This is a genomic window from Bacillus cereus group sp. MYBK15-3 (genome assembly GCF_051916765.1).
Lineage (GTDB): Bacteria > Bacillota > Bacilli > Bacillales > Bacillaceae_G > Bacillus_A > Bacillus_A cereus.
Genome location: NZ_JBQAHG010000002.1, coordinates 518,505 through 576,175, shown reverse-complemented (window position 1 = coordinate 576,175; position 57,671 = coordinate 518,505). Strand labels below are relative to the sequence as shown.

Genomic DNA, 57,671 nt, shown 5'->3' with positions numbered 1-57,671 from the left:
TGGCGCTCTTACTTTTGTTGATAATACATTTTTGACACCACTATTCCAAAAACCACTTGAACTTGGAGCTGATGTCGTTCTTCATAGTGCTACAAAATTTATTGCTGGTCATAGTGATGTTACTGCCGGATTAGCAGTAGTAAAAGATGCAGAACTCGCTCAAAAGCTTGGATTTTTACAAAATGCATTCGGTGCTATTTTAGGACCTCAAGATTGTTCTCTCGTACTTCGCGGTCTAAAAACATTGCACGTACGCCTCGAGCATTCAGCTAAAAATGCCAATAAAATCGCACATTATTTACAAGAGCACGCTAAAGTACAAAATGTCTATTATCCGGGATTACAAACACATCTCGGATTTGATATTCAACAATCTCAAGCAACATCAGCTGGAGCGGTCTTATCGTTTACTTTGCAGTCAGAAGATGCACTCCGCCAATTTTTATCAAAAGTAAAATTACCTGTTTTTGCAGTTAGTTTAGGAGCTGTAGAGTCAATTCTTTCTTATCCAGCAAAAATGTCACATGCAGCACTGTCGCAAGAAGCTCGTGATGAAAGAGGAATCTCTAATTCATTACTTCGGTTATCAGTCGGTCTTGAAAATGTTAACGATTTAATATCCGATTTTGAAAATGCCCTTTCTTATGTAGAAGAACCTGTAAATGCATAGAGAAAAAGAAGATATGAGATTAGGTTTTCATATCTTCTTTTTCTGCGTTTTAGTTATATTCATTTGAATTTCTTCTTTTCTTATAGTCCATAAAAAAATAAAAGTATATCATCTATTTCTAAATAATGGATTAATTGATATATTAAGAAATAAAAAGGGGTGAAAATAATGGATATTTGTTCAGATATTTTAATCGTTATCGATTTACAAAATGGCGTATGTTATAGCGAGGAGCATTTATTTGATTTACAGAACTTACTAACAAAAGTAAATAAAAGAATTTATTCATACAGAAAATTAAATAAACCAATCCTTTTTGTTCAACATTGTGATGATGATTTAGTACCCGAGAAAGAACTTTGGGCTATTCATACCGATCTAGATGTTCAAGAACAAGATTTTTTTGTAAGAAAAACACATGCAAATTCATTTTATAAAACAAACTTAAAAGAAATTTTAGATCAATTATCTGTAAATTGCATTGAATTTTGTGGCGCCCAAACAGAGTACTGTATGGATGCTACGATTAAGTTTGCCCACGGACTAGGATACGAAAACTTTATGGTACAGAAAACAACCTCTACGTTGAATAATCCTTTTATGTCCGCAAAAGAGACAATTGATTTTTATGAGAACATATGGAATCACAGGTTTTTAACGTTGCTAAAAGATGAATTTTAGAATAAATGACTAATGACTTGATCATCCTAAGATTTATCAGCCGTAAGCAAATATTTCATTATCACCATAAAGAAGCGAATTACATTCAGCTTCTTTTCTTTTAACCTGTTTTATATTCTATATATATCATTATAATTCCTTTGTCATATTATTTTAAAAATTTTGTATATTCATTTGAAAGAATAAGAAAATCATGATAAAATTGAAATATATCTATATCTTTCAATTTTTAAAACGCATCGAAATTTTCACCCAAAAATGTCATTTTACAAAAACATGCTAATTTACCTATTTTATTTACATCAGGGTCTCTTTTCTTACAATTTCTTTACTTTAGGACTTTTTTTCTGCAACAACTATTTTCTTTTCTTTAAATTTTTGGTATGTATAGTATGGTATAATAGCTCACACGGAGGTGGAAAAGAACATGTTAGAAACCTTTCAAAAAGAATTAGAACTATATGAAAGTAATGCAGAATTATTAAAAGTGCTAGCTCATCCTGTTCGTTTATGTATCGTAAAAGGATTAATCGAGCGCGGTCCAAGCAACGTTTCTACAATGTATACTGGCTTAAACATGCCACAATCTACAATTTCACAGCATTTAGCAAAATTAAAAAGCGCTAAAATCGTTTCTAGTGAAAGAAAAGGATTGGAAATTTATTACAAAGTAGAGAATGAAACAATCATTCAACTCGTTCGCGTATTATTAGGTTAGGGACTAATAATCGAAGAAAAAGAACGTATTCTATATTTTTCATCTCATATCTTTAATATAAATATATATCATGAGAGGAAATATATAATACTACATAAGTCGTATTAAAAAACAAGACACAGTATATACTGTGTCTTGTTTTTTATATTGTTACATACCGATCCAAATGTAAATGTTGCATATCTTTTGTATGTATAACAACATCAAATGCACTCCCTACTCCTCCATTCAAAATCATAGAACGAACGGCTCGATTTTGTTTTTGCGTTTCAGAAAAAGGATTCATATCTTGATGGCTCGTAAGCTGTTCTAATATCCCTGCAGCTAACAAGAACTCAGATTGTTTCTTATGCCATACTGCACTCATTCCTTGCATACTAAACATCTCCTTTAGCTCGTCCCAATGAATATGAGTAGTAAGATCCATTTCACCTGGATGCGCTAGTGGGTTACGTATTAGCTTATGCTGATAATACCCTCGCAAACTTCCTTCACGGTGTGCTGGATGCATCCATTCTTCTTTTGTGTATCCGTAATCAACTGTAATACATATACCTTTTTGAAACCATTTCGCAATTTCTTTTATATACTCCTCCATCACAATTGGTACTTCAAAACGTTGCCCTTCAGCAATATGAATATTATATTTTAATAAATAGCGACCAATTCTTTTATCTAACGGCCTACATACTTCTGAAAGGTTTCCTTCCTCTGTATATGTAATACGTACTTCATACAACATACCATTTCTTTTCTCAATTATTTCAACAGGAAATGCATCAAACAACTCATTCGAAAAAAGAATTCCCTCGAAAGAATCTCCCATTTCACTATAGGAGGTATAGTACGATACATTAGAAAATGAGCCAAGGTGCTCATGCTGTAATTTTCTATGAAAGGGGCTCACTTCAATCATTGAATAGTTTAAATCAATAAAGGTTTTTGGAGATACTTGCTTCCATTCTTGTAAAACATCATAGGCAAACTTCCCTGTTCCTCCGCCAATTTCACAAATATTCGGAGCAACTTCACCATTTTCAACAAGACGAATAAAAAGTTTAGCAAAAGTTTTTGCAAACACAGAGGATACGTTGCTACTTGTAAAAAAATCCCCTTGTCTTCCAATCTTTTCACGTTCTTTCATATAATATCCATGACCTTCTGTATACAATACAAGGTTCATATACGTACTATATGAAATTGAATAATCCTTTTCTTTCCCCATCCATTCTCTTAAAATGAGCTCCATTCCCATAATGACTCCTTATTGTAAAAACGGATTATTTTCTTTTTCAAAGCCAATGCTTGTTTCTGGACCATGTCCACATAAAACCGCTGTTTCATCTGGTAATACAAATAATTTCTCTTCAATACTTCCAATTAATTCAGCGAAACTTCCACCAGGTAAATCTGTTCTTCCAATGCTCATTTGGAACAATACATCTCCTGAGAATACAGCATTCGCCTCTTTACTATAATAAGAAATACTTCCTGGAGAATGTCCTGGTGTCTCAAAAATTTCAAAATTAAATGATCCAATTGTTAATGTACCTTCTGCATCAATAATATGATCCGCTGGTTTTGCTGTAATACTGCGGTTCATCATAAAAATTTGAGAGCCGTTTACAGTTGCATCTCCTAACCAATCTGCTTCTTCTTTATGTACGTACACAGGAATATGAAAAGTGTCTCTTACCGCATCAACAGCACCGATATGATCAAAGTGAGCATGTGTTAATAAAACAGCTAATGGTTTTAATTGTTCTTCTTGTAAATATGTAACGAGCTTTTCACCTTCATGACCAGGGTCAAAGATAATGCACTCTTTTTGATCGTTCATTAAAATATAAGCATTTGTTTGTAATGGGCCTAACGGCATTTGTATCCATTTCATATGAAAATCTCCTCCAGTTATTAAACTTACTTTTAATGATACAACATTTCTTTCTCTGAGGAAAAGAAAGGATGCTATCTCGACAATCATTTTTAAAACATGTACAATATAAAAGAGTAAATATTCCAAAAACTCATAATAAGAAATGGGTAGACAGAGGAGGATATTGTATGGGCCTTGTTATTATTTTTACACTTGTCACTCTGTTAGCTGTATTTGCTACGCTTAGAACACTTCGTGAAAAAAACTTTTTCGCGAGCGGCTTTGCAATTGCAACTGTACTCGTTTTCGGATGGTTTACGATCATGACTGTTCTATATAACGGGTATCCACCAGCAGCTTAATTCGTTTACACTTTATTCTTCATCGAGATTTCACACAAAAAGAGGAAGGGTTCCCCCTTCCTCTTTTCATATTTCACAACTTATATCATCTTCGCTTCGTATTTGTGCTTTTTTACAAGCCAAGCTCCTCCGATAACACCTGCATCATTACCAAGTGTTGCAATAGCTAACTTCGTGCTCTTTACAGCACGTGAGAAAGCGTATTGCTCGAAATAGCGTTGAATTGGTTCTAATAGCGCATCTCCAGCTTTAGACACGCCTCCACCAATAACAATTTTCTCTGGGTTCAATGTACTAGAAAGGTTCGCTACAGCTAATCCTAAATAAGAGGCTACTTTTTCTACTACTTCACCTGCTAATTCATCACCTTGTCCAAGTGCTTCAAAGACATCTTTTGATGTAATACGTCCTTCTTCAGCTAACATAGAACGCAACATGCTCTCTTTATTAGTCTCTTGTATTTTTTGCATAGCAACACGTACAATACCTGTCGCAGATGCTACTGTTTCTAAGCAACCAGACTTCCCGCAATTACATGGGAAAGCATTTTCTGTAACGACTGTAATATGTCCAATCTCACCAGCAGCACCACTCACGCCGTGCACAATCTCACCATTGGCGATTACACCACCACCAACGCCCGTACCAAGTGTCATACATATTAAATCTTTTGCACCTTCACCAGCACCTTTCCACATTTCACCAAGCGCTGCTAAGTTTGCATCATTATCAATAACAACAGGTAATCCTGTTTCTACTTCTAATAAATCTTTTAACGGATAGTTTTTCCATCCTAAATTAACTGCTTCATAAATCATTCCAGACGCCACATGTACAGGACCAGGAGCTCCCATACCAATACCAATTAACTTGCTCTTCAATTCGCCTAATTCTTCTAGCTTTTTATCAATTGCTTTCGCAACATCAAGTGTAATATGTTTTCCTTGCTCACCTGTATTCGTAGGGATTTCCCACTTATGTAAAATTTCACCGTACACATTAATAAATGCTAATTTAATCGTTGTACCACCAAGGTCAACACCAACTAACCATTTCTCTTCCATGTTGCTTACCTACCTTTATCTAATTCTTATTTAGCTCTTTTTGAATTTCTTGCTTCAATAAAAATAAAGCTGTTTGATAGTCTTGTGGATCGATTAGCTGTGATTGATTTAATTCACGCAATTCATCTTGCATTAATTGTAAATCTGCAATTCGATCTCCCGTATAAATAATCGTACCAAATTTCTTTAGCAATTGCTGAATATCATAAATAGATACCATTTCATCACCCTCTATGCTCACTTACTATAAAAAATTATAATAAGAAAACGTTCACATATTTTATTATAATCAAGAAGAAAAAGTCTCGTCAATTTTTATTTGTCTATACAAGCTTATTTGTAAGCAGTGTTCCTTTTTCTGTAATAATTTTTTCTATGTTTTTATCAAATGGCTCTACCGGAATGTGTTTTACCATTTGAAAATCATACGCTAATGACAGCGTTTTCCCTTTATAATGCACGAGATAACGATCATAATAGCCACCGCCGTACCCAATTCGCTCTCCTCGTTCTGTATAAGCTACGCCTGGGACAATTTGAAGATCAATTTCATCCATATTCACTTCTTCCGTAAGCCCGGGAATCGGTTCACGTAAATTCATATACACCGTTTCTAATTGATCAAAATTATTAATTTGCCGGAAGGACATCGTTCTTGTTCCTTTATTACACTTAGGAACTACAACTTTCTTTCCTTCTTCCCAAGCTTTTTCGATAATAGGATATGTATTCACTTCATTTTCCATTGAAAGAGTAATTCCAATTGTTTTAGCTTCAATCCACTCTTTTTGCGCATACAACGAAAATGCAATCTGTTCTGATAAAGTTGTATACTGTTCTTCTGATAAAGAATTCATGTGTTCTATTATTTGTTTACGCAAACGTACTTTCTCTGCTTTCACACACTCTCCCCCTTACAGTGACACTTTACTCTATGCTGATAGTGTATCACTTTTAACATAGGAATCGAATAAAAAAAAGAAACAGTAGGAAAATATTCCTACTGCTTACTTTGTTTCACGGTGTAACGTAGACTTCTTGTCACGCTTGCAATACTTTTTAAGCTCGATACGCTCAGCGTTGTTACGTTTATTTTTCTTTGAGATATAGTTACGATCTCCGCATTCTGTACATGCTAGAGTAATATTCACACGCATTCTTATTTCCCTCCAGTACTAATAACTTAAATCAGACTATACTATAATACCACTTTTAAAATAAAAATTCTACACCTTTTGATATTGTCTAATTTTTTCTATAAGATTTTTCATGTTTTCCCTTGCTATTACTGGGTTTCTAGCATGTGAATACACCAAAAATTTTGGTTGTTTTGTGTCAGAAACGATATAAGACCACTCTTTTTCAGTATATTTGAACTGTACTCCTTCAAATATACCTTCTCCCTTCCTTTCTATATCATCCAATAATTTCCTCATAATTTCCCCTTTTTCATTCCATGAACATACCACTTCATCATAAAGTAAATAGAGCGGAGGTGATTGCTCCACTATGCTGAGAAACGTTTTTCCTTGCAATGCTATTAGCTCAAATAATTTTCCAATCCGATATAAAATATCTCGCTTCCACCTTACTTGAAACGCCTTTCTTTCATCCTGCGTATAAAATAGAAGATAACATTCCCCTAACTTCAAAGACATTGGGTAAATATTTCCTGTCGATTCGAGTAAGAAATCTGGAATATCTACCTCTTCCAAATCTGTACCTTGGTAAATATTACTATGTTTATCGTATAACTCGAAATGATTTCCTTGCTCAGAAAATATAAGAGCCATATTCGCTTTACTTGATTTCATCAAAGCTTTCACATGATCTTTTTGTTCGCTTGCATAAATCCATGTAACTGTACAACCAAGTCTTTGCAGAAAGAGCATAAGTAAATGTTGCAACGTATCATTTCTCTTATTAATAAGAAGATGAAACTTCTGCATCTGTATTTTCTCGATATCAATATGCTCCAATATAACTTCTATATACTCATTCATAGAAACATGAACCAGCTTATTACGCCCCATTTCTTTCTCCATCACGTAATAAAACAATTCGGACATATATACTTGTTCTATCTCTTTTTGCTGCTTATACGTTAACGGCATGCCAGCTTGACCGTATAACTTTATAACAATCTCATTCTCATTCTCCACTTGAATGAAAACACCACCTGCACATTGCAAATGATGAACACTATATTGAAAAAGTGACTCGTTCATTTCTTTACATTCCATCGTATGAATCCCTATACCATGAATAGCATGTAAAAATAAATTTTTATAAGAGGTTGTTTCTATATTTTCTTGACTTCCAATTAATATACTTTCTCCTTTTTTAAAAAGAGAACCATACGCCATCGCAATCTTCACGATAAACTGGGGAGTAATTTCAACATTCCCTCTTCCTACAATGCGGCTTTTTTGTAACCACCCTGCACTCATTTCACTCTCTTGAATACCAGCCGCTCCTACTATCGAATGACTATCAATCGCCTTATAAGGCCATACTTTTCCTTTTTGCTTAATTACCGTACTTCTCCCGATATGACAGTGATCCGCTACAACGCTTTTTTGAAACAGTGTAACATCATCTTCAACTATTGTACGCTCTCCTATTGTCGTTTCTAATAGTTCACAATACTTCCCAATGTGGGCATTCGCAAAAACAATACTTTTTTGAAGATGAGAATAACTTGAAACGATACTATTTTTCCCAATAATAGAATATGGCTCAATTACAGCTCCTGTACCAATCTTTACTCCTTCTCCAATAAAAGAGGGGCCATGAATTTTCGTCCCTTTACCAATCGTCACCCCTTCTCCCATCCATACCATCGGTAATACTTCCGTATAAGGAATAGGTACTTGTAACTTTTTCGTTAACAAATCAAATTGTGCTTGTCGATATTGATTAAATGTGCCGATATCTAACCAATAACCTTCTGACAAATATGCGAATAATACATTTTTGTTTGCCAATAACGGAAACACATCATGACTGAAATCACAAAATTGTCTAGGCGGTATGTAAGAAAAGATTTCTGGCTCCATAATATATATGCCTGTATTCACAACATTAGATACTACCTCATTCCAGCCCGGCTTTTCTATATATCGTGTAACCTCCTGGTCTTTATTTATTACAACCAATCCAAATGAGAGTGGATTTTCTACTTCTTTCACAAACATTGTTACCATTCTTTTCTTTTGTTCATGAAACCTAATTCCTTCTGATAATTGAAAGTCAGTTAATGCATCCCCGCTTATCACAACAAATGTTTCATCTAAAAATTGTTCTGCTTGTTTAATACTCCCTGCTGTGCCAAGCGGAGGAGAGTCTTCAAAATAATACAAGTTAACTCCCCATTTACTACCGTCACCAAAATATTGCTTAATGGTCGTACTCATATATTGAACAGTAATTGCAATTTCACGAATACCATGCTGGCGTAATAACTCAATATTATATTCTAAAACTGGTTTTTCTAATAATGGTAACATCGGCTTTGGAGTATTACATGTTAATGGTCTAAGGCGTCTTCCTTTTCCTCCAGCTAAAATAACCCCCTTCATATACTTCAGCCTCCACTTATATAATGTTCAGTAACTTCATATACCATATGTATATTCCCTATCCCACATGAACTAGCAGCATAAACTTGATTAGTTAAACAAATCCTCATTTAGAAGACCATATAATTAAATTTCTCACCTATAAAAACGTACATTTCAAACAACAAGAAAGCGCTTACTATTAATTGTTAAATAATACTTATTAACGACTAACATATATACTAATTTTCCCATTACATTATGATACATCTTATCATCATAAACTAAAGGAAACAACGAGCTTTTTTTGTCATGTTTTGACTAAAAAAAGCAGGTGATTTCCCATCACCTACTTTAATTCCTACTCATTCAATAAATAATGCTTTCCTTTTACTAAATAAAAGACATTTTCAGCAATATTTGTAATATGATCTGCTACACGCTCAATATATCTCGCGACAAATGATAATTGTGTAATTTGCGTAATTGCTTCTGGTTGTTCCGGAACCGAAGATATAAACTCACGAATTGCTTTTCCATATATTTCATCAACGGAATCATCCATTTCAGCAATTTGTTTCGCAAAAGTTAAATTTTCTTGTTCATATGCTTCTAACGCTAAATGCAACATCTCATTTGCAACCGCAAACATTTCATCCAGGTTGTGCAAACTAACAGCCACTTCTTTTTCCCCAAGACGAATTGTAGCCTTTGCAATATTAACAGCATGATCTGCAATACGCTCTAAATCTGTCGCTGTTTTAATTGAAATAAAAATCCTTCTTAAGTCACTTGCTACAGGTTGCTGCTTCGTAATGAGCATAAGCGCAAGATCGTTTATTTCCTCTTCTAAATTATCCATGCGGTAATCACCATCAATGACCTCTAACGCTTTCTCTACATCCCTTGTATGCAGACCTTCCATAGCAATCAATAAAGCCGCATTTGCTAATTCTCCAAGCTCGATCACCTTTTGCTGTAACGCTTTTAAATCACCTTGAAACTGTTCTCTTACCATTTTTCTTCCCCCTCAATATTATGTGCCATTATATAAAAGTGAAACTTTAATCACCCCTCATCAATCGGGCTTTTATGCTTGTAATAAACCTTAAGATAAGGAGAAGTATTACTTCTCTATTAACAGTAAGATAAAATAAGAAATGCCCTCTGTTAAGAGGGCATTTGCTCTTAGCTTTGAAACGATATCAACCAAAGCGACCTGTAATATAATCTTCTGTACGCTTATCTGAAGGAGTCGTAAATAATTTGTTTGTATCTGTATACTCCACAACTTCCCCGCTTAAGAAGAAAGCTGTTTTGTCTGAAATACGCGCTGCTTGTTGCATATTATGCGTTACGATAACAATACTAAAATCTTTCTTTAGCTCTTGAATTAATTCTTCTACTTTTAATGTTGAAATTGGGTCTAATGCCGATGTTGGCTCATCCATTAAAATAACGTCTGGCTCAATAGCTAAGCAGCGTGCGATGCATAGACGCTGTTGCTGTCCACCAGATAAACCGTATGCATTATCGTGCAAACGATCTTTTAACTCATCCCAAATCGCTGCTCCACGTAAACTTTTTTCAACAATTTCATCTAATGTCTTTTTGTCACGAATACCATGGATTTTTGGACCGTATGCTACATTCTCATAAATAGATTTTGGAAATGGATTTGGCTTTTGGAACACCATTCCTACATGCGTTCTTAATTCTTCAACTGGATATGATTTATCAAATATATTGCGTTCTCTATACTCAATTACACCTGTAGTTCGAACGATCGGTACTAATTCTACCATGCGATTTAATGTTTTTAAGTAAGTTGATTTACCACAGCCACTTGGACCGATAATGGCTGTAACTTCATTCTCATGAATACTTAAATTAATATCTTTTAAAGCATGGTCTTCCCCGTACCATAAATTTAAGTTTTTCGTATCAAATACTACCTTCTTTGGCGCAGTCTCGATTTTCTCTTCATTTTTCACCTGTACATTTACTACTGTTGCTACCATTTGAATTCCCCTTCCATCCATTTCCAACTTATTTTCGATTTCGTAACCATAAAACAAATATATTGATAAATAGCAACAAACCTAACAAAACAATCATCCCAGCTGCTGCTACATACTGAAATTCTTCTTGTGGCCTACTCATCCAATTAAAAATTTGAATTGGTAGAACTGTAAATCTATCAAACATACTAAATGGAACATAATTTGCAAACGCAAGTGCCCCAATAACTAATAGTGGTGCAGCTTCTCCAATTGCTCTTGATATCGCTAACGTACAGCCCGTTATAATCCCTGGGAAAGCATATGGCAATACAATTTGATACATCGTTTGCCACTTCGTAGCACCTAATCCGTAAGAACCCTCTAATAATACACTTGGTACTGATCGAATTGCTTCTTGACTCGCCACAACAACTGTTGGTAAAACGAGTAAACTCATCGTCAGCGCTGCTGCAACTATACTCTCTCCTAAATGAAGAGCATATACAAAAATAGTTAAACCAAGCAATCCAAATACAACGGATGGTACTCCTGCTAACGTTTGATTATTAATCTCTATTATTTTTTTAAATAGAGATTCCTTCGCATATTGCTCTAAATAAAGTGCTGTTCCAACTCCAAATATAAAAGAAACAGGTATAACAATACTCATAAATAATATTGTCCCTGACAAAGCTGCAGCAATACCAGCTTCTTTCGGATTACGTGAAGCGAAATTTGTAAAGAAATCTATTGAAAGATAACTTATACCTTTTTCAACAATTTGAAACAGTAACAAAAACAAAATTACGATTGAAAATAAAATTGCTATATAAAATAACAATTTGTAAATTCGATCTTTTAAAAAGCGTGATGCCATGTTTTTTTGTATTTTTTTATGATTCAACATTCGCATATTATGTCATCCTCCTAAAACGGCGCATAATAGACTGCGAAATGATGTTCATAATAAAGGTAAACAAAAATAACGTTGCACCTACAGCATACATGCTGTAATACGTAATCGTTCCATGCGGAGCATCACCTAAACTTACTTGCACAATATAGGCTGTTAACGTTTGAATTGAATGTGTCGGATCAAGCGATACATTTGGTGTGGATCCTGCTGCAATTACAACAATCATCGTTTCACCAATTGCACGAGAAGCCGCTAATATAATTGCTGCCATAATCCCTGTAAAAGCGGACGGAAACACCACTTGTTTTACCATTTCAAACCGCGTCGCTCCGAGTGCTAATGAAGCTTCTTTCGTCCCTTTCGCCACACCTCTCATCGCGTCTTCAGATAGAGATGCAACGGTAGGCATCATCATAAATCCGATAACGATTCCTGGACTAATCGCATTAAAAAACTGTAAATCTGGTATAAGCCTTTGTAAAAGCGGCGTAACAATTGTTAATGCAAAAAAACCATATACAATTGTCGGGATACCTGCTAATAGCTCTAACATCGGCTTTAATATTTTCCGTGCACTATTTGAAGCATATTCGCTTAAAAATACGGCACACGCTAAACCGATAGGAATTGCTACAAACATAGCAATTGCAGTTATAAGGAACGTTCCACATATGAGTGGTAATATACCGAATTTAGGGTCTTCAAAAAATGGTAACCATTCTTTCTCCGTCAAAAAGGAGTATAATGATATTTTTTGAAAAAACATGATTGTTTCATTAGAGAGCGTAAAAACAATTCCAAGTGTCGTCACAATAGAAACGCTAGCAATTATTTTTAGTAATAAAGGCACTATTCGATTGATTTGCTGCGTTTTTTTTCTTTGTTTTGTATTTCTTTCAATCAAATGTTGTACAGAAAATATAATTTGACTTTTGTCATTATGAGCCAAAGATGAAAACCCCTTTCCACCCTGACATTACCTTTTTATTTCTGTTAACATACGCAGCTGTTCATTGTATTTTTCTTTTCGTAATTTTACATACCCGACCTCTTCAGCGAGGTTACCGACATGCTGAATCATAAACTCAACATAGTTTGCTACATTCATTTTATTTCGGATAGATGAATTATTCACATAAGCAAGTAGCGGCCTAGATAACGGCTTATACTTACCTGATTGAATGGTCTCTTTCGTCGGAAATACACCATTTACTTTTATTGCTTTCACCTTATCTCGATTAGCCATATAATAAGCATATCCTACAAAAGCAATGGCATGTTTATCATTCATTACCCCTTGCATAATAACTTGATCATCTTCAGACAAAGAGACTTTTTTTACAATGCGATGATTTTGTAAGATGACATTTTGAAAATAATCATACGTACCAGAGTCTACGCCTGGTGCATAAAACTTCACTTGTTCACGTGGCCATGTTGAATGAATTTGTGACCATCGCTTCTCTCTTCCATCTTCACTCCAAAGTAGTCGTAACTCGTCTACTGACATATCGTCTACCCATGTATTATGGCGATTCACAACAATCGTAAGACCGTCGTTAGCAACCTCAAAAGGTGTGAACTGAATAGAGTTTTTCTTCATTTCATTTTTCTCGACTTGTTTCATTACTCTCGAAGCATTATTTATATCTACTTCTCCTTTACTGAAACGATTAAATCCTCCCCCAGTTCCAGAAATACTGATGGAAATTTTCACGTCTGGATGCACCTTTGTATATTCCTCCGCTACTGCTTCTATAATAGGAAAAACCGTTGAGGATCCATCAACTCTCACTTCTCCCGTATCATTTAAAGCAAATGCAGTAGACATTTCAAAACAGAGGAACCATATTGATAATACGAAAATCTTAATCGGTGTACGCATCCATTTCACGTGTTCTTCCTCCTAGAAGTAACCGGAAATAACAGGATTACAGATATAAGAATACTGCTAAACTATTAATTCGGTTTTAATTGTTTGTAAAAGTTTTGTAAAGTTCCACAAAAATCAACATACGATACAATTTTAATTCAGTAGTAGCTATTCATTTCCTCTGATGATTTCCCTATAAAATATTTATCCCCTATCCCACCATATACAAGTATCATTTATAGAGCCGCGTTTTTTCAATGTTGTATACTTGTCCACATTTATTACACGATATGCATAAACCATAAAAAAAAGCACACTATCTTTTCATATAGTGTGCTTTTTTACAACTTTTTTATTCATCATCTTGATCTTTGTTTTTATTGTCTTTATCATCTTTTGGAGCTTCACCATTTACTTCTTTGTTTTTCAAATCAAAGTAAGCGTCCATAATTTCACGACCAATATATCCATTAATACCAGTCTTATCATCATGTACCCATGGAACGACAACAGAGAATGCTACTTCTGGATCTTCAAGTGGCGCATAACCTACTAATGTTAAGTTATATGTTTCCACACGTTCACCGTTTGCCTTTCTACCAATCTCTTTATCTCCGCCATACACAGTTTGCGCAGTACCCGTCTTCCCTGCCGCTTTATATTTTGCACCTGTAAAGTACTTTGTAGCTGTACCACCTGAATCATTATACACTTGTCTAAATCCTTCTTGAACACGTTTAATTTGCGATTCCGGCATATCAATACGATTTAATACTTTCGGTTCCATAGATTGAACAACTTTCCCAACTTCATCTGGTTTCACTGCCGGTTGACGAATTTCTTTTACAACTTGTGGTTGCATACGATATCCGCCATTGGCAATCGTCGAAATATATTGCGCTAATTGAAGCGGTGTATACGTATCATACTGTCCAATTGATAAATCTAGTAAGAAACCTGGTTGACTACTCTTACCCATCTGACCAGCAGATTCATTCGGTAAATCAATTCCTGTTTTTACACCAAGTCCAAACTGTCCGAAATAATAACGCATCGTATCAAATGCTTTTTGAGGTATATCTAACGTACCACCTCTCACATACTGAACACCGGCGATATTCATCGCTGTTTTAAACATATAAACGTTAGAAGACATTTTTAAAGCTGTAAGGTCATTAATATATCCCATCGTTTTCCAAGACGACTTCGTAGGTGTACCTTTTAATTTAATTGGTTCATCCAATTGTACTGCCCCTGGTTGAATCGCACCAGTTTGATATCCAGTAAGTACTGTTGCACCTTTTACAGTTGATCCCATCGGATAAGAACTTGTCATGGTACCTAATGCAAAGTCATTTACTTTCGTTTGGCCATCTTCGTTAACTAATTGTTTCCCCGCCATAGATAAAACTTCACCATTTTTTGGGTTCATCATTACAACAAATGCGCGATCTAAAAGAGGTTCGCTTCCTTTAAACCTCATTAAATTCTTCGCAAGAATATCTTCCACGCGCTTTTGTAATTCCATATCAATTGTTAAGTTCAGGTCATTACCACTTTGTCCTTTTGATACATTAATCGTTTCTAAAATATTACCGTTTTTATCTGTAACATTTCTAACTTCTGCTTTCGTACCGTGCAGACTATCTTCATACTGTTGTTCAAGATAACTTTTTCCTACTCGGTCATTTCGGTTATAATCACGAACAAGATAGTAATCTAGTCTTTCTCTCGGTAAACCTTCGTCAGAAGTTGTTACACCACCAAGTACACTTCGGAACAAATCACCATCATATGCATATTTTCGTTCCCAATCAACACTTGTATCTACTCCCGGTAATTGCGCTAAATTTTCACTAATAATCGCATATTCTTCATCTGTTGCATTTTTCTTAAGAACTTGAGGTGTCATTGCATATCCGCCGTCCATCTTACTCTTAATCGCTAGTATTTCTAGATCTTTGGCGGATAATTGATTAATCTCTTCTTCTGTTACACGACTTCGCTGACGCTCGTCTAATTCTTTATCATCAATTTTTTTATCTTTAAACTCTTGACGATCTTTATTCGTAATTTTTTCTTTAGCTTCCTCTTTATGCATAGCAAGCCAATAATCTTTTTTATCGCGATCTGTTAATTTATCTGTCGGTACTTCAATCAAATCTGCTAGCTTTTTCGCTGTTTCTAAGCGATCCTCTGCAGTTGATCCTTTCATTTTTGTAAATGTAATAGTACGAATGGCTGCATTATCTACTACAGGTCGCCCATAACGGTCAAATATTTTCCCACGCGGTACAGGATTACTTATCGTTGAGTTTTCTTTCTTCTCCACTTCATTCTTATATTCTTCACCGCGAACAATTTGTACATATCCGAGCCTTACAATAACCGCGGAGAACATTAAAAACACGCAGAAAAACAACACGTTTAATCGAAAAGGAACGTGGGTCTTTTTCTTATTTTGCTTCTGCTTCTTGCTCATACAAACCCCCTCTACCAACAGCTATGTAATGTGAAAGGGACACCTTCATACAGGTGTCCTCACTGCTGTCTTACATCTTTTTCTATTCTAGCATAAAACAAACGAGAAGTTAACCTTCTGGTTCAGTTTGGTTTTGCGCGTTCCCTTGCGTTACAACACTTGTTTTACTCGCATTTCCCTCATCATATTTGACATTTTTAACTGCAAAATAAATAAGAAAATGTCCAGCACCTAAAATACATAATAAGTAAGGTAAACTTTTTTCAGGTGGAAAGAATAGTACAGCACATAAAAAACTTAAAATGGAACAGATTCTTCCGGCGTTTAACCATAACTCCCGAACAACGACATATTCCACACGCCATTCTCTCGCATTTTTTGCTCTACCAATTACGTCATATGTCATTGATCCGTACGGAACAAGTAAAATAGGGTATGCAATCGCAATACATGCTGCATAAATAAGTAATTTCGTGTATGTAACATTGAAAATAACTAAAAAGACGACAGCATATAAAATAATGCCTCCAAGTAAAATTGCTTTTTTTCGCCACTCTTTCTTTAACATACGAGCAACTAAGTAATAACATACAAAGGATACAGCAGAGTTCACTAAACTGTATTTCCCTAATGCGAACTCACTATTAGTTGCTAAATAAACATATACTGAAATGACAAAAATAAACGTTCCTTCTCTCAATCCTTGGAAAAAATGAGCTCGTGTAATCTTTCCCCAATTTTTATCAATCCGTCGTTCTTTCAATACTTGCACGATTTCATAACGCCCTTCACATTCTCTTTTAGATAAAAAGAAGCTTAAGACGATAGCAATTGCAAATAGAACTAATGAAAGAAAGAATATAACAGTATAACCACTCCATTTCTCCATACGTGAAATTGTGTATCCTGCTGCTATTGGTCCGATCATCCCAGAGAAGGATGTAAGAAGTCCAAGAAACCCATTAAAGAAATCTCTTGTTTCTGGTTCTGTAATTTCAAATGTCAATAAGTTAAAAGCCAACCAGTAAAAACCGTATCCTACTCCTAAAAGAGCCCCCATTAATAAAATATACTGAGAAGCACTTTTTCCTGCTACTAAGACAACGATAAAAAAAATTGCGAGCGTTCCTACCCCTATTCGTAATAAAATCGAGCGATCGATACGTTTCGCTAATTTCCCCCCTACAAGAAATGTGAGAGGCTGTAATACCACGCTTGCTAAATTATACAAGCCAAGATTCACATAATTTTGTGTTTGTTTCCATAAATAAATATTTACAAACGTATTCGATAAAGAAATTGCGAGCGTGTATAAACCTCCTATAAGGAGCAATAACACTAAATCCCGATTCACTTCAACGTCACCAATTATATGTTTCCATTTCATACACAACTCTCCTTTACTTCATGTTCTAGTCTTCCAAAGACAAGCCCAATTATGTAAAAGGAAAGCATAGAAAAAAGCTAGGGGCTCCCCCCTAGCTTTTTCTATATTTATTACAATTATTTTGCTTCTTGGTAACGTTTTTCAGCAGCGTTCCAATCTACAACGTTCCAGAATGCACCGATGTAGTCTGGACGACGGTTTTGGTAGTTTAAGTAGTAAGCATGCTCCCAAACATCTAAACCGATAACTGGCGTTTTACCTTCAGTTAAAGGAGAATCTTGGTTTGGAGTGCTTGTTACTTCTAACTCACCATTGTTTACTACTAACCAAGCCCAACCAGAACCGAAGCGAGTTGCGCCAGCTTTTGCGAATTCTTCTTTGAATGCATCGAAGCTACCGAATTTTGCTTCAATTGCAGTTGCAAGTTCACCTACAGGTTGTCCTCCGCCATTTGGAGATAGGATTGTCCAGAAGAATGTATGGTTAGCATGTCCGCCACCATTGTTACGTACTGCTGTACGGATTCCTTCTGGTACTTCGTTTAAGTTTGCAACTAATTCTTCTACGCTTTTGTCAGCTAATTCTGCATGACCTTCTAAAGCAGCGTTTAAGTTTGTAATGTACGTGTTGTGATGTTTTGTATGATGGATGTTCATTGTTTCTTTGTCAAAGTGAGGCTCTAAAGCATCATACGCATAAGGTAAATTTGGTAATTCGTGTTTTGCCATTGTTATATTCCTCCCAGTTTATGTATTGCCACTTAAGTGACATACAACTTCATTCTACCCTAATTGCCATAGGGTGCAAACAAATAAATCACATTGTCTTGCTATCATTAAAGTAGCAAAATTCCCACTTCTTTTCAATTAAAATGCTCATATATTCCGTAAAAAAAGCTTCCTTCTACAAGGAAGCTTCCTGCTAACATAATAAACATGTGAAATGGATATGGACCCTGTAGGACTCGAACCTACGACCGGACGGTTATGAGCCGTCTGCTCTAACCAGCTGAGCTAAGGGTCCACAATTATGTATGTAACAACATATCAAATAAAGGAATTCCTATCGGATATGCTCTTTAAGAAATGTAAGATAAATTTACCATATAGAAAAGAAAAGTGTCAATTGTATTTTTCTTATTTAAAAGAAGAAAGTTAATAAAAGAAATTTAGTTATCTCCACTATATGTAAATATAATATATCTTGAGATTCTCTAGATTACTACGTTACAATGATTTTATACATACATAAAGGAAGTGAATCTATGTCCATATTTACCCAATTCGTAAAAAGCATATACTCGCCTAAAGATATGGCGCTATTCCGTTTTCAAAAAATCGGTAAAACCATTTTGTATATTATGCTACTTTGCTTAATTACTACTATTCCAAGAACTTTTTTGTACGGTAGTTTTATCCAAGATGGTGTAAGCATGGTAAATCAAGTCATCGATAAAGATTTACCTGATTTTAAAATTGAAAATGGCGAACTAAAAGCCGATATTGATCAACCTATTGAAAAAGAAGAAGGAAATGCACTTTTCGTATTTGATCCAAATTCAACAGACCTAGAAAAATATCAAAATAAAACAGGTTTATTTGTTTTAAAAGATAAAGTAGTCTCTATGGGAAATGGTCAAATACAAACGTATTCTTATAACGATTTGTTAGGTGCATCTCTTGAGAAAAAAGATCTACAAGAATTTATTTCTTTATTCGATAATATTTATCCAATTTTATTATTTGTTATTGGATTCTTAGTGTACCTATTCCAATTATTCATCACTTTTGTAGGTGTGACTTTACTTGCGTTCATCGGTTCTGCTATGAGCGGTCAACGTAAACTATCCTATAAACAAGTTTGGACACTAACTGCATACAGCTACACAATCCCAACAATCTTCTTTATGATTATGGATGCATGTAAGATTGTCGTACCTGGATCAACATTCATCTATATCGCAGTTGTTTTAATTGTTCTGTACTTAACGATTAAAGAAGTTCCAAAACCGAAAGAAAAATAAGAACGAAAAAAAATGCCTAAATAGGCATTTTTTTTTTGGACAAGCATATATTCCTAGCAAAGGAGTGAAGAATATGAAGAGATTAGGTATATTCCTATTCGTGCTTGTTCTCGGTTATATATTTTATTACGATATAAAAATCGGTACTTTACCGATGTTAAGTTCATATAAAAAAACAACTGCTGCTCAAACGATTAAAAAAGAAAACACAGACAGTCAGCAGAATAAAGAGAACAAAACAGAAAAAGAAACGGATGTATCTTATAAAACAATTGAAGTAAAAACTGGTGAGACAGTTCTTTCTATTACAGAACAAATTAACAAGAAAAAAATTCCTTCCATAGAAAAAGTCATTGACGACTTTAAACAATTAAACAAAAGTACATCTGCTACAAAAATACAAATTGGAAAGTCTTATAAATTCCCCTTATATCAATAAGCTATCACTTAATCCTTGTCAATTACATAAAGGCGCTGATACAATAGTAAAAGTGAAACCGAGTACTTCGGTTTCTATAGCCCTATATCACGTATACTATCATTGATATGAGGGACTAAATAAGAAACTTCTTTTATAAGGAGAGCGATCTATTCGTGAATGAAATGACTCATCGTACAAAAACACGTCCAGTTAAAGTCGGTAATTTAACAATCGGCGGTAATAATGAATTAATTATACAAAGTATGACAACAACAAAAACACATGATGTTGAAGCAACAGTTGCTGAAATTAAGCGTTTAGAAGAAGCCGGCTGTCAAGTCGTCCGCGTTGCCGTTCCAGATGAACGCGCAGCAGATGCTATTGCTGATATAAAAAAACAAATCAACATTCCACTTGTTGCTGATATTCATTTTGATTATCGCCTTGCTTTAAAAGCAATTGAAGGCGGCATTGATAAAGTACGTATCAATCCAGGTAACATTGGTCGTCGCCATAAAGTAGAAGCTGTTGTAAATGCAGCAAAAGAGCGCGGTATTCCAATCCGTATTGGTGTAAACGCTGGTTCATTAGAGCGTCATATTTTAGAAAAGTATGGGTACCCAACTGCAGATGGTATGGTTGAGAGCGCGCTACATCATATTAAAATTTTAGAGGACCTAGATTTCCACGATATTATCGTATCTATGAAAGCCTCTGATGTTAACTTAGCAATTGAAGCATACGAGAAAGCTGCTCGTGCTTTTGATTATCCATTACATTTAGGTATTACAGAATCTGGAACATTGTTTGCCGGAACTGTAAAAAGTGCTGCTGGTCTTGGAGCAATCTTAAATAAAGGCATCGGAAATACACTACGTATTTCATTAAGTGCTGATCCAGTTGAAGAAGTAAAAGTTGCTCGTGAACTATTAAAATCATTCGGTCTTGCGTCTAACGCAGCAACACTTATCTCTTGTCCAACTTGTGGTCGTATTGAAATTGATTTAATTAGCATCGCTAACGAAGTGGAAGAATACATCTCTACACTTCAAGTACCAATTAAAGTTGCAGTACTTGGTTGCGCTGTAAATGGCCCTGGTGAAGCTCGTGAAGCTGATATCGGTATTGCCGGTGCACGTGGAGAGGGATTATTATTCCGTAAAGGGCAAGTCGTTCGTAAAGTACCAGAAGAAACAATGGTAGAAGAACTGAAAAAAGAAATCGACGTAATTGCTGCTGAAATGGCTGCTGAACGAGAAAAAGAAAAAGAGACACAAGAACAATAAAAAGAAGGTTGCCACAATATTTGTGAGCAACCTTCTTTTCTACGTAAAAAAGCTCGTCAGTTTAACCGACGAGCTTTTACTTTGCACATTTTGGACAACGACCATATATTTCAAACTTATGACCCGTTACTTCATAACCGGTAAAATCTTTATTCATAAAATCCATTGGGCAGGAAGTAATCTCTTTCGTTCCCCCACAATCCAAACAAATAAAATGATGATGATGTTCCATAATAGAACAAGTAAAACGAAAATGTTTTTCACCATTTAATTCCGTTTGTTCTAAAACACCAATCTCAGCAAAAACTGTTAAGTTACGATAAATCGTATCAAAACTAAGCCCCGGATAATCGTCCTTCATATGCTCTAAAACGTCTTTCGCAGTTAAATAACGATTATGTGCTGCAAATAATCTGAGCATCTCTTCTCTTTTTCCAGTATGTTTGTATCCTTTTTCTTTCATTAGGCGTAAAGCTTCTGTTAGATTCATACCTATCCCTACTTTATGCAGTTTTTTTCTTCTTCCATAAAATCGCACCGATTAAAATAAGAACTGCTATCATAACAATTGTACCACCTGGCGCTAGATCAAGTTGATACGAAGCAAACATTCCACCAATTACTGCAATTTCACCAAATAAAATGGAAAAGAAAATTGTTTGTTTAAATCCTTTAGCAATACGAATACTTGCTGCAACTGGTAACGTCATTAATGATGATACAAGAAGAACCCCCACTACACGCATTGATACTGCAATGACAAGAGCAACTAATATAATGAAAATAAAGTGAATCCATTTCGCTCTTAAACCAGTTGATACTGCGTATTCCTCATCAAATGATAATAGAAACAGCTCTTTATATAATAAAATAATTGTCGCAACAACAACAATTGCTACAATCCCAATAATAATTAAATCTGTACTTGTTACAGCACTGACACTACCAAATAAATAACTAAATAAGTCTGTGTTGAATCCATTTGCAAGTGAAATGAAAATAACTCCAACCCCCATACCTGCCGAAAGGATAATTGGAATTGCTAATTCTTGATAGTGCTTATATACAGTTCGTAACTTTTCGATTAGTAGCGCTCCACCAATCGAGAAAATCATCCCCATATATAAGGGGTTTAAAAACCCACCTGTAAAAATGGTTTTTTCAAGTAATAAACTTGCTGCAATACCCGATAACGTCACGTGACTTAATGCATCCGCAATAAGAGATAAACGACGAATAACAACAAACACACCAATTAGCGGTGCAACAAGTCCAATTAAAATACCTGCGTATAAAGAATTACGTAAAAAGTCATATTGTAAAAAATCTTGTATCATTATATCCTCCCGTGATGCTCATGTTCGTGTTCTAAACGATGAACATGATGTCCATATAAGACGGACATTTCTGCATCTTCTAACTCTCGGAACTTCTCTACATTTCCATGGAAATGTAGATGTTGGTTTAGGCATGCAACATGTGTTACTTTTTCAGTAACAGCTCCCATATCATGAGTAACAAGAATTAATGTGATCCCGAGCCTTTTGTTTAAATCCTCTAATATTTCGTAAAAACTTTCCACATTTTTCACATCGATTCCAACAGTAGGCTCGTCCAAAATAAGCAATTCAGGATCACTAACGAGCGCACGAGCAATAAATACACGCTGTTGCTGTCCACCAGAAAGCTCTCCAATGTTACGACCTTGAAACTCACTCATCCCTACATCAGCAATTGCTTTTTCTACCTTTTTCTTATCCTCTTTTGTGAAAAAGCGAAAAAGCCCTTTTTTCGAAACAAGTCCCATTGACACAACTTCAGAAACAGTTGCTGGAAAACCAGAATTGAAACTATTTGCCTTTTGGGATACATAACCAACTTTGTTCCATTCCTTAAACTTCTTACTATCAACGCCAAACACGCGAATGCTTCCTTCTTTTGGCTTTAAAACACCTAATAAACACTTAAGTAAAGTTGATTTACCTGAACCATTCGGTCCCACTAAACCTAAAAAAGCTCCCTTCGGAACTTGCAAATTAATATTTTCTAACACATTCCGATCTTCGTATCGGAATGTTAAACCTTCAATTTCTAATATATTATTCATAGCATCTCACCTATTTTAATTCAGAATGATTCCGATTTATATCTATTTGAATTATAGTACAGCTTATTATAGTTGTAAACCAATCTGCCTAAAATATATCTATTTTTTCAAGAAACCTTACTATTATAACAAAAAGCAGAGAAAAATTCTCTGCTTTCGAAAAATATTCCTATAAACTTTTTAGTGAATAGCCGATTTAAACTTACCACCATTTGTCTCTTGCGTGCTCATAATCGTAACAAACGCATTTTCATCAATTTCATGCACAATTGATTTTAACTTCGTCACTTCTAGACGCGTTACAACTGCATAAATAACTTCTTTTTCTTTATCCGTGTAACCACCTTTCGCTACAAGCTTTGTAGTTCCACGGCCAAGACGATGCAAAATCGCGTTTGATACTTCCTCATATTGATCAGATACAATTAAAACCGCCTTCGTTTCATCTAGCCCTTGAATTACTGTATCGATCGTTTTAAATGCGATATAGTACGTCATAACAGAATACATCGCTTGTTCCACACCAAACACAAATGCTGCCCATGCAAAAATAAATAAGTTCACAAACATTACGAATTCACCAACAGAGAACGGTAATTTCTTCGTTAATAAAATCCCCATAATTTCAGTTCCATCTAGCGATCCACCATGACGAATTACAAGTCCTACACCAAGACCTAAAATAAGACCACCAAACACTGTCGCTAAAATAGGTTCTGTTGTAAATGGTGGTACCGCATGTAACGTTGACTCAATGAAAGCTAATGCTACAATACCAAATGTCGAAGATAACATAAATGTTTTTCCAATTTGCTTATAACCGGAATACATAAATGGGATATTGAGAACAACGACTAAAGTAGAAAAACTTAACCACCAAATGTTAGGAGTAAGATAATCTAATATAAGAGAAATACCAATAATTCCACCATCAATAATTTTATTTGGCATTAAAAATAGTTCAATTGCTACCGCCGCGCATGCTGCTCCAAAAATAATCATAACTAAACGATAAATGAGATGAATAACACTTTCTTTTCGATGTTGCTTTTGCTCCATAAGTCCTCCCTTTACTCTTTTTCTGTAGTTTTGTCCTTATATTATAACATACGCTTCTTTTCCTCATGAAAAAAGAAACTCCATACGAATATGTACAAGCTATATGCTCATATATTTCGATAGAAGAACGCGTGAAGGAGGATAATAAGATGAACCTCATTAAACAAATTGTTAATAAAAAATTAAATCATATTTCTACAAAAGAGTTATTAAAATATAGCAAAGAATATGAAGTTCCCATTACAGCCGCACAAGCTGATCAAATCGTTTTACTTATGAAGGGTAAAAATATTAATATTTACGATAACAACGAGCGACTAGAGCTCTTAAAACAAATCGCAAAAGTAACTTCCCCTGCCACTGCCCAACAAGTAAATACATTATTTCAGCAACTACTAAAATAAGGAGGGGATTTCCCCCTCCTTATTGCGCTTTAATTTTTTCAAGAAGCCCTTCATCAAAAGTGCCGTTTTTCAGCATTTCGATTTCCAATTTGTATGGCGGCTTCTTATCTTTTTTATCTTCCCCTACATACGGTGTTTCAAGAATTTTTGGTACATGCATTAACTGTGGATGATGTACAATGTGATGCAATGCTTTATACCCAATGTGACCAAATCCAATGTTTTCATGACGGTCTTTTCCTGCTCCGCGTATATTTTTACTATCATTAATATGAAGTACTTGTAAACGATCTATACCAACGATCTTATCAAATTCGTTTAATACGCCGTCAAAGTCATTTACAATATCATATCCTGCATCGTGCGTATGACATGTATCAAAGCATACAGATAGCTTTTCATTATATTTTACACCATCAATAATTTTTGCAATTTCTTCAAAGCTACGACCGCATTCTGTTCCCTTTCCTGCCATCGTCTCTAACGCAATGTTAACCGTCTGTTCTGGCGTTAATACTTCATTAAGCCCTTTAATAATTTGTTGAATACCAGCATCCGCTCCAGCACCAACGTGCGCTCCTGGGTGAAGAACAATTTGTTTCGCTACACCTAATGCCGATGTTCTTTCAATTTCCATGCGAAGAAAGTCTACGCCTAATTGGAATGTTTCTGGCTTCGTCGTATTCCCAACATTAATAATATACGGCGCATGGACGATAATTTCCTCAATTCCGTTCAGCTCCATATGTTTTCTTCCTGCTTCTATGTTCAATTCTTCAATTGGTTTTCTTCGTGTATTTTGCGGTGCACCTGTATAAATCATAAACGTTGTTGCACCGTATGAAACAGCCTCTTCACTTGCTGCTAATAACATTTTCTTACCACTCATGGAAACATGAGATCCAATCTTTAACATACAATCACCTCTTCAATATACAATAGATATAATGATAGCATAATTTGTAGAAATATGTAGTGAATTGTTTGTTCACAAAAGATGCACTACACAAATTTATATGACTATTTATACAGACTATACTTTTCATTTAAATTAGCTGGATTAAGTGAAACTTTAATCAATACTTTTCTATCCATATTGATTACACCTCCCACAAATAGCGGGATAAAAAAAAGATAAGGGAAACCCCTTATCTTTTTTTATTGCCATATTTTTTCTTCACTTTGTCACGTTCTGTTGCAAGTTTACGTTTATAGTTTGGTTTTACTTTTTTCGGTTTTTTAATAACTTTCGTTGCCATAACATCAAGTTCGTCATTTGGTTTTTTACGGCTCTTACGACGACGACGCTCACCTAAATCGGCCCACTCATCTCCGCGTAAATCTACATGCTTGAACTCAATATGACGTTGTTTTTCTAAACTATCTAACGCTTCTTCGTTTGCTGGATCATATATCGTCACTGCAATACCAGAATGCCCCGCACGTGCTGTTCTTCCAACGCGGTGAACGAAGAAATCTAAATCTGATGGTAGCTCATAGTTAATAACATGGCTAATCCCTTCAATATCAATACCACGTGCTGCTAAATCAGTCGCAACAATATATTGGAATTCAAGGTCACGAATTTGTTTCATCATTTTTTTACGATCACGTGGTGATAAATCCCCGTGAATTCGTCCAACTTTTAAGCCGCGTTCCATTAATCCATCAGCAACTTGGTCTGCCATCTTTTTCGTATTCGTGAAAACAACTGCTAAATACGGTTTAAATTGAAGTAGCATTTTATGCACTAAATCAATTTTATTACGATGTTTAGAAGGCACTAAATAGTGTTCAATGTTTCCAGCTGCAACTTGTTTTGGATTGATATGAATATGCTCTGGATTCTCCATATACTTCTTCAGAAACGGTTTTAGTTTTTGAGGAATTGTTGCAGAGAAAACTAACATTTGCAAGTTTTTAGGCATGCGTGCTGCAATTTTATCTACATCATGAATGAATCCCATATCAAGCATTAAGTCTGCTTCATCGACAATAATCGTATTTGCTTTATGAACAAATAATGCTTGCTCTTCTACTAAATCTTTAATACGTCCTGGTGTTCCAACTACGATATGAGGTTGTTTTTTCAACTTTTCAATTGAGCGTTGTTTATCAGTTCCACCAATTAAACAACGTGCTGTAATCATTTGGTCTTCCGCACAAAACTTTGTTAATTTCACGATTTCTTCGTAAATTTGTTGTGCTAACTCACGAGTAGGCGCTGTAATAACAAGTTGTACTTCTTCACGACTTGCATTAATTCTGTTTAATGTAGGAAGTAAGTATGCATGTGTTTTCCCAGAACCTGTTTGGGATTGTCCAATTACACTTACACCTTTTTTCACGACCGGGAAAATTTTCTGCTGAATTCCTGTCGGCTCTGTAAAGCGTAGTTCACGAACTGCATCTATTAAAAATGGTTTAAAATCATACTGTGTAAAAGTTTGTTGTGTCATAAGTTACACCTTCTTTCTAAAATTTCTACTGCGCGCACAAATCAGTCAAGTCTACATTATATCGAAATCTACAAGTAAAATCCATCTTTAGTTTAGGTTTTCACTTCAAAAACTAACCTTCTTCCCTTTTATTGCATATTGTATGTGTATATACCTAACTGAAGAAAGGAGGATTTCTCACATGTTTCCGAAATCCCCTACAAGGCAAATGTATCCGAATCCAGGGCAACAACCTTATACACCATATCCAATTCCACAACTACCACCAATGGCACAAAAAAAGAAAGGTTTTCTTGCTAAGCTTTTTAAAAAACACGATCCAACCGAGCCTTTTATGCAAATGGTTCCACCTTACCGACAAATGGAGGGGCAACCGATGATGCATCAGCAACCACCACCGCCACAATATCAACAGCAATATCAGCAGCAATACCACCAACAATATCAGCAGCAACATCCACAATATCAACCATACATGCAGCAACACCCTGAGCAAATGATACCGCCTCAAATGTATGAATCAAATGAAACGCGCGGCGGCGCAACTACAGCTGCGGCAACAGCAAGCAGTGGCATCGGCAGTTTCTTTTCGAACTTAATTTCAAATCCCACTAATATGATAAACAACATCGAAAAAGTATCCCAAGTCGTTCAATCTGTAGGTCCTGTCGTCGAACAGTATGGTCCTATTATGCGTAGTCTACCAAGCATTGTTAAAATCCTCACCTCTGGAAAAAGTACGGAAGAAAATCAAACGGAAAATGTAACAGAGCCAGTTGAGGTAGAAAGTCCGCCTCCTGCACCTCAAAAAAAGAAACGAAAACGAAAGAAAATAGTGATTGAACCTGTAATAGAAAAAGAGTTACCGAAAGAACCAGTTCAACAAACAGCAACAAAACCAAAACTATATGTGTAACAATCCTTTGTTTTCTATCCACTCCTCCTTTATAATGTAAAAGACTATGCACAAAAGTATCCCTTGTTTAGAAGGAGAGGATTACTCATATGAAAATTGTTAAAATTTCCCCTCGTGGTTATTGCTACGGTGTTGTCGATGCAATGGTAATTGCACGTAATGCTGCATTAGATAAATCATTGCCGAGACCCATTTATATTTTAGGTATGATTGTTCACAATAAACATGTTACAGACGCTTTTGAAGAAGATGGAATCATCACATTAGACGGTCCAAGTCGCTTAGAAATTTTAGATAAAATTGATTCTGGTACTGTTATTTTCACAGCACACGGTGTTTCTCCAGAAGTTAAACAACGCGCAAAAGAAAAAGGTTTAACAACAATCGATGCCACTTGCCCAGATGTTACCAAGACGCATGACCTTATCGAAGCTAAGAAAGCGGAAGGGTATCATGTCATTTATATCGGTAAAAAAAATCATCCAGAGCCAGAAGGCGCAGTTGGTATTGCACCTGACATCGTTCACCTTATCGAAAGAGCCGATGATTTAAAAACATTAGAAATCCCAACAGATAAAATTTTAGTAACAAATCAAACAACGATGAGTCAATGGGATGTTCAACATTTAATGGAGGACATTCAAAAAAAATTCCCAACAGCAGAATTCCATAAAGAAATTTGTTTAGCTACTCAAGTTCGCCAAGAAGCTGTCGCTAAACAAGCTGATGTTGCAGACTTAACAATTGTTGTTGGTGATCCGAAAAGTAACAATTCAAATCGCTTAGCACAAGTATCACAAGAAATCGCGGGTACAAAAGCATATCGAGTTGCTGATGTAAGCGAAATTCAATTAGAGTGGCTACAAGGTGTAGAAAACGTAGCTGTTACAGCAGGTGCTTCTACTCCAACGCCAATTACGAAAGAAGTTATCGCTTTCTTAGAGCAATATGACCCAATGAATCCCGCTACATGGGAAAGAGTTCGAAAAGTACCGTTACAAAAAATATTACCTCGCGTGAAAGTGAAAAAAGAACAATAATAAAAACCGTTGCTTACATGAGCAACGGTTTTTATTTTTCTTATACAAATATAAATGGATCTGTATGTAACTGCGAAGCATGAATGTGTACATTGAGTTTCTTTGCATCCACTTTTTCTTGTAATTGCTTTTGCACACCTTGTTTCATTACTTTTTCAACATTATGTCCTGGGTCAACTATATTTAAACCGAGCATCATCGCATCATGAGCAACATGATAGTACATGTCACCAGTTACATATACATCTGCTCCTTTAAATTTCGCTTGGTTTATATATTTATTACCATCTCCACCAAGTACAGCTACTTTACGCACTTTATCATCTAACTTACCGACAACTCTTGCGCCCTTCACGTCTAATGATTGTTTCACATGTTCTGCAAATTGGCCAAGCGTCATTTCTTCTTGTAAGTATCCTATTTTTCCTAGGCCTAACGTTTCACCTTTATTATCAAGCGGATACACATCGTACGCTACTTCTTCATAAGGGTGCGCCGTTACCATTGCTTTAATCACTTTCCGCTGTAAGGAAGCTGGAATAATCGTTTCGATTCGCACTTCTTCTACACGTTCTAACTGTCCAGTTTCCCCGATATAAGGATTTGTCCCCTCTTGAGGTACAAATGTGCCTGTACCCTCGCTACTAAACGTACAGTGGCTATAATTGCCGATATGACCAGCACCTGCGTCTCCTAATGCTTTCCTTACTTCTTCTGCATGAGTGACTGGCACAAACACAACAACTTTTTTCATTTCTTCTGCATATGTCGGTGCCAAAACTTCTGTATTTTGCAATCCTAACGCCTCAGCAAGTAAATCGTTTACCCCGCCCTTAGCAACATCCACATTTGTATGCGCTGCATAGATTGCAATATCATTTTTAATACACTTTTCAATAATTTTCCCATACACCTTATCTGTATGAATCGCTTTTAACGGGTTAAAAATTAAAGGATGATGAGCAATAATGACATTTGCCCCTAATTGAATTGCTTCATCCACAACTTCTTCCGTTACATCTAGCGCAATCAATACGTGCTGCACGGGTTTATTAAGCGCTCCAATCTGCAGACCAATCTTATCTCCTTCCATCGCCAAATGCTTCGGATACATACTTTCAAATAAAGAAATAATTTCATGGCCATTTGGAATTTTACTCATGATAAAACCTCCCCTATCATTTTCATTTTCGCTTCTACTTCCCCACGCTTCGCTTTTGTTTCTTCAGAATCAGCCGCACGTTCTAACTGTTTTAAAATATTTTGGAAGTTTTTTAATTCTCCTTCCCATTTTTCTACGAAAGCTTCACTTTTTTCTGTTATTAAAAATGGTCCCATAAACAATTCAGCTTGTTTATTTTCAGAGTAAGGCGCTGCAACATTTCCGCGCTCCCCTACTAAAATTTCGTAAATTTTCCCATCTTCTTTTACGATTTTTTCATGGATAAGCTCCCAACCATTCTCAATAAACCATTCACGAATATGATGCGCTGCAATATTAGGCTGTAAAATTAAACGCGTTACACCTTCTAATTTTTCTTTACCACTTTCTAAAATGTCACGAATTAACGCTCCGCCCATTCCGGCAACCGTAATTACATCTACTTCTCCTGGTGCGATAACCGCTAATCCATTCCCTTTACGTACATCTACTTTATCTTGTAAACCACTTTCAGCTACAGTTGCTTGCGCAGAGCGAAATGGTCCATCTACAACCTCTCCTGCAACTGCTTTTGTAGCAATATTATTTATAATTGTATAACACGGTAAATACGCATGATCCGATCCAATATCAGCAACTGTAGATCCTACTGGTATTTCACGTACAACTTCTTCTAATCGTTTTGAAAGCTTTACTTCATTCATGTATTTCCATTACTCCTTCTCTTGTCAGTCTGTCTCCATGATAATGAATTTATAGTAGTTGTTGCAAGCCCATAACAACAATTCACCGCTCTATCATTCATCGTATTTTAGAAAATATAGAAAAACAAGCCCTTTGCATAAGCAAAAGGCTTGTCATACGGAACTTTATTTTTTCTTCGATAACCAATCAGCTACTTTAGCGGCTTGATCAGCTGGAACTATATTGGCAGGCATATTGCCTTTTCCTTTCGAAAGAATTTCTTTAATTTCATCCTTTGAAAGTTTCCCACCAATTTTTTGTAAGTTAGGTCCAACTGCCCCTTGTAACTGATCACCATGGCAGCTCGTACAGCTTTGCTTCACAATATCTTCTGGTTTTGATGCCGTTTGTGCTGGCTTCCCGCCATTTTTTGCATCAGCTAACTCTTTAGATTTATTTAGCCCCTGAAATGAAAATACAAACATAACGATAATACCCAATGCTGCAATAAGAGCGAACGGAATCAGCGGATTACGTTTCATATCTCTTCTCCCCCCTCTATACCCCTAAATAGTTAGATGATTCAGTCATTTATATTGTACTTGAAAACGCTCTATCAGAAAAGAGCAAACTACTACTTGTTAAAAATATTCCATAAATTCAGTTTATTGTTTTTTATTGTCATATCGCTTATTATTTCGATAATTATTAACGTTTCTCATCATATTTTTCGCTTTTCTACATATATTTTTGTATATAATAAACAAAATTAATCGAAAAATCGAAAAATGAGCATTTGCAAATCAAAAGACAATTCTGTAAAATAAATTACAAGAAATTGTAATCGTTGCCCATAGCTAAATTTTAACAAAAATTAACAAAATAAAAAAGTTTACTTCACAAAAGTGAAGTAAACTTAAAAAATAACCTATTCTAAGAAATCCTTAAGACGCTTACTACGGCTTGGATGTCTTAATTTGCGAAGTGCTTTTGCTTCAATTTGACGAATACGCTCTCTCGTTACGCCGAATACTTTCCCAACTTCTTCAAGCGTACGAGTTCGTCCATCATCTAAACCGAAACGAAGACGTAGAACATTTTCTTCACGATCTGTTAGTGTATCTAACACATCTTCTAATTGTTCTTTTAGCAATTCATAGGCTGCATGGTCCGCAGGCGATGTTGCTTCTTGGTCTTCAATAAAGTCACCTAAATGGGAGTCATCTTCTTCACCAATTGGTGTTTCAAGAGAAACTGGCTCCTGTGCAATTTTTAAGATTTCACGTACTTTTTCTGGAGCAAGATCCATTTCTTCACCAATCTCTTCAGGAGATGGTTCGCGACCTAAATCTTGTAATAATTGACGTTGTACACGAATTAACTTATTAATCGTTTCAACCATATGAACTGGAATACGAATTGTTCGCGCTTGGTCTGCAATGGCACGTGTAATAGCTTGGCGAATCCACCAAGTTGCATACGTACTAAATTTGAAACCTTTACGATAATCGAACTTTTCAACAGCTTTAATTAGACCCATATTACCTTCTTGAATTAAGTCTAAGAAAAGCATACCACGGCCTACATAGCGCTTTGCAATACTTACTACAAGACGTAAGTTTGCTTCTGCAAGACGACGTTTCGCTTCTTCATCGCCTTCTTCAATACGCGTTGCAAGTCGAATTTCTTCTTCTGCAGATAGTAAGTCTACACGACCAATTTCTTTTAAATACATACGAACAGGATCGTTGATTTTAACCCCAGGTGGTACACTTAAATCATTGAGGTCAAACTCTTCTTCTGTTTTTGTAATTTGGCGATTATTAGGGCCTTCTTCGTTGTCATTATCACCAACTAAATCAATGCCTTGTTCACCTAAATATTCATAGTATTCATCCATTTGATCGGATTCAATTTCAAATCCATTCATGCGTTCTGCAATCTCTTCATATGTAAGAACGCCACGTTTTTTTCCGAGCTCAGTGAGTTGTTCTTTCACTTGCTCAAGGGTCATTTCAGTTTCAATTTGTTTAGAACGAGCTGGTTTGTCAGCCATCTGTTCCCCTCCTTACGCGAGATACAAACATTCATTATACTAAAACTTTATCAAAAAAGCTATTTTCTCGCTTTTTGATTTTGTAAATATGCTACATAATATTTAGCAGCCTCTACAGGATCTGTTTTTTCCATTTGTTTCACTTTAAAGATAATTTCCATCTTTTCAAGTTTTTCCTGATGCCGTCTAAGCGTCTCCAAATGGCCTTGCAACACTTCTTCTGTGTATTCTGGATTAATAAATTCATCCGTCGAAATATCAGTGATAATATTTTTCAACTTTTCATCAGAGAGCCAACTTAAAAATGTTCCAACTGAAGGTTCATTTCCCTTTTCATAATATGCGTATAGTTCATATAAAATCCCTTTATGTTCTTCTGTATGAAAATCTTCTATATGGGATTCCATACGAACAGCTACTTCTGCACTTTGCAACATATGGTAAATAATTTCTCTTTCCGCTCTTTCAAAACCTGTTAACTTCGGTTTTGTTTGAACGACTTGAGACGGTTTAGCAACCTGCTTTATTTGTTTTTGCTGTACCTTTTGTTCTTTGCGATATTGGTGCAATTGGTTCAAAAGTGTTTCCATTGAATACGAAAATTCTTGCGATAATGACTTCAAATATGACTCTGCCTGCATCGCATCTTGTAACAACGATAACTCTTTTAAAACACTCTTCACATATTCTTCTTTGCCAGACTCATCTTGCAAATTTTTCCCTAAACGCAAATAATTTATTTTAAAACCAACAAAACTCACACTTGATTTCACAAGATTTTCAAAAGCAGTAGTCCCATATTGTTGCACATATTCATCAGGATCAAGCTTATCTGGCAAGGATGTGACTTTCACTTGGCAACCAACTTTTAGCAATAATTGCCCTGCTTTCATCGTCGCTTCTCGCCCTGCTTTATCACCATCATAGCAAAGAACAACAGTTTCAACGTTACGTCGCAGAAGTTTTGCTTGTTCTTCAGTTAAAGCTGTTCCCATTGTCGCAACAGCTTCTTCCACACCACTTTTTACCGCAGCTAGTACATCGGCATATCCTTCGAAAAGAACCACTTGCCCACGCTTTCTAATAAACGGTCTTGCTTGGTGGAAGTTATACAACAATTTACTTTTGTGAAAAATCGGTGTTTCAGGGCTATTTAAATATTTCGGAGTGTCATCTCCTAACGCCCTTCCACTAAACGCTATCACCTTACCTTGTAACGTATAGATCGGAAACATAACTCTTCCACGGAAGCGATCATAATGACTACCATCCTTCTCACTTCTTATTAGAAGGCCAGCTTGTTCCATACTAGACAGCGATAAACCTCTTTTTTGTAAAATTTTCGTCGCTGCATCCCAAGCAGGTGATGCATAACCAATTTCAAACTTCTCAATCATCTCTTTCGTAATACCACGGTTTAATAAATATGAAAGTGCTTCATTTCCCTCTTCCGTATTTACTAATAAATGATGATAATACTTTTTCAATAATTCATGAGCTTGTTGCATGATGACAGTGTCATCAGATATGTCTTCTTGTTGTCCTTGCCCTGATGTATACTCTGCAACCGCAATTCCATTTCTTTCGCCTAGCTTTTGAACAGCCTCGGTAAAAGCCAGTCCTTCCATTTTCATTAGAAAGGAAAATACATTTCCACCTTCTCCACATCCGAAGCAATGAAAAATTTGCTTATCAGATGAAACAGAGAATGAAGGAGAATTCTCACCATGAAATGGACAAAGGCCGAAATAGTTACGCCCCTGTTTTCTAAGTTGAACGTATTCACCAATGACTTCTACAATATCGGATGATGTCCGAATCTGTTCAACAACTTCTTCGGGAATTCTGTTCCCCATAACTCCATCTCCGTGTCGTATTTTGTATTCGATATAAATTAAAAAATTCCTTTATAATTCGACAATATTTTTCTAAACTTGTTAGAAAGTGTTGCCGATTACATTGTATAAACGATTTTGAACCTTTCCTATAGGTCCTTTATCTGCATAAATCGCATATACATACTTGCTATATAAAATTGTATACATTCGCTCATCTGTTACAAATGTATCTCTTAGAAACAATACATATACACCTTTTTATAAGAAGAGTAGCAAGCCACATATACTGTTTGATCTTGAGATTTGTAACTTTTTCATGTTGATCCATATAACGATCAACTCCATTTTGTTCAGTATCTACAAAGATCCAATTGCCTTGCTATTTCCTTAAAGGATGAGCATATGATGCGACAAACAAAATTCCGACATGAAATTCCACTCCAACTTGCACAATTTCAGCCTTCACGGGATATACATCTACACCAACTAATATGTTGTTGATGCTTTGCATATTTCTGTATTCTACATCCCTTCTGCGAATCCTTCCATAATGTGCGTTTTCTTGTATAGATTTTGTCGATTTAACGTAATTACATGTCTTTTTCGTAAATCCTATCCCTAGTTTATTCTGAAAAATTAAAGTCTAAACGTAAAATATAGGTTTTTATCACAATTTTTTATTATAATATATTTTCTTCAACTACGCTACATATCCCTTTATTTTTTCATCTTACATTTCAGGATGACAAACTCACACCTTGAATATACTAAAAGACAAAGGAGTATAAGTATAACCATTACACTACAATCTATTACAAAATCCATAGGTATCATATTTCACACGAGCGAAAAAAGCACATTCACCTTTGGTAAATGTGCTAAAACATTTTTTGGTTTTGCACTGCATTCACAATAATATTTGCTGTTTCTTCAATCGCTTTATTCGATACATCGATTACTTGGCAATTTATTTTACTAATTACTTCCTCAAAATGATTAATTTCTTCTTGAATACGATTAATATTTGCATATGTTGCTCCATCACTTAATCCAAGTGATTTTAATCGTTCTTTTCGAATATGATTTAACTTATCTGGCGTAATTTTCAAACCGAAACATTTTTCTTTTGCCACTTGATATAGTTCTTCAGGTGGGTCAACTTCTGGCACGAGTGGTACATTCGCAACTTTCAAGCGTTTGTTATGAGCTAAATATTGGGAAAGTGGTGTTTTTGATGTACGCGAAACACCAATCAACACGATATCCGCTTTTAAAATACCTCGTGCATCTCTGCCGTCATCATACTTCACAGCAAACTCAATCGCTTCAATCTTTTTAAAGTATTCTTCATCTAACCTACGGACAACGCCTGGCTCATATCTCGGCACTTGCCCCGTAATTTCTTCTATTTGATCAATAAGAGGGCCGATAATATCGTATGCCTCTACCCCTTCTTTTGCAGCCTCTGTTACTAAATATTTGCGCATATCAGGCTTAACTAACGTAAAACATATAAGTGCTTGATTACTCTTAGCAATCGAAATCACTTCTTTTAATGTCCCTGTATCTTCTACATATGGTACACGTCTAATATCAGGAGCAAACGGGAATTGCCCCATTGCTGCTCGAACAACCAAATCAGCCGTTTCCCCTACAGAGTCAGATACGACATATACGATTTTATTATCCATTACATTACCTCACTTTAAACAAATTACACTTATTCGTTATTTACTAAATTTACAAACGCACGTGTAATATTTGTTTTTGTAATTCGCCCAATCACTTCTAAACCTTGTTTCGTATCTTTTACAACTGGCATTGCATCAATCTGTCTTTCTATTAATTCCATCGCAATATCATATAAAGAATCCTCTCTACGACACATCGCAATGTTTGGCATCCTTGTCATGATAATATTAACCGGAAGAGAGGTTAAATCCTGCTTTCCTAAGCTCGCTCTTAATAAATCTTTACGAGACACAACACCAACTAATAGAGTCATCTGATCTACAACGAACAATGTACCAACGTCCTCTAAAAACATCGTACAAATTGCATCGTATACGGAAACATTTTTATCAATTACAACCGGTCTAGATTGATAATCTTGTACTTTAATTTTCTTAACAGCTTCAGATAATAGCTGCCCCCCAGTTTTACCCGTATAAAAATAACCTACGCGTGGACGTGCTTCTAAATAACCAGCCATCGTTAAAATTGCTAAGTCTGGTCTTAGCGTCGCACGTGTTAGACCCAATTGCGCTGCAATTGATTCCCCTGTAATAGGACCGTGATCTTTTACAATCTGAATGATATGTTCTTGCCGTTTATTCAGCTCTATGATAATCACCACCTTTAATGCACAACGAAAAAAGTTATACTATCTCTTAAATATTATATACTAAATATGCTATTCGAAAAAGAAAGTATGTAAAAAGGACCGTATACGGCCCAAAATTATATTTGAAACTTATCAAGTTGTTCTAAAAAACGTCTTGATTTCAAATAAATTCCGCAATATTCATCATAATATGTATTCAATACTAAACGCATTTGTTTTTTTGTGCTATCCTTTACCGATACATTTCCGAGCCTATGTAAATCGAAATGGAAGAAAAGACGTAATAATTTATGAACAGCTTCTCCTACCGGTATACGATACGGGTCTTGCTCTGCATGACGTGAGCACAGAAAACCGCCTTCCCTAACGGAGAAGGCGACAAAGTCTGTTTCTTGATGACAAATCGCACATGTATCAAAGTACGGGCGCATCCCTAATACCGGAAGCATTTTCGTTTGATAAATTAATGATAATACTTCTGGATCAACACCCTCACACATATAATGCAACGTTTGATATAACATTTCAAATAAATACGGATTATGTTTTTTATCTTCTGTTGCTTTATCAGTTAATTCAACAATAAATGATGCATAAGCAGTTAAAAATATATCCTCGCGAATTTCTTTCATAGTTGAAATAATCTCGCCTTGTTGCAATGTTCCAAGCCCAGATCCCATTTGAATAAGAAACTGGCCATGTGTCATTAATTGCGACACAGATGCTAATCGGCTTTTCGGTTTTTTTGCCCCTCTTGCCATTGCACTTACCTTACCAAGTTCTCTTGAGAATATTGTAACAATCTTGTTCGTTTCTCCGTAATCTGTCGTACGGATAACGATGCCCTCAACTTTTTGAAACATGTTCGTCACCATCCAAGGTTTGAACAAAACGGGTCAAGAAATTGGAGAGTCTAGATGCGCTAGCTCCTCTTCATGTTGATCCATCTCATCGTTTACGTCTTTTTCCATTTCTTTCAAAAGCAAGTACGTTTCAATGCTTCCTGTTTTGGAGAAAAACTTCCAGGTAAAATCTAGCATAAGAATCCACCTTTCTCAATAAGCGTAGCCTATAAACCAATTTCCTTTGTTGTTATTAAATTGACCCATTTTGTCCATTTTCATGTGAGAAAAATTTTTCCTAATTTATCAAAGTTCATAAAAACCAATAATCAGTGGATGAACCAACCATCCACTGATTACAGCTTGACTCTATTTTAGTACTCATCCTCGCGGAAACCTAGGTCACGAAGCTGAGACATTTTATTACGCCAATCTTTTTGCACTTTTACCCATACTTCTAAAAATACTTTAGAACCAAGTAGCGCTTCAATATCAAAACGAGCTCGCTTACCAACTTCTTTTAACATTTTCCCTTGTTTTCCGATGATGATTCCTTTTTGTGATGCACGTTCAACAACAATCGTTGCATTTATATAAACTGCCCCGCCCTCACGCTTTTGAATCGCATCGATAACAACAGCCACAGAATGCGGCACTTCTTCACGTGTTAAATGTAGTACTTTCTCACGAATAAGCTCTGCAATAATAAATCTCTCCGGATGATCCGTTACTTGATTATCTGGATAGTATTGTGGTCCTTCTGGTAAATACTTTTTAATTGTTCCAATTAAAGCGTCCACATTATTACCGTCTAACGCAGAAATTGGTACAATCTCTGCAAACTCATGTAGTTTACGATATTGATCAATTAACTCTAGTAATTGCTCTGGATGAAGTTGGTCAATTTTATTAATTACTAAAAATACTGGTTGTTTCGTTTCTTTTAACTTCTCGATGATGAATTCTTCACCACGACCAAAGCCTTCGACAGCATTAACCATAAACAGAACGATATCAACTTCTTTTAATGTCGTTTGCGCCATCTTCACCATGAAGTCGCCTAGTTTATGTTTAGGTTTATGTATTCCTGGTGTATCAATGAAAATAACTTGTGCATCATTTTCTGTATATACACCTTGAATTTTATTACGAGTCGTTTGTGGCTTATCACTCATAATAGCAATTTTCTGGCCGATAATACGATTTAAAAATGTAGATTTCCCAACATTCGGTCTGCCAATAATAGAGACAAAACCTGATTTATAACCTTTTCTATTCATGTAAATCCTCCGCTAAAAATGCTCCTGGTAACAACTCTCCGACTGTCGTCTCTTGAACGTCACCATGTAAATTTGTTAAGTATACTTTCGTATCCTGTTTACATAATTCTACCATAACTTGTCGACATGCTCCACAAGGAGGTACTGGGCGCTTTGTATCTGCTACAACCGCAATGGCTACAAATTCTTTATCTCCTTCAGAAACCGCCTTAAATAAAGCTGTTCTTTCAGCACAATTACATAAGCCATATGATGCATTCTCAACATTACATCCACGATATACTTTTCCATCGCGCGTTAATAGTGCTGCACCTACTTGAAATTTAGAATATGGTACGTACGCTTGTTTACGCGCTTCGATTGCTTCTAGAATTAATTGTTTACTATTCATATTCCCGCATCCTTCCTGTTCACAGCTATGAAGAGGTACACTCTCTCATTAAAGCCCCTTACGGCACTTCCAAAGCTTAATAAAAGCTTCGGAATGCAACTATACCATATACGGTAAAAAGATAATAGCACCAATTATAACAGCTATAATTGCAAACAATAAAACCGCTCCTGCCGCAACATCCTTTGCAATTTTTGCAAATGGATGAATATCGGCAGTCGCTAAATCTACTGTTTTTTCCACAGCCGTATTTACCATTTCTAAACTCATTACACTCCCTATTACAATAAGTAATATCATCCACTCTGTTCTCGTAATATGGAAATAAAAGCCGCAGCATATAACAATGACTGCGGCTAAATAATGGATTTTCATATTTCGCTCATGACGAAAACAAAAGAATATACCAGCTATAGCATATCCAAAACTATCTATAAGTTTTCCTTTTTTCATCGTCCTAATCCAAAAGCTTCTAAAATTTCTTTTTGTCTTCCGAACATTTCTTTTTCATCTTCTTCTGTCATGTGATCATAACCAAGTAAATGTAAAAAGCCATGTAATGCCAAAAATCCAAGTTCACGATCGAAAGAATGTCCGTACTCTTCAGCTTGCTCTTTCGCCCTTGGAATAGAGATAATAAGATCACCTAACATGCGTGGCATCTCTGCACCAACAATCTCCATTTCTCCTTCTCCCATTTCTTCCATCGCAAAGGATATTACATCTGTAGGTTGATCTTTATCTCGGTAATCACGATTAATTTCTCTAATGCGCTCATTATCTACAAATGTCACCGATACCTCCGCACCATCCTCGATATTTTCCATTTGAGCTGCTTTTTCTAACACTTCACGAATTAAACTCATATACGCTTCTTTTACTTCTTCTGTTTCATCAATAAAATCAATTAACAAACTCATTCTTTCTCCTTTTCTTCCGGAAGTTCCGGATATGTAATACGCGAATGGAAAATACCATTTAACGTTTCACACAACGTTTTTCCAACGATTTGTAGTTCCTTAAACGTCAAATCACATTCACTAAATTGACCGTCTTGTAGTCGATCTTTAATAATACTTTGCACCAAATTATTAATTTGTTCTGGCGTTGGGTGATTCATAGAACGTACCGCAGCTTCTACACTATCAGCAATACCAACAATTGCCGATTCTTTCGAAGTTGCTTTTGAACCTGGATAACGGAACATCTCTTCTGTATATTTTTCTTTATCTTCTTTAATAGCTTTATAATAAAAATATTTCAGTAACGTTGTACCGTGATGTTGCCCAGCGATATCAATAATTTCTTGTGGAATATGATATTCTTCGAGCATTCTTACTCCATCCGTTACGTGAGCAATTATAATATCTTTACTCGTTACAGGATCTAATTTATCATGCGGGTTTTCAATTCCCATTTGGTTTTCAATAAAAAATTGCGGTTGTACTGTTTTTCCTACATCATGATAATATGCCCCTACACGCGCTAATACACCATTTGCCCCGACTGCTTCACAAGCAGCCTCAGAAAGATTCGCTACCATTACACTATGATGATATGTCCCTGGCGCTTCTAACAAAATTCTGCGTAAAAGCGGATGATTTGGACTTGATAGTTCCATAAGCTTCATGCTTGATACGATTCCAAGTCCACTTTCTAAATATGGTAAAATCCCCATAGCCAAAACGGATGATATAATCCCTGAAAGTGAAGCCATTAATAATTGCGTACCAATTTCAAGAGGCGAAAAATTCCCATTACGTAATAATAAGAGCGCCGCCAATACGACTACATTTAATACAGAAACGAGTATACCAGCTTGTAAAATCATTGTACGACGATTTTTTTCTCGCAAGAAAATACTAACCGATAATGAACTTAACAATACGTAAATCCCTACACTATAATTTAATGTACTCGTTACTCCTTCATTAAACATAATACTTCCGCATACAGAAAAAATCATACTCGTTAAAAAGACAAATCGATCACCAATCATTAGTTTTACAAGTATTGTTCCCATCGCAACTGGGACAACATATGCAATCCCCGCGTATTCAAGTTTTTGAAACAAACTAATGATTTTCATTAAGACGATTGTGATAGACAAAATTGTAATATACGCTAAAACATACGGTCTATCTTCTCTTTTTCTCTTTAAAAATAATTCAAATTGTTTATGCATAAAGTATAGTAACACACCAATGAGTACCGCTAATCCAACATAAGGTTGAAAGCCGTTCCCTTTTTCTAACAAACCAACTAATTTCAACTGATTATACACATCACTTGAAATTGTTTCACCTTCTCTAACAAGAACTTGTCCTTGAAGAATATAAACAGGTGGAACTAAATCTTCCTCTGCTTTTCTCTTCTCTTTCGTTAAGATCGGGTCATAAAAATAGTTTGCTGAAATTGCATATCTTCCTAGCGCCTTAATTGACTCTTTTAAACCATTATCAACATTAACACTATTCATCTCACTTACATATCGTTCTTTCGCATCTTTCAATTCGTCCATTTTAATATGCTCAGTCATGATACTATTAATCGCTGTGACCGCAGCATCTTTCGCTAATACTAATTGGCTCGAATCTGCATTAATCAAACTTAGTAAGTTTGAATCAGATAATTCTTTCGTTAAGTCAGCGGGTAGTTTCTTTTTTAACTTCTCCACTTTCTCAGCATCAGTCATCTTTTTTTGATCATCCGGTCCAACAGCTTTAATCTCTTGCACCACTTCATCCACTTTAGCAAAGACGTCATTCACAATATCAACTTTGTTTTGTTTATACTCACTTTTATATGTATATTGATCTTCAACTTTTGTAGCGGCTTCTTTTTTCTTTTTATCCGTTGTAACTTTATCTTCAATTTTTATAGGAGAATGGATTGTCTTTTTCGCAATAGAATACATATTAACATCTAATTGCTCTGGTTTTACATTATTCATAAGCGCAAAAAACAGCACTGCTCCTAATACAACGTAAGAAATCCAACTTAGTTTTTTCGAATGTTGTAAATTACGAAACCACTTAGAAATTTCTTGAGATCTTGACATGATTTCAATACCTTCTCCTCTCCAGAAATAAAGTGAAACTATTTATAGCTTTCATTTCTTCTACCAAACGATACTTTGAGGCAACATTTTATACACTAGTACCTATAGTTTATTTTCCTTATCTTTCATGATAGTAAAAAATATGACGTTCGCCAACCTTATCATACAAAAAGAAATGATCCTGACAAATAGGATCATTCCATTTTATCATATGCCTCAATAATACGTTGCACCAATGGATGTCTCACAACGTCCGTTTGTTCTAATGTAATAAATGACAGACCTGATACACCAGATAAAATATTAGCAGCTATAGATAGCCCTGATTTTACCCCTTTTGGCAAGTCTACTTGTGAAGGGTCCCCTGTAATAACCATTTTAGAACTAAAACCTAATCTTGTTAAAAACATTTTTATTTGAGCACCCGTTGTATTTTGAGCCTCATCTAAAATAACAAATGAATCATCAAGCGTACGCCCCCTCATATAAGCAAGCGGCGCGATTTCAATTACTCCTCGCTCCATCATACGCTGCGTATATTCTTGTCCAAGAATATCATGTAAGGCATCATATAATGGGCGTAAGTATGGATCTACCTTCTCTTTCAAATCCCCTGGTAAAAAACCTAAATTTTCTCCAGCTTCTACAGCAGGTCTTGTTAAAATAATTTTCTTTACATACCCTTGTTTTAAAGCCCTCACAGCCATTACTACAGCTAAGTATGTTTTTCCAGTTCCTGCAGGCCCTATCCCAAAGACAATATCATTCTTCTTCATCGCATGAATATATCGTCTTTGCCCCATTGTTTTTACACGAATGGATTTACCTTTTGCAGTCTTGAAAATTTCTTCTTCATATAACTCTTCAAATTGAGCAATTTTCCCTTGTTGTGCAAGCTGAATTGCATACGCAACATCTCTCTCTGAAATTGATATACTTTTACGAATTACAACAAGTAATTGCTGTAAGATTTTTTCTACGAGTGTCACCGTTTCAACTGCCCCAGATACATGAACAGTTTCTCCTCTAGTTACGATCGATACATTCAGTTCTCGTTCAATTACTTTTAAATGTGCATCATTGACTCCAAAAAGAGCGATTGCTTCGTTAGTATTTTCCAATTGTTGGTTCATTTCTACTAATTGTTCTGCCATTACTCAGTCTCCTTGAATATCGGATTCGGATATTGGTTGTGGCTCTGCAATATTTTCAACCACAGTATAATGCAATGTGACCTTTAGTTGACCCGCCTCAACCTCTTTACTCAAAATCTTATCACTTACAATCATAGCATGTTCATCCAATTTTTTCTTTAGTTCTTTTTCGGCCATCTCTTTCGCTACTTTCAGCGCTTGCTTTTCTGTATATTCTCGATTCGCTTCTTCCTCTTCTCTCACAACATCTTTTTCATATGCAATCGGCAGTGTAAAACCAAATAATTTCACATCATGCTTTACACTTTCAGTACGAGAGCGTTTATACTTATCATGCTGAAATCCCCATATTTTTATTTTCGTATCCCCAAATTTAAGAAAATGTTCATTGTATACATTACCAGTATACACTTGGAATTGCGTCTTTAACGGGACATCCACCTTAGATGTATACCACGTTTCTCCATACACAATACCTTTCGCTGAAACAATCGTCGGACTTTCCTCATTACCATATATTCCTGATACGAGAATTTGCCCTTTTTCTACATGATCATTTTTCAGTACAACCGGCTTTCCAACTTCTACGAACGTCTTTGTAATAATCGCTTCTTTTTTTGCTACTAAATTTTGCGGCCTTTGTTCCTTTTCTTTCTTCGGTTCGTTTTTTTCAACAATTTTAAAATGATACGTCGTTCCTCTTACTTCTAGTCCCGCCCAAGTAATGGCATTAATATTATCTGTCAAATGGCGTTGTACATCTTCTACATTCGGCATTTGAAATTGTAGTTTCCCTTTTTTAATACCCATTTTATCCAATTCTTTCATCAATATATATTCCGTTTCAGGTTTTGCTCCTGTAATTTCAATTTTCCAAACCATATTTGACATTGCAATTACACCAAAAAAGAAAATTAAAAAACCAATTAAAAATCCACTATTTTTAATTAAACGCTTATTCCAAAAAGGAAAACCATAACGTCCAATAAAATATAATTTACATTCATTTTTTCTATAAATTGGTTTTATTTTTTTCACATCGCGTAACAACATACAAAAAACTAACGTTTCATCAGCTATCTTTTTAACATCCCAAACTAATAAATTCCTCCGTACACATTCATTAACAAACCGTTCCGCTCCTCTACCTTCAATTCGCACTTTTACATATCCAAGCCACTTTATAAACCATTTATTTTTCATTTACCACCTTCACTACCTTTCTAAAAGTAGATATACTACTTTTTATTTGAAACATTAAAATAGCTCGTACTAAAATGAAACCGAGTAAAACTGTAATCAGTCTCTATCAACGGAACTTTTACAGGATAAAGAAGAAAAACTTCACAAATGGAAGTTTCACTTCAATCACCTTTTTTTTCATTTTCTAAAAATGTTACTTGCTCAATTATCCCTTCGAGCAAAAGCTCTTCTGGAAGAATCGTTTTAATAACAAAGGATTGTCCTTTAATTAATAATTGACCGTGTTTTAAAAGCAATCGCACTTCTTTATCTGAAAACACTAATAACCCCCGATGATTTTCTATATAAATATGTATTTGCCCAACAAGAGTAATCCGAGGTAGATCCATTAATACATCCACTGGTAGGTCTACTTGTTTTGTCAACCAATTTTTCATTTGTTCTAATTTCTTCATCTCGAAAGACCCCCTCTCATCCCATATATATGTATTTCTTCACAAGTGCCTATCGTGTTATAACGTCTTCACTAACATAACTATATTCTGTAAGAGTTCATATCATGTTAATTAAAACAGTCGCTATATGAAATCATATTTGTCAGGACAATGATGGATCAGAGGATGTTACCTTTAATAATAGAAGTATTAATACAAGAATATGCGCCCCTACAGGATATCAGTACAAGTTACATTAAGAAATTGAGCCTAGCGAGAAGTTAGAAACTTGAAAAAAACTGTTACAATTCGTTCTGGATGTGACATACTGACCATAGAATAAGTAGTTGTCATTTATTGGACAAATGAGATAAAGTGAAACTTTAATCCCCCCTCACCAATCGGGCTGCCCGTTAATGAGGGATAAAATCAAAAAAAAGAAAATTTCTCCACTCTGAATGTTACGTTGTAAGTAAGAATATTTTATAGATGGTTGTTATATGAATTTCAAAAAATATTAGGGTTCATTAAAAAATGAATTAATAAATGAGGAAATACGAAAGTAAATTGGCTTTAGTCAAGAAATTTCGAATGTTATAAAACAAATTATCGACAGTAATATCCGGCCATTTTATGCAACTGATGCAAAATCTAAAATAGTTAGAATCTCTTTCGTTACCTTTGAGGATTATGCTGAAGAGCAAGCTATAAAACTTCAATCTGATTTTCAGAAGGTTCGGTACTTAGCTTTTATTTGCGAAAGAAGTTTTAGTCAAGGAAGTAAGAATAGGTGTAGAATCGGAATTATACAAGGAAATAATAAATTGAAACTTTAACTAGAGGGGTTTCTATCACTTATAGAAACCCTTTTTAAGCAATATAGCGTTTCTCCTTAATAAGAACAATAAAAAAACGTCTCATACGAAATGAGACGTTTTTTTACGCTAATAGCTGGATAACCAGCTTATTCACAAGTGATCCGTCTGTTTTACCTTTTACTTTCGGCATAACAGCAGTCATCACCTTACCCATATCTGCTTTAGAAGTCGCACCAACTTCAGAAATAACTTGCTTGATTACATCAACTAGTTCTTCTTCAGTTAATTGCTCTGGCAAATATGCGCTTAAAATCTGAATTTCACTTTGCAGTTTATTAACAAGGTCTTCACGACCAGCTTTTTTAAATTCAAGGAGGGAGTCCTTATACTGTTTTACTTCACGAGCTAAAACTGTTATTTCCTCTTCTTCAGTAAGAGTATGTTGCAGTTTAATACCTTCATTTTGTAAAGCAGCCTTAACCATACGAATAACGGTTAATTTTTCTTTTTGTTTATTCTTCATCGCTTGTTTCATATCATCGTTTAAACGACCGAGAAGACTCATAACTTACACCCTCTCTTAGAATTTACGCTTTCTTGCCGCTTCAGATTTCTTCTTACGTTTTACACTTGGTTTTTCATAAAACTCGCGCTTTCTTGCTTCAGCAAGTGTACCAGTTTTAGAAACCGATCTTTTAAAACGGCGAAGTGCATCCTCCAAAGACTCGTTTTTACGAACGACTGTTTTTGACATTCTCTTTCCCTCCCTCCGAAACATCACACTTACATACTAACTTCAGCATGCAAAAAGAAACACTTCTTCAGCATGTCTTTTACGATTATAATACATTTTATCACTTCAGGTCAACTATTTGGCAGAATAAAAGAAGAATAGAAGCATTTCCTTTTCAAAAGTTATGCAAATAGCTAGTATCCTTTACTGATGAAGACAACTATATTTTTATCATTTCACCTTTTTTCATACAGGGATGCATGAAACGCCTCCCCACCTTATAGTACTTAACCGCTTCAAATAAAGAAAGCATGCAAACCGTTTCCGGTTGCACGCTCTTTTTATGCGCTAGCTGATTCTTTTTTTACATCATCTTCAAGAACACGAACAAATTGCGCTTCGTTATATGGATAACCCGCTTTCGTAATTTTCACTTTCACTAGCTTACCAATTAATTCTTCTGATCCTTCAAATACAATTTTCAAGTAGTTATCTGTATACCCTACATATAACCCTTCACGGTCGCCGTCTTTAAATTGCTCTTCTGGAATGATTTCAAGCACTTCACCTTCAAACGCTGATGCATATTCTTTCGCTAATTGATTAGATAGCTCAATTAAACGATGAACACGATCATTCTTCACATCTTCAGGAACTTGATCTTCCATGCGTGCTGCAGGTGTTCCTGTACGTTTTGAGTAAGGGAACACATGTAACTCAGAGAAGCGGTTCTCTTTAATGAAATTGTATGTTTCCATGAATTCTTCTTCTGTTTCACCTGGGAAACCAACGATTACGTCAGATGTAATCGCAAGGCCTGGTAACGCTTCTTTCAAACGATCTAAACGCTCTTGGAAGAACTCCATCGTATATTTACGACGCATACGTTTTAATACAGTATTAGAACCAGATTGCAACGGAATATGCAAGTGGCGTACAACTACTTCAGATTTATCTAACACTTCAATTACTTCATCTGAAATTTGACTCGCTTCAATAGAAGAAATACGAAGACGTTTTAATCCGCCTACTTCCGCTTCCATATCACGAAGTAATCCAGCTAAGTTATAATCTTTTATGTCTTCGCCGTATCCACCTGTATGAATACCCGTTAATACGATTTCTTTATAGCCTGCATCCACTAATTGTTGTGCTTGTTTAATAACTTCTTTTCCATCACGAGAACGCATTAAACCACGCGCCCAAGGAATGATACAGAATGTACAGAAGTTATTGCAACCCTCTTGTATTTTTAAAGACGCACGTGTACGATCCGTGAAATAAGGTACATCAAGTTCTTCGTACACACGTGTTTTCATAATATTACGGACAGCATTAATTGGTTGACGCTCTTTACGGAATTCTTCGATGTAACCTAACATCTTTTCACGATCCTGTGTACCAACTACAATATCTACACCCGGAATCGCCATAATTTCAGCTGGAGATGTTTGTGCATAACATCCCGTTACGCAAATAACTGCATCTGGATTTTGACGCACAGCACGTCTGATTACTTGACGGCTTTTTTTGTCCCCAGTATTCGTTACTGTACATGTGTTAATAACATATACATCAGCTTTCTTTTCATATTCTGTTCTTTCATAACCACCTTGTTTAAACAATTGCCAAATGGCTTCTGTTTCATAGTGGTTTACTTTACAACCTAACGTATGGAACGCAACAGTTGACATTGATCATCACCCCATCAATTCAAAATGATACGAAGCAGCACTTAACGCGTATAACGGCGCCGTTTCTGTTCTTAAAATTCTTGGTCCTAAACTACATGGTACAAATTTATGTTCACGAAGCGCTGTAATCTCTTCCTCAGCTAAACCGCCTTCTGGGCCAAATACAATCAATAGCTTTTGACCTGGTTTCATTGTCGTTAAAGCTTTCGCAAAATTAGATTTCTCACCTTGTTTTGCTTCCTCTTCGTAAGCAACAAGACAAACATCATACTCACCACTCATTGAAAGCAATTGCTTAAATGATGCCGGAGCATGTACTTCTGGAATTTCACTTCTATGTGATTGTTCCGCAGCTTCTTTCACAATTTTTCTTAAACGCTCAACTTTTTTATCAGCTTTTTTCGCATCCCATTTTACGATAGAGCGAGATGCTTGAAATGGTAAGAATGCAGCTGCCCCAAGCTCAGTTCCTTTTTGAAAAATTAACTCTAGCTTGTCTCCTTTTGGCAGTCCACTTGCAATCGTCACGAAAACAGGAAGTTCACTTGACGCCTCTACCCATTCTACAATAGCCGTATTAATAAATTCACTGGTAATTTCATCAATTGAACATACTGCTGTTTTTCCGTTTACACAGCAATAAATATGATCACCAGCTGACATACGCATCACTCTTGCGATATGATGTACGTCATCACCTACAATGCGAATACTTGTCTCATTTACATATTTCTCTTCTACAAAATAACGTTGCATATAATCACCTTAGTAGAGTTTCGTTCCTTTCGTAAGTCAACACTTACGAAAAGAACGAAACGTTATCATTTTTCATATAACAAACGGCAAGTCTCTCACCTTATAGTGAGAGACTCCCCTTTTCATTATAGACTAAAATCTATATTACGCATTTCGTGCAATAATTGCTACCCAATCTTCCATTCGTAACACTTCTTCAATTGTAAATCCAGCTTGTTCTAACGCCTCAGAAATTACTTTTTCCTTCGCAGCAATAATGCCCGATGTAATAAATAATCCACCTGACTTCACAACTCTTGCTGCATCTTCAGGGAATAATAGAATAATTTCTGCTAATAAGTTAGCTACGATTAAATCAACAGGACCTTCAATGCCTTCTAAAAGACTATTTTGTCCAACAGACACGATATCATCTGTTTTATTTAAACGTACATTCATTTCTGCACTTTCAACCGCAACCGGATCTAAATCATATGCTTGAACAGAAGACGCACCTAATTTTGCAGCCGCAATACTAAGTACACCAGAACCTGTTCCTACATCAATAATAGTGTCACCTGGCTGTACTGTTTTTTCTAAAGCACGGATACACATCGTTGTTGTTGGATGAGTTCCTGTACCAAACGCCATACCCGGGTCTAATTCAATGATTTTTTCATCAGGAGAAGATGGTGTATATTCTTCCCAAGTCGGTACGATTGTGAATGTATCAGAAATTTGTACTGGATGGTAATATTTTTTCCAAGCAGTAGCCCAATCTTCTTCATTGACTTCGTTAACGGTAATATTTCCAGTACCAATTTCGATGTCGTAAGATGGAAGCACATCAATAGATGATTTTACACCTGCAATCGTTTCATGTAAAGAATCCGTTTGCGGGAAATACGCTTTTATTAATACACCTTCCGCCGGATATTCATCTGGGTTCAATGCATAAATTTCACCATATTGTTGCTCGCGCTCTTTCGTTAACTCCGCTGGATCCTCAATCGCAACTCCACTAGCACCAGCTTCATGTAAAATATGAGAGACAGCTTCTACTGCTTCTTCTGTTGTATGAATACTAATTTCTGACCATTTCACAATTTACCAACTCCATTTTTTATTTCCATTATTCCCCTTTGAAAGCACGTTTAAGCTTTCCGAATAAACTATCATCCTGCTCTTCTTGTCCTGCAAATTCACGTAATAAATCTTTTTGCTGCGAAGTCAATTTCGTCGGTACAACAACACGAACGACTACATATTGATCTCCTTGGCCGTATCCACGTACGTTCGGAGCACCTTTTCCTTTTAAGCGGAATTCTGTTCCAGTTTGTGTTCCTGCTGGAATTTTCAGCTTCACTTTACCATGAACAGTAGGAACTTCCACTTCATCACCAAGCGCCATTTGCGCAAATGTTAATGGCATTTCGCAAATAATGTGATCTCCTTCACGCTCGAAGAATTCATGATTTCTTACATGAACGACAACATATAAGTCTCCTGCTGGTCCGCCATTTACGCCGGCTTCACCTTTTCCAGACACACGAATTTGTTGACCATTATCGATACCCGCTGGAATTTTAACATTGATTTTTTTACGTTTACGAACTTTACCTGAACCGTGACATGTCGTACATTTTTCTTTAATAATTTGTCCAGTTCCTGAACAATGACCACAAGCTTGACGGTTTACGATACGACCAAACGGTGTGTTTTGTTCTACACTCACTTGACCAGAGCCTGAACAATGTTTACATGTTTCTTTTGAAGTTCCTGGTTTTGCTCCACTACCTTTACAAGTATCACATGGATCTTCTACTGGAATTTCCACATTTAATTCCTTACCAAAAATAGCTTCTTCAAAATCTAAAGTGACTTGATATTGTAAGTCAGCACCTTGGCGCGGAGCATTTGGATCACGACGTCTGCCGCCGCCACCGCCAAAGAAAGAACTAAATATATCTTCAAAACCGAAGCCACCGCCGAAGTCTCCTCCGCCGCCAAATCCACCGAATCCTTGATTTGCACCAGCATGACCAAATTGATCGTACTGTGCACGCTTTTGATCATCACTTAACACTTCGTATGCTTCTTGTACTTCTTTAAACTTTTCAATTGCATTTTCTTCTTTGCTTACGTCTGGATGGTATTTTTTAGCCAAACGACGATACGCTTTTTTAATTTCATCTGTTGAAGCGCCCTTGCTAAGTCCAAGGACCTCATAATAGTCTCGTTTACTCATAAATTTACAACCCCCGAATCTTTCACATAAACGTAATTTTAACACCGAAAGAAAGTGCTTTGCAACAAAGTTTCCTCACTTACAGTATGCAAAGCGAAAAACTTAAGATCCTCACACATCGCTTCTCATTCGTGAAAAAAGCCAAAGTCAAGGCACGCTTGACTTTGACTTTTTGTCATCTTACTTATTATGTTTACAGTTGAATTACTTGTCTTCTTTTACTTCTTCAAACTCAGCGTCAACTACATTGTCTTTCTTTGCGCCAGCGTCTTGTGCACCTTGCGCACCTTCTGCTTGACCGGCAGCTGCTTGAGCCTGCTCGTATAATTTAACAGTTAATTGTTGTACGATTTCTTGTAAAGCATCTTTTTTCGCACGAATTTCTTCAAGCTCGTTTTTCTCAATTGCAGCTTGTAATGCTTCTTTCGCTTCTGTTGCTTTTGCAACTTCAGCTGCATCTACTTTACCTTCTAAATCTTTTACAACTTTGTCTGTTTGGAATACAAGTTGGTCAGCTTCGTTACGAAGTTCTACTTCTTCCTTACGTTTTTGGTCAGCGTCAGCATTTGCTTCCGCTTCTTGTACCATACGTTCTACTTCTTCATCAGAAAGACCTGAAGAAGATTGGATTGTAATAGCTTGCTCTTTGCTTGTTCCTAAGTCTTTCGCACGTACGTTAACGATACCGTTCGCATCAATATCGAATGTTACTTCGATTTGTGGAATACCACGTGGTGCTGGTGGAAGGTCAGTTAATTGGAAACGACCTAACGTTTTGTTGTCAGCTGACATTGGACGCTCACCTTGTAATACGTGAATGTCTACTGCTGGTTGATTATCAGCAGCTGTCGAGAATACTTGTGACTTACTTGTTGGAATTGTAGTGTTACGCTCGATTAATTTCGTGAACACGCCACCCATAGTTTCAATACCTAAAGAAAGTGGAGTTACGTCTAATAATAGAACGCCTTCTACATCACCAGTAAGTACGCCACCTTGAACTGCAGCACCTAATGCTACAACTTCATCAGGGTTTACACCTTTATATGGCTCTTTACCAGTTTCACGTTTAATAGCTTCTTGTACAGCTGGGATACGAGTAGATCCACCAACAAGAATAACTTTATCTAATTCGCTTGGAGCAAAACCAGCGTCTTTTAATGCACGACGAGTTGGCTCTAATGTTCTTTCAACAAGACCTGCTGAAAGCTCTTCGAATTTCGCTCTTGTTAACGTTAATTCTAAGTGTAATGGACCAGCAGCTCCAGCACTAATGAATGGTAATGAAATTTGAGTTTGTGTTACACCAGAAAGATCTTTTTTCGCTTTTTCAGCTGCATCTTTCAAGCGTTGAAGCGCCATTTTATCTTGGCTTAAATCAATGTTATTTTCTTTTTTGAACTCAGCTACTAAATGATCGATGATAACTTGGTCAAAGTCATCGCCACCAAGACGGTTGTCACCAGCAGTTGAAATAACTTCGAATGTGCCGTCTGCTAACTCAAGGATAGATACGTCAAATGTACCGCCACCTAAGTCATATACTAAGATTTTTTGTTCTTCGTCTTGTTTTTCTAAACCGTAAGCAAGTGCTGCTGCTGTTGGCTCGTTAATAATACGCTCAACTTCTAAACCAGCGATACGACCAGCATCTTTCGTTGCTTGACGCTCTGCATCGTTGAAGTATGCAGGTACTGTAATAACAGCTTTCGTTACTGTTTCACCTAAGTATGCTTCAGCAGAAGCTTTTAAGTTTTGTAAAATGATTGCAGAAATTTCTTGAGGTGTATAATCTTTACCTTCAACTTCTACTTTGTAGTCTGTACCCATATGACGTTTAACAGACATGATTGTATTTGGGTTTGTAATTGCTTGGCGCTTTGCAACTTCCCCAACTTGACGTTCTTCATTTTTGAAAGCTACAACAGAAGGTGTTGTACGGTTTCCTTCTGGATTTGGGATAACCTTTGGTTCTCCACCTTCCATAACAGCTACACAAGAGTTTGTTGTACCTAAGTCAATACCGATAATTTTACTCATGGCGAATCCTCCTAGTTTTATGTAAATTATTGATTTACTTTTACCATTGATGGGCGAATCACACGGTCTTTTAGTTTATAACCTTTTTGGAATTCTTCCACAACCGCGTTTGATTCAAATTCACTATCTTCCACTTGCATAATAGCTTGGTGTTCATTAGGATCAAACTGTTTACCAACAGCTTCAATCACTTCCACACCTTCTTTAGTCAGCGCTTCTAACAATTGACGATGCACCATTTCCATACCTTGTAACAAGGATTTCGTTTGCTCATCAGTCGCTTCCACTTGCATTGCTCTTTCAAAATTATCAAGAGCTGGCAAGATGTCTGAAACTAGACTTTGTGCTCTATATTTTTCAGCAGCCTGTTTATCCATTTGGACACGGCGCTTATAATTTTCAAAATCAGCTTGTAGACGTAATGTGCGACCTTCCGTTTCCGTTAGTTTCGCTTGTAGCTCATCTACTTTTTCTTGTAAAAGAGCAGCCTCACTTTTTTCTTCTACAGTTTCTTCACTGTTTTCTGGCGTGACAGCTTCTTCAACTTGCGCTTCTTTTACTTCTTCTACCACTTGTTCGTTACGCTCTTCCACAATATTCACCTCCTTAAAAGGTATTAGGTATCATGCATAGCATGATTACCTAAGCATTATATATTACACACAGCAATGAAAATTTCATCACTTGAGCGAATGTATTACTCTCATTTACTTTTTAAGTCCATCAGTAAATTGTCTCGTAAATAACTGTAACAAACTAATTACACGAGAATATTGCATTCTCGTAGGACCTAAAATAGCAATTGTTCCAAGTTGCTCTTCGCCGATTGAATATGTTGCAGAAATTAAACTACAATCCTCCATAGCCGTCGAAGAGTTTTCCCTACCAATTTTCACTTGAATCCCGACTTGTTTATGACGCAAAATGTCATAAAATTCGGCTTCATTATCAATCATGGTAAGTAAAGATCTAACCTTTTGAATGTCATGGAACTCTGGCTGCGAAAGCATATTTGCTTTTCCTCCAAAGTATATCTTTTCCGATAACGGAACTTGAAATGTACCATCCAACATTTTTATTGCACTATCGTAATTATGAACATACCCACGTAAAACTGTAACAATCTCCTTAAAGATTTTATTATGAAGTTCTTCCATCGGTACGCCAGATAGCTTTTCATTTAAAATATTAACCATTTTTTCTAAATCTGATAAATCAACAGATTCCGGAACGGTAATCGTTTTACTTTGTACATGCCCTGTATCGGTTACAATAATAGCGACAGCAGTTTGACGATCAAGCGGCACAATTTGTACATTTTTAAGTTTATTTGTACTTAACTTCGGTCCAAGAACAATGGCCGTATAATTCGTAAGTTCTGATAAAATTTGAGCAGATTGTTGTGCAATTTTTTCCGCTTCAAAAATTCTTTCAGCAAATAAATCTTTAATTTGTACAATTTCAGCGTTCGGTAAGTTTTGCGGTGCTAAAAGATGGTCTACATAAAATCGGTAGCCTTTCTCAGAAGGAACACGTCCAGAAGAACTGTGCGTTTTTTCAATAAAACCTAATTCTTCTAAGTCCGCCATTTCATTTCGAATAGTAGCTGAACTAAATGTAATTTCATCTTTTTTAGCCAACGTTCTAGACCCAACGGGCTGCGCTGATCCAATAAAGTCATCAATAATTGTTTGTAAAATTAAGAGCTGACGTTCCGTAAGCATCTCATCATCACCTCTGTTAGCACTCTTTGTCTTTGAGTGCTAAATCTATTAATAACTTACCAAAATTGACATTCAATTGTCAACGGAAACGTCACGAAATAATGAAACTTTTTCACGCCTATGGAACATTTAATTAGTCAATCAAAAATGATTGGAATACTTCATTCCCTAATAATTTTCCTTTTCGCGTTAAACGCACATGTCCATCTTCCTCTTCAAGCAATCCCTGCTCTTGGTTGCTTTGTAACTGCTTCGCGAAAACTTGATCCATCTCTACATTAAATTTATTGCGGAACGCCGTTTTAGAAACACCTTTTGTTTTTCGAAGCCCTAAGAACAGCTCTTCTTCCATTCTTTCTTTCTCCGTCACTTTGTGAACATCTAAATACGGAAATCCTGTTTCATCAATTTTATTAAAATATTGCTTCAGCGGACCTACATTTTGAATACGTTCCCCGTTCACATAACTATGAGCTCCAGCTCCAAATCCATAATACTCTTCATTATTCCAGTATGTGAGATTATGTCTACTTTTATTGTCACCTTTTGAGAAATTACTAATTTCATACTGGTTATAACCGTGTTTCTCCATTTCATCCATTACTATTTCATACATTTTCGCTTCATGGTCTTCACCCGGAAGACGCAATTTCCCTTTGTTCATTAAGTTATAAAACACTGTTTTAGGTTCCACAATTAATGAATATGCAGAGAAATGTTGTACACCAAGCGTAAAAGCAATATCTAATGTTTCTTTTACATCTTCTATCGTCTGTCCTGGCAAAGCATAAATAATATCTACATTAATATTTTTAAATCCTACTTCCTGTGCTTCTCGAATCGCGAGGAATGCATCTTCCCTCGTATGCTTGCGCCCGATTTTCTCAAGCAGTTCATCACGGAACGTTTGCACACCAAAACTAATTCGATTCACTCCACCTTCTAGCAGTACATTCAACTTCTCTTTCGGCAGATCTCCTGGATTCGCTTCAAATGTTAATTCACAATTTGGGGCGAACGGACGCAAATGACGATTAATAATCTCGAGTAATTTTTTTGTCTGTTCCATATTTAACGCTGTCGGAGTTCCCCCGCCCACAAAAATCGTTTTTATACTATCAAACGGAACTTTTTGAACCGTATTTATTATTTCCTTCTCTAAATAATCTAAATATTGATCAACCGGTTGGCGTTCAATAAACACTTTATTAAAATCACAATAGTGACAAATGTGCTGACAAAACGGAATATGAATATATGCAGCTTGTACCAAATATAACTCCTACCTTTCTAAAAAGAAAACCTCCGCACTCCGGAGGGTTCTCTACTTCTCTAACGTATTACGAATTTGTTCCATTCGCATTTTTCCCCAATCATACATCATTTCAACGATCGGTAAAAGCGACATGCCTAGTTCCGTCATATAATACTCAACGCGAGGAGGAATTTCGGGATATACTGTCCGATCAACAATTCCATCTTCCATTAACTCTTTTAATTGGTTCGACAAAACTTTATGAGAAATGCTTGGGAATAACCGTTGTAATTCACTGAAACGATGTGGTCCTTCCACACCAAGGTGCCACAGTATCACAACTTTCCACTTTCCACTAATAATAGAAAGCGTCAATTCCTTTTCACAATTAAAATTACCATTTTGTATTTTATCTTGAATATCTTTTCGAATATTTTCGGACATTAACAATCTCCTAACTCTATATGAACTAAAAAGCTCTCTCATTATTGTAAATGAGAGCTGCTCAGATGTCTAAAAAGTAATTATACAGAAAAAAGAAGCCGCACAAACGACTTCTTTTTTATTTCAAATATTAGTTGTCATCCATTTTCAGTACAGCCATAAATGCCTCTTGCGGTACTTCTACAGAACCAACAGACTTCATACGTTTTTTACCTTCTTTTTGC

Annotated in this window: 61 protein-coding genes and 1 tRNA gene (2 of these 62 cut by a window edge); 10 read left to right on the top strand and 52 right to left on the bottom strand. The window is 35.9% G+C overall.

The window, feature by feature from the left end; translation table 11 throughout:
* The 3 genes from metC to ACTFR8_RS11385 all read left to right on the top strand — a co-directional run.
* Positions 1–670 carry the 3' portion of a cystathionine beta-lyase gene (gene metC / locus ACTFR8_RS11395; RefSeq protein WP_000122301.1) on the top strand. The gene continues 494 nt to the left of window position 1, outside the view, so 670 of the gene's 1,164 nt are visible here — the last part of the coding sequence; its start codon lies beyond the left edge, outside the window; the stop codon is at positions 668–670.
* Positions 671–838: 168 nt separating this feature from the next.
* On the top strand, positions 839–1,351 hold the full coding sequence (locus ACTFR8_RS11390) for a cysteine hydrolase family protein (RefSeq protein WP_000350341.1): 513 nt from the start codon (positions 839–841) through the stop codon (positions 1,349–1,351).
* Positions 1,352–1,778: 427 nt separating this feature from the next.
* Positions 1,779–2,069 carry an ArsR/SmtB family transcription factor gene (locus tag ACTFR8_RS11385; RefSeq protein WP_000894377.1) on the top strand — a complete coding sequence of 97 codons (291 nt, stop codon included), beginning with the start codon at positions 1,779–1,781 and terminating at the stop codon, positions 2,067–2,069.
* A gap of 142 nt (positions 2,070–2,211) precedes the next feature.
* Here ACTFR8_RS11385 and ACTFR8_RS11380 read toward each other — a convergent pair whose 3' ends face one another.
* Positions 2,212–3,324, bottom strand: a complete 1,113-nt coding sequence (locus tag ACTFR8_RS11380; protein ID WP_100619264.1) for a class I SAM-dependent methyltransferase — start codon at positions 3,322–3,324, stop codon at positions 2,212–2,214.
* A gap of 9 nt (positions 3,325–3,333) precedes the next feature.
* Positions 3,334–3,963 (bottom strand): MBL fold metallo-hydrolase, encoded by a 630-nt coding sequence (locus tag ACTFR8_RS11375; protein WP_000871233.1) that lies wholly within the window; start codon positions 3,961–3,963, stop codon positions 3,334–3,336.
* Positions 3,964–4,133: 170 nt separating this feature from the next.
* Between ACTFR8_RS11375 and ACTFR8_RS11370 the strand changes: the two genes are divergently transcribed.
* Positions 4,134–4,307: a DUF2759 domain-containing protein gene (locus ACTFR8_RS11370; RefSeq protein WP_000524852.1), complete on the top strand. Its 174-nt coding sequence runs from the start codon at positions 4,134–4,136 to the stop codon at positions 4,305–4,307.
* Between the two features lie 80 nt (positions 4,308–4,387).
* Here ACTFR8_RS11370 and glcK read toward each other — a convergent pair whose 3' ends face one another.
* The 14 genes from glcK to ACTFR8_RS11300 all read right to left on the bottom strand — a co-directional run bounded on the left by glcK (position 4,388) and on the right by ACTFR8_RS11300 (position 18,615).
* Positions 4,388–5,371: a glucokinase gene (glcK, locus tag ACTFR8_RS11365; RefSeq protein ID WP_000391701.1), complete on the bottom strand. Its 984-nt coding sequence runs from the start codon at positions 5,369–5,371 to the stop codon at positions 4,388–4,390.
* 19 nt (positions 5,372–5,390) lie between these two features.
* Positions 5,391–5,591 (bottom strand): YqgQ family protein, encoded by a 201-nt coding sequence (locus ACTFR8_RS11360; RefSeq protein WP_000253699.1) that lies wholly within the window; start codon positions 5,589–5,591, stop codon positions 5,391–5,393.
* A 103-nt stretch (positions 5,592–5,694) separates the two neighbouring features.
* Complete coding sequence (locus ACTFR8_RS11355; RefSeq protein WP_030028089.1) at positions 5,695–6,273, bottom strand: 5-formyltetrahydrofolate cyclo-ligase; 579 nt, start codon at positions 6,271–6,273, stop codon at positions 5,695–5,697.
* A gap of 105 nt (positions 6,274–6,378) precedes the next feature.
* Positions 6,379–6,528 (bottom strand): 50S ribosomal protein L33, encoded by a 150-nt coding sequence (rpmG, locus tag ACTFR8_RS11350; protein WP_001265616.1) that lies wholly within the window; start codon positions 6,526–6,528, stop codon positions 6,379–6,381.
* A gap of 69 nt (positions 6,529–6,597) precedes the next feature.
* Positions 6,598–8,952 carry a sugar phosphate nucleotidyltransferase gene (locus tag ACTFR8_RS11345; RefSeq protein ID WP_000679333.1) on the bottom strand — a complete coding sequence of 785 codons (2,355 nt, stop codon included), beginning with the start codon at positions 8,950–8,952 and terminating at the stop codon, positions 6,598–6,600.
* Between the two features lie 340 nt (positions 8,953–9,292).
* Complete coding sequence (gene phoU, locus ACTFR8_RS11340; protein ID WP_000251240.1) at positions 9,293–9,949, bottom strand: phosphate signaling complex protein PhoU; 657 nt, start codon at positions 9,947–9,949, stop codon at positions 9,293–9,295.
* Between the two features lie 187 nt (positions 9,950–10,136).
* The gene (pstB, locus tag ACTFR8_RS11335) at positions 10,137–10,952 is read right to left on the bottom strand and encodes a phosphate ABC transporter ATP-binding protein (RefSeq protein ID WP_000226681.1); all 816 of its coding nucleotides are present in this window, start codon (positions 10,950–10,952) and stop codon (positions 10,137–10,139) included.
* Positions 10,953–10,980: 28 nt separating this feature from the next.
* Complete coding sequence (gene pstA / locus ACTFR8_RS11330; protein ID WP_001242557.1) at positions 10,981–11,847, bottom strand: phosphate ABC transporter permease PstA; 867 nt, start codon at positions 11,845–11,847, stop codon at positions 10,981–10,983.
* Position 11,848: 1 nt separating this feature from the next.
* The gene (gene pstC, locus ACTFR8_RS11325) at positions 11,849–12,799 is read right to left on the bottom strand and encodes a phosphate ABC transporter permease subunit PstC (RefSeq protein WP_252209692.1); all 951 of its coding nucleotides are present in this window, start codon (positions 12,797–12,799) and stop codon (positions 11,849–11,851) included.
* Between the two features lie 27 nt (positions 12,800–12,826).
* Positions 12,827–13,744, bottom strand: a complete 918-nt coding sequence (locus ACTFR8_RS11320) for a PstS family phosphate ABC transporter substrate-binding protein (RefSeq protein WP_252209693.1) — start codon at positions 13,742–13,744, stop codon at positions 12,827–12,829.
* Positions 13,745–14,075: 331 nt separating this feature from the next.
* Complete coding sequence (locus ACTFR8_RS11315; protein ID WP_098300069.1) at positions 14,076–16,205, bottom strand: peptidoglycan D,D-transpeptidase FtsI family protein; 2,130 nt, start codon at positions 16,203–16,205, stop codon at positions 14,076–14,078.
* Between the two features lie 109 nt (positions 16,206–16,314).
* Positions 16,315–17,592 (bottom strand): MFS transporter, encoded by a 1,278-nt coding sequence (locus ACTFR8_RS11310; RefSeq protein ID WP_000871383.1) that lies wholly within the window; start codon positions 17,590–17,592, stop codon positions 16,315–16,317.
* A 116-nt stretch (positions 17,593–17,708) separates the two neighbouring features.
* Positions 17,709–18,320, bottom strand: a complete 612-nt coding sequence (gene sodA / locus ACTFR8_RS11305) for a superoxide dismutase [Mn] (RefSeq protein ID WP_001052035.1) — start codon at positions 18,318–18,320, stop codon at positions 17,709–17,711.
* A 221-nt stretch (positions 18,321–18,541) separates the two neighbouring features.
* Positions 18,542–18,615 (bottom strand) — tRNA-Ile (locus ACTFR8_RS11300).
* Between the two features lie 241 nt (positions 18,616–18,856).
* Here ACTFR8_RS11300 and yqgB point away from each other — a divergent pair.
* The 3 genes from yqgB to ispG all read left to right on the top strand — a co-directional run bounded on the left by yqgB (position 18,857) and on the right by ispG (position 21,322).
* A complete protein-coding gene (yqgB, locus tag ACTFR8_RS11295) occupies positions 18,857–19,615 on the top strand; it encodes a protein YqgB (protein WP_000021899.1) in 759 nt (252 codons plus the stop codon).
* 73 nt (positions 19,616–19,688) lie between these two features.
* Entirely contained in the window at positions 19,689–20,054 is a 366-nt protein-coding gene (gene yqfZ / locus ACTFR8_RS11290; RefSeq protein ID WP_000825416.1) for a protein YqfZ, read from the top strand.
* A 164-nt stretch (positions 20,055–20,218) separates the two neighbouring features.
* The gene (gene ispG / locus ACTFR8_RS11285) at positions 20,219–21,322 is read left to right on the top strand and encodes a flavodoxin-dependent (E)-4-hydroxy-3-methylbut-2-enyl-diphosphate synthase (protein WP_153577907.1); all 1,104 of its coding nucleotides are present in this window, start codon (positions 20,219–20,221) and stop codon (positions 21,320–21,322) included.
* A gap of 76 nt (positions 21,323–21,398) precedes the next feature.
* Here the strand turns inward: ispG and ACTFR8_RS11280 are convergent, their stop codons facing one another.
* The 4 genes from ACTFR8_RS11280 to ACTFR8_RS11265 all read right to left on the bottom strand — a co-directional run bounded on the left by ACTFR8_RS11280 (position 21,399) and on the right by ACTFR8_RS11265 (position 24,488).
* On the bottom strand, positions 21,399–21,812 hold the full coding sequence (locus tag ACTFR8_RS11280; RefSeq protein ID WP_001054516.1) for a Fur family transcriptional regulator: 414 nt from the start codon (positions 21,810–21,812) through the stop codon (positions 21,399–21,401).
* A gap of 13 nt (positions 21,813–21,825) precedes the next feature.
* The gene (locus ACTFR8_RS11275) at positions 21,826–22,659 is read right to left on the bottom strand and encodes a metal ABC transporter permease (protein ID WP_000613815.1); all 834 of its coding nucleotides are present in this window, start codon (positions 22,657–22,659) and stop codon (positions 21,826–21,828) included.
* On the bottom strand, positions 22,659–23,429 hold the full coding sequence (locus ACTFR8_RS11270) for a metal ABC transporter ATP-binding protein (protein ID WP_001059662.1): 771 nt from the start codon (positions 23,427–23,429) through the stop codon (positions 22,659–22,661). The genes ACTFR8_RS11275 and ACTFR8_RS11270 overlap by 1 nt, the downstream gene beginning before the upstream one ends.
* A 180-nt stretch (positions 23,430–23,609) precedes the next feature.
* Positions 23,610–24,488, bottom strand: a complete 879-nt coding sequence (locus ACTFR8_RS11265; RefSeq protein WP_000435963.1) for a YitT family protein — start codon at positions 24,486–24,488, stop codon at positions 23,610–23,612.
* 149 nt (positions 24,489–24,637) lie between these two features.
* Here ACTFR8_RS11265 and ACTFR8_RS11260 point away from each other — a divergent pair, with 149 nt between their 5' ends.
* Positions 24,638–24,892, top strand: a complete 255-nt coding sequence (locus ACTFR8_RS11260; protein WP_001048954.1) for a DUF2624 domain-containing protein — start codon at positions 24,638–24,640, stop codon at positions 24,890–24,892.
* 19 nt (positions 24,893–24,911) lie between these two features.
* Here ACTFR8_RS11260 and ACTFR8_RS11255 read toward each other — a convergent pair whose 3' ends face one another.
* Positions 24,912–25,808, bottom strand: a complete 897-nt coding sequence (locus tag ACTFR8_RS11255; protein ID WP_000912456.1) for a deoxyribonuclease IV — start codon at positions 25,806–25,808, stop codon at positions 24,912–24,914.
* A 232-nt stretch (positions 25,809–26,040) separates the two neighbouring features.
* Positions 26,041–27,351, bottom strand: a complete 1,311-nt coding sequence (locus ACTFR8_RS11250) for a DEAD/DEAH box helicase (protein ID WP_000194015.1) — start codon at positions 27,349–27,351, stop codon at positions 26,041–26,043.
* A gap of 181 nt (positions 27,352–27,532) precedes the next feature.
* On the opposite strand from ACTFR8_RS11250, the gene vrrA reads away from it, so the two are divergent.
* On the top strand, positions 27,533–28,267 hold the full coding sequence (gene vrrA / locus ACTFR8_RS11245) for a VrrA/YqfQ family protein (protein WP_000484170.1): 735 nt from the start codon (positions 27,533–27,535) through the stop codon (positions 28,265–28,267).
* 89 nt (positions 28,268–28,356) lie between these two features.
* Positions 28,357–29,307, top strand: a complete 951-nt coding sequence (locus ACTFR8_RS11240; protein WP_000706659.1) for a 4-hydroxy-3-methylbut-2-enyl diphosphate reductase — start codon at positions 28,357–28,359, stop codon at positions 29,305–29,307.
* Between the two features lie 40 nt (positions 29,308–29,347).
* On the opposite strand, the gene ACTFR8_RS11235 is transcribed toward ACTFR8_RS11240, so the two are convergent.
* The 30 genes from ACTFR8_RS11235 to lepA form a co-directional block, all read right to left on the bottom strand.
* A complete protein-coding gene (locus ACTFR8_RS11235; RefSeq protein WP_000036233.1) occupies positions 29,348–30,469 on the bottom strand; it encodes a Nif3-like dinuclear metal center hexameric protein in 1,122 nt (373 codons plus the stop codon).
* The gene (locus tag ACTFR8_RS11230) at positions 30,466–31,173 is read right to left on the bottom strand and encodes a tRNA (adenine(22)-N(1))-methyltransferase (protein WP_001006542.1); all 708 of its coding nucleotides are present in this window, start codon (positions 31,171–31,173) and stop codon (positions 30,466–30,468) included. Before ACTFR8_RS11230 ends, ACTFR8_RS11235 begins: the two co-directional genes overlap by 4 nt.
* A 165-nt stretch (positions 31,174–31,338) precedes the next feature.
* Positions 31,339–31,695 carry a cytochrome c550 gene (gene cccA, locus ACTFR8_RS11225; protein ID WP_000828141.1) on the bottom strand — a complete coding sequence of 119 codons (357 nt, stop codon included), beginning with the start codon at positions 31,693–31,695 and terminating at the stop codon, positions 31,339–31,341.
* Between the two features lie 386 nt (positions 31,696–32,081).
* Positions 32,082–33,209 (bottom strand): RNA polymerase sigma factor RpoD, encoded by a 1,128-nt coding sequence (rpoD, locus tag ACTFR8_RS11220; RefSeq protein WP_000764066.1) that lies wholly within the window; start codon positions 33,207–33,209, stop codon positions 32,082–32,084.
* Between the two features lie 59 nt (positions 33,210–33,268).
* Positions 33,269–35,065: a DNA primase gene (dnaG, locus tag ACTFR8_RS11215; RefSeq protein ID WP_000528221.1), complete on the bottom strand. Its 1,797-nt coding sequence runs from the start codon at positions 35,063–35,065 to the stop codon at positions 33,269–33,271.
* Positions 35,066–35,146: 81 nt separating this feature from the next.
* Complete coding sequence (locus ACTFR8_RS11210; RefSeq protein ID WP_167754508.1) at positions 35,147–35,290, bottom strand: hypothetical protein; 144 nt, start codon at positions 35,288–35,290, stop codon at positions 35,147–35,149.
* A 635-nt stretch (positions 35,291–35,925) separates the two neighbouring features.
* Positions 35,926–36,738, bottom strand: a complete 813-nt coding sequence (locus ACTFR8_RS11205; protein WP_000368937.1) for a pyruvate, water dikinase regulatory protein — start codon at positions 36,736–36,738, stop codon at positions 35,926–35,928.
* Between the two features lie 29 nt (positions 36,739–36,767).
* On the bottom strand, positions 36,768–37,400 hold the full coding sequence (locus ACTFR8_RS11200) for a helix-turn-helix transcriptional regulator (protein WP_000583756.1): 633 nt from the start codon (positions 37,398–37,400) through the stop codon (positions 36,768–36,770).
* 107 nt (positions 37,401–37,507) lie between these two features.
* Entirely contained in the window at positions 37,508–38,254 is a 747-nt protein-coding gene (gene recO / locus ACTFR8_RS11195) for a DNA repair protein RecO (RefSeq protein WP_000487013.1), read from the bottom strand.
* 33 nt (positions 38,255–38,287) lie between these two features.
* On the bottom strand, positions 38,288–38,431 hold the full coding sequence (locus ACTFR8_RS11190; protein ID WP_000883924.1) for a YqzL family protein: 144 nt from the start codon (positions 38,429–38,431) through the stop codon (positions 38,288–38,290).
* Positions 38,432–38,607: 176 nt separating this feature from the next.
* Entirely contained in the window at positions 38,608–39,513 is a 906-nt protein-coding gene (gene era / locus ACTFR8_RS11185; RefSeq protein ID WP_001080229.1) for a GTPase Era, read from the bottom strand.
* Positions 39,506–39,904, bottom strand: coding sequence for a cytidine deaminase (locus tag ACTFR8_RS11180; protein WP_001086282.1), 399 nt, complete (start codon positions 39,902–39,904; stop codon positions 39,506–39,508). The genes era and ACTFR8_RS11180 overlap by 8 nt, the downstream gene beginning before the upstream one ends.
* Positions 39,905–40,003: 99 nt before the next feature.
* The gene (locus tag ACTFR8_RS11175; RefSeq protein ID WP_000715469.1) at positions 40,004–40,357 is read right to left on the bottom strand and encodes a diacylglycerol kinase family protein; all 354 of its coding nucleotides are present in this window, start codon (positions 40,355–40,357) and stop codon (positions 40,004–40,006) included.
* A complete protein-coding gene (gene ybeY, locus ACTFR8_RS11170; protein ID WP_000054679.1) occupies positions 40,354–40,824 on the bottom strand; it encodes an rRNA maturation RNase YbeY in 471 nt (156 codons plus the stop codon). The genes ACTFR8_RS11175 and ybeY overlap by 4 nt, the downstream gene beginning before the upstream one ends.
* Complete coding sequence (locus tag ACTFR8_RS11165; protein ID WP_000091514.1) at positions 40,821–42,965, bottom strand: HD family phosphohydrolase; 2,145 nt, start codon at positions 42,963–42,965, stop codon at positions 40,821–40,823. Before ACTFR8_RS11165 ends, ybeY begins: the two co-directional genes overlap by 4 nt.
* Before the next feature lie 194 nt (positions 42,966–43,159).
* Entirely contained in the window at positions 43,160–44,119 is a 960-nt protein-coding gene (locus ACTFR8_RS11160; RefSeq protein WP_000840520.1) for a PhoH family protein, read from the bottom strand.
* Between the two features lie 3 nt (positions 44,120–44,122).
* Positions 44,123–45,322 carry a sporulation protein YqfD gene (gene yqfD / locus ACTFR8_RS11155; protein ID WP_000792499.1) on the bottom strand — a complete coding sequence of 400 codons (1,200 nt, stop codon included), beginning with the start codon at positions 45,320–45,322 and terminating at the stop codon, positions 44,123–44,125.
* Between the two features lie 161 nt (positions 45,323–45,483).
* Positions 45,484–45,777 (bottom strand): sporulation protein YqfC, encoded by a 294-nt coding sequence (gene yqfC, locus ACTFR8_RS11150; protein WP_000732269.1) that lies wholly within the window; start codon positions 45,775–45,777, stop codon positions 45,484–45,486.
* A gap of 918 nt (positions 45,778–46,695) precedes the next feature.
* Positions 46,696–47,139, bottom strand: coding sequence for a GatB/YqeY domain-containing protein (locus ACTFR8_RS11145; RefSeq protein WP_000054562.1), 444 nt, complete (start codon positions 47,137–47,139; stop codon positions 46,696–46,698).
* 15 nt (positions 47,140–47,154) lie between these two features.
* On the bottom strand, positions 47,155–47,328 hold the full coding sequence (rpsU, locus tag ACTFR8_RS11140; protein WP_000048061.1) for a 30S ribosomal protein S21: 174 nt from the start codon (positions 47,326–47,328) through the stop codon (positions 47,155–47,157).
* A 320-nt stretch (positions 47,329–47,648) separates the two neighbouring features.
* Positions 47,649–49,001 carry a tRNA (N(6)-L-threonylcarbamoyladenosine(37)-C(2))-methylthiotransferase MtaB gene (gene mtaB, locus ACTFR8_RS11135; RefSeq protein WP_000108679.1) on the bottom strand — a complete coding sequence of 451 codons (1,353 nt, stop codon included), beginning with the start codon at positions 48,999–49,001 and terminating at the stop codon, positions 47,649–47,651.
* A gap of 6 nt (positions 49,002–49,007) precedes the next feature.
* Positions 49,008–49,757: a 16S rRNA (uracil(1498)-N(3))-methyltransferase gene (locus ACTFR8_RS11130; protein ID WP_001190159.1), complete on the bottom strand. Its 750-nt coding sequence runs from the start codon at positions 49,755–49,757 to the stop codon at positions 49,008–49,010.
* Between the two features lie 144 nt (positions 49,758–49,901).
* On the bottom strand, positions 49,902–50,840 hold the full coding sequence (prmA, locus tag ACTFR8_RS11125; RefSeq protein WP_000872103.1) for a 50S ribosomal protein L11 methyltransferase: 939 nt from the start codon (positions 50,838–50,840) through the stop codon (positions 49,902–49,904).
* Between the two features lie 28 nt (positions 50,841–50,868).
* Positions 50,869–51,984: a chaperone protein DnaJ gene (gene dnaJ, locus ACTFR8_RS11120; protein WP_000043947.1), complete on the bottom strand. Its 1,116-nt coding sequence runs from the start codon at positions 51,982–51,984 to the stop codon at positions 50,869–50,871.
* A gap of 204 nt (positions 51,985–52,188) precedes the next feature.
* A complete protein-coding gene (gene dnaK / locus ACTFR8_RS11115) occupies positions 52,189–54,024 on the bottom strand; it encodes a chaperone protein DnaK (protein WP_000034700.1) in 1,836 nt (611 codons plus the stop codon).
* Between the two features lie 26 nt (positions 54,025–54,050).
* Complete coding sequence (gene grpE / locus ACTFR8_RS11110; RefSeq protein WP_000392711.1) at positions 54,051–54,617, bottom strand: nucleotide exchange factor GrpE; 567 nt, start codon at positions 54,615–54,617, stop codon at positions 54,051–54,053.
* 114 nt (positions 54,618–54,731) lie between these two features.
* Complete coding sequence (gene hrcA / locus ACTFR8_RS11105) at positions 54,732–55,748, bottom strand: heat-inducible transcriptional repressor HrcA (RefSeq protein WP_000954941.1); 1,017 nt, start codon at positions 55,746–55,748, stop codon at positions 54,732–54,734.
* Between the two features lie 133 nt (positions 55,749–55,881).
* Positions 55,882–57,021 (bottom strand): radical SAM family heme chaperone HemW, encoded by a 1,140-nt coding sequence (hemW, locus tag ACTFR8_RS11100; protein WP_000249427.1) that lies wholly within the window; start codon positions 57,019–57,021, stop codon positions 55,882–55,884.
* A gap of 51 nt (positions 57,022–57,072) precedes the next feature.
* Positions 57,073–57,447, bottom strand: coding sequence for a winged helix-turn-helix transcriptional regulator (locus ACTFR8_RS11095; protein WP_001293539.1), 375 nt, complete (start codon positions 57,445–57,447; stop codon positions 57,073–57,075).
* Positions 57,448–57,577: 130 nt separating this feature from the next.
* Positions 57,578–57,671: the end of an elongation factor 4 gene (lepA, locus tag ACTFR8_RS11090; RefSeq protein ID WP_001030951.1), read on the bottom strand. Its footprint extends 1,730 nt past the window's final position; only the last 94 of its 1,824 coding nucleotides appear in the window; its start codon lies off the right edge, out of view; its stop codon occupies positions 57,578–57,580.

What these genes read in the sequence shown, in the direction of transcription:
- yqfD (WP_000792499.1), bottom strand. Translation starts at nt 45,322, where the DNA reads ATGAAAAATAAATGGTTTATAAAGTGGCTTGGATATGTAAAAGTGCGA.
- ACTFR8_RS11315 (WP_098300069.1), bottom strand. Translation starts at nt 16,205, where the DNA reads ATGAGCAAGAAGCAGAAGCAAAATAAGAAAAAGACCCACGTTCCTTTT.
- mtaB (WP_000108679.1), bottom strand. Translation starts at nt 49,001, where the DNA reads ATGTCAACTGTTGCGTTCCATACGTTAGGTTGTAAAGTAAACCACTAT.
- sodA (WP_001052035.1), bottom strand. Translation starts at nt 18,320, where the DNA reads ATGGCAAAACACGAATTACCAAATTTACCTTATGCGTATGATGCTTTA.
- recO (WP_000487013.1), bottom strand. Translation starts at nt 38,254, where the DNA reads ATGTTTCAAAAAGTTGAGGGCATCGTTATCCGTACGACAGATTACGGA.
- ACTFR8_RS11275 (WP_000613815.1), bottom strand. Translation starts at nt 22,659, where the DNA reads ATGATACAAGATTTTTTACAATATGACTTTTTACGTAATTCTTTATAC.
- ACTFR8_RS11205 (WP_000368937.1), bottom strand. Translation starts at nt 36,738, where the DNA reads ATGGATAATAAAATCGTATATGTCGTATCTGACTCTGTAGGGGAAACG.
- rpmG (WP_001265616.1), bottom strand. Translation starts at nt 6,528, where the DNA reads ATGCGTGTGAATATTACTCTAGCATGTACAGAATGCGGAGATCGTAAC.
- dnaJ (WP_000043947.1), bottom strand. Translation starts at nt 51,984, where the DNA reads ATGAGTAAACGAGACTATTATGAGGTCCTTGGACTTAGCAAGGGCGCT.
- hrcA (WP_000954941.1), bottom strand. Translation starts at nt 55,748, where the DNA reads ATGCTTACGGAACGTCAGCTCTTAATTTTACAAACAATTATTGATGAC.
- ACTFR8_RS11380 (WP_100619264.1), bottom strand. Translation starts at nt 3,324, where the DNA reads ATGGGAATGGAGCTCATTTTAAGAGAATGGATGGGGAAAGAAAAGGAT.
- cccA (WP_000828141.1), bottom strand. Translation starts at nt 31,695, where the DNA reads ATGAAACGTAATCCGCTGATTCCGTTCGCTCTTATTGCAGCATTGGGT.
- ACTFR8_RS11260 (WP_001048954.1), top strand. Translation starts at nt 24,638, where the DNA reads ATGAACCTCATTAAACAAATTGTTAATAAAAAATTAAATCATATTTCT.
- dnaG (WP_000528221.1), bottom strand. Translation starts at nt 35,065, where the DNA reads ATGGGGAACAGAATTCCCGAAGAAGTTGTTGAACAGATTCGGACATCA.
- ACTFR8_RS11310 (WP_000871383.1), bottom strand. Translation starts at nt 17,592, where the DNA reads ATGAAATGGAAACATATAATTGGTGACGTTGAAGTGAATCGGGATTTA.
- ACTFR8_RS11255 (WP_000912456.1), bottom strand. Translation starts at nt 25,808, where the DNA reads ATGTTAAAGATTGGATCTCATGTTTCCATGAGTGGTAAGAAAATGTTA.
- rpoD (WP_000764066.1), bottom strand. Translation starts at nt 33,209, where the DNA reads ATGGCTGACAAACCAGCTCGTTCTAAACAAATTGAAACTGAAATGACC.
- glcK (WP_000391701.1), bottom strand. Translation starts at nt 5,371, where the DNA reads ATGGAAGAGAAATGGTTAGTTGGTGTTGACCTTGGTGGTACAACGATT.
- ACTFR8_RS11095 (WP_001293539.1), bottom strand. Translation starts at nt 57,447, where the DNA reads ATGTCCGAAAATATTCGAAAAGATATTCAAGATAAAATACAAAATGGT.
- ACTFR8_RS11175 (WP_000715469.1), bottom strand. Translation starts at nt 40,357, where the DNA reads ATGAAAAAAGGAAAACTTATAGATAGTTTTGGATATGCTATAGCTGGT.
- ACTFR8_RS11375 (WP_000871233.1), bottom strand. Translation starts at nt 3,963, where the DNA reads ATGAAATGGATACAAATGCCGTTAGGCCCATTACAAACAAATGCTTAT.
- yqfC (WP_000732269.1), bottom strand. Translation starts at nt 45,777, where the DNA reads ATGAAGAAATTAGAACAAATGAAAAATTGGTTGACAAAACAAGTAGAC.
- ACTFR8_RS11190 (WP_000883924.1), bottom strand. Translation starts at nt 38,431, where the DNA reads ATGCTAGATTTTACCTGGAAGTTTTTCTCCAAAACAGGAAGCATTGAA.
- ACTFR8_RS11390 (WP_000350341.1), top strand. Translation starts at nt 839, where the DNA reads ATGGATATTTGTTCAGATATTTTAATCGTTATCGATTTACAAAATGGC.
- ACTFR8_RS11240 (WP_000706659.1), top strand. Translation starts at nt 28,357, where the DNA reads ATGAAAATTGTTAAAATTTCCCCTCGTGGTTATTGCTACGGTGTTGTC.
- yqgB (WP_000021899.1), top strand. Translation starts at nt 18,857, where the DNA reads ATGTCCATATTTACCCAATTCGTAAAAAGCATATACTCGCCTAAAGAT.
- ispG (WP_153577907.1), top strand. Translation starts at nt 20,219, where the DNA reads ATGACTCATCGTACAAAAACACGTCCAGTTAAAGTCGGTAATTTAACA.
- ACTFR8_RS11265 (WP_000435963.1), bottom strand. Translation starts at nt 24,488, where the DNA reads ATGGAGCAAAAGCAACATCGAAAAGAAAGTGTTATTCATCTCATTTAT.
- phoU (WP_000251240.1), bottom strand. Translation starts at nt 9,949, where the DNA reads ATGGTAAGAGAACAGTTTCAAGGTGATTTAAAAGCGTTACAGCAAAAG.
- ACTFR8_RS11385 (WP_000894377.1), top strand. Translation starts at nt 1,779, where the DNA reads ATGTTAGAAACCTTTCAAAAAGAATTAGAACTATATGAAAGTAATGCA.
- ACTFR8_RS11230 (WP_001006542.1), bottom strand. Translation starts at nt 31,173, where the DNA reads ATGAATGAAGTAAAGCTTTCAAAACGATTAGAAGAAGTTGTACGTGAA.
- ybeY (WP_000054679.1), bottom strand. Translation starts at nt 40,824, where the DNA reads ATGAGTTTGTTAATTGATTTTATTGATGAAACAGAAGAAGTAAAAGAA.
- ACTFR8_RS11345 (WP_000679333.1), bottom strand. Translation starts at nt 8,952, where the DNA reads ATGAAGGGGGTTATTTTAGCTGGAGGAAAAGGAAGACGCCTTAGACCA.
- ACTFR8_RS11360 (WP_000253699.1), bottom strand. Translation starts at nt 5,591, where the DNA reads ATGGTATCTATTTATGATATTCAGCAATTGCTAAAGAAATTTGGTACG.
- yqfZ (WP_000825416.1), top strand. Translation starts at nt 19,689, where the DNA reads ATGAAGAGATTAGGTATATTCCTATTCGTGCTTGTTCTCGGTTATATA.
- rpsU (WP_000048061.1), bottom strand. Translation starts at nt 47,328, where the DNA reads ATGTCAAAAACAGTCGTTCGTAAAAACGAGTCTTTGGAGGATGCACTT.
- ACTFR8_RS11160 (WP_000840520.1), bottom strand. Translation starts at nt 44,119, where the DNA reads ATGGCAGAACAATTAGTAGAAATGAACCAACAATTGGAAAATACTAAC.
- pstA (WP_001242557.1), bottom strand. Translation starts at nt 11,847, where the DNA reads ATGCGAATGTTGAATCATAAAAAAATACAAAAAAACATGGCATCACGC.
- dnaK (WP_000034700.1), bottom strand. Translation starts at nt 54,024, where the DNA reads ATGAGTAAAATTATCGGTATTGACTTAGGTACAACAAACTCTTGTGTA.
- ACTFR8_RS11250 (WP_000194015.1), bottom strand. Translation starts at nt 27,351, where the DNA reads ATGACACAACAAACTTTTACACAGTATGATTTTAAACCATTTTTAATA.
- ACTFR8_RS11270 (WP_001059662.1), bottom strand. Translation starts at nt 23,429, where the DNA reads ATGAATAATATATTAGAAATTGAAGGTTTAACATTCCGATACGAAGAT.
- ACTFR8_RS11130 (WP_001190159.1), bottom strand. Translation starts at nt 49,757, where the DNA reads ATGCAACGTTATTTTGTAGAAGAGAAATATGTAAATGAGACAAGTATT.
- ACTFR8_RS11235 (WP_000036233.1), bottom strand. Translation starts at nt 30,469, where the DNA reads ATGAGTAAAATTCCAAATGGCCATGAAATTATTTCTTTATTTGAAAGT.
- ACTFR8_RS11370 (WP_000524852.1), top strand. Translation starts at nt 4,134, where the DNA reads ATGGGCCTTGTTATTATTTTTACACTTGTCACTCTGTTAGCTGTATTT.
- pstB (WP_000226681.1), bottom strand. Translation starts at nt 10,952, where the DNA reads ATGGTAGCAACAGTAGTAAATGTACAGGTGAAAAATGAAGAGAAAATC.
- ACTFR8_RS11280 (WP_001054516.1), bottom strand. Translation starts at nt 21,812, where the DNA reads ATGAATCTAACAGAAGCTTTACGCCTAATGAAAGAAAAAGGATACAAA.
- ACTFR8_RS11180 (WP_001086282.1), bottom strand. Translation starts at nt 39,904, where the DNA reads ATGAATAGTAAACAATTAATTCTAGAAGCAATCGAAGCGCGTAAACAA.
- era (WP_001080229.1), bottom strand. Translation starts at nt 39,513, where the DNA reads ATGAATAGAAAAGGTTATAAATCAGGTTTTGTCTCTATTATTGGCAGA.
- ACTFR8_RS11145 (WP_000054562.1), bottom strand. Translation starts at nt 47,139, where the DNA reads ATGAGTCTTCTCGGTCGTTTAAACGATGATATGAAACAAGCGATGAAG.
- vrrA (WP_000484170.1), top strand. Translation starts at nt 27,533, where the DNA reads ATGTTTCCGAAATCCCCTACAAGGCAAATGTATCCGAATCCAGGGCAA.
- ACTFR8_RS11165 (WP_000091514.1), bottom strand. Translation starts at nt 42,965, where the DNA reads ATGTCAAGATCTCAAGAAATTTCTAAGTGGTTTCGTAATTTACAACAT.